The following is a 57,671-nucleotide window of genomic DNA, read 5'->3' on the forward strand; positions in this document are numbered from 1 at the left end:
ACCCAAAGAAAATAAAAGATAGGCCGGAGACAGGAGTGTTGAAGATATTGTTCCAACATTATTAGCGTAGGTGTACCCGTCGAAAAACTGGGAACGGAAGTTAAACAAACCAGATACATAGTATTTCTGGGCGCTATCGACCTGGAAACCATATTTTGAAAGCAGGTCGAACCTATCGTCATTTTTCCGGCTGCCCAGGCTGGTGGTTTGCATAATACCGAAGTTCATATCCAGGTTATTATCCCAGGTATGTCTTCCTTTTTTATAGAAAACAAAGTAGTTGAAATAAGAATTGATCGCGAGTGTAAAATTATCACCGCCTGCCGCCCAGTTGCTGAGCGAGCCCTGTGAGGCATTAAGATTTACAAGCCCTCCCCGTTTCCAGTTCCAGTGGGCTGTATCATTTTCCTTTTTAATGGTTTTGTTGAAAACTTCGGTCGGGAGTGTCCGAACCGGCATATCCTGAGCGGAGCCGGCAAAAAGGAGGATAAAAAACAGGCAAAAAAGCGTCAAAAACTTCATCATGCGGGAATACCAGTCATTAAACGCAAATATAGTTTTTGGCGTACAGAAAAAACTGTTAAGGCTCTGCCAAACTGGCACATCGAATCTTTTGTTTATTTTTGCCCTTCAAAAAAAGTCACGGGAAATGGAAATGCTGAAAGTAGCAGATAAAACGCATGATGAAAGCAGACAGGGAGAAGCCTTTGCACCTTTTGCAGTGGATCCTTCGTCTTATCACAAGCGGTTTTATATAGAAAGTTACGGGTGTGCTATGAATTTCAGCGACAGCGAGATTGTAGCTTCTATTTTACAGGGTGAAGGTTTTGGCGCCACCCGGAATTTTGAGGAAGCGGACCTTATTTTATTAAATACCTGCTCGATCCGCGAAAAGGCGGAACAAACGGTACGTAAACGCCTGACCGAATTCAGGAAGATCAAGAAAAGCAAGCCCGGTATGCTGGTAGGCGTACTCGGATGTATGGCGGAACGACTGAAAGCCAAATTATTAGAGGAAGAAAAACTGGTTGATATAGTAGTAGGCCCCGATGCTTACCGCAGTTTACCCGGATTAATAGGAGAAGCGGAAACAGGCCAGAAAACGGTAAATGTTTTACTGAGCCGGGAAGAGACCTATGCCGATATTTCACCTGTAAGGCTGGAAAGCAATGGCATCAGCGCATTTGTATCTATCATGCGCGGCTGCAATAATATGTGCAGCTTTTGTGTGGTGCCGTTCACCAGGGGCCGTGAGCGCAGCCGCGACGCCCAGTCTATAGTAGCCGAAGTACAAGAGCTGTTTAACCAGGGGTTCCGTGAGGTTACATTGCTCGGTCAGAATGTTGACAGCTACCACTGGAGTCCCGAAAATGAAGGGCATAACGGATGGGGAAAAGCAGTCACCTTTGCCAACCTCCTGGAGATGGTGGCGCAGGTGCATCCCGATATGCGGGTGCGCTTCAGCACTTCTCATCCTAAAGACATCACAGAAGAGGTTTTAACAACAATGGCACGTTACGAGAACATCTGCAAATACATTCACCTGCCGGTTCAAAGCGGCAGTACGCGTGTATTACAGCTCATGAACCGTACTTATACGCGCGAATGGTATATGGCTAAAGTAGACCAGATCATGCGTATCATGCCCGACTGTGCCCTCAGCTCCGATATTATAGCAGGCTTTTGTACAGAAACGGAGGAAGAGCATAAGGATACACTGGATATTATGTCGTACAGCAAATACGATTTCAGTTATATGTTCATTTACAGTGAGCGCCCCGGCACGCTTGCAGCACGCCGTTATAAGGATGATATACCTGAAGAGGTGAAGAAACGCCGCTTACAGGAGATTGTTGATCTGCAGGGTGCACTGTCGTTAGCCAGCAATGAACGCGACCTGGGCAAAACATTTAAAGTGCTCATTGAAGGCGACAGTAAACGCAACCAGGAAGAATGGAAAGGACGTAACAGCCAGAATAAAGTGGTTGTTTTTCCGAAAGAAGAATATGCGTATCAGCCGGGCGATTATGTTTGGGTAACCATACACGACCGCACACAGGGTACCCTGATAGGAAGAATCAGTAAAGGTTAAAAATTCAAAAGCTGAAAGGCTTTGTTTTTAAATTTCAAGCATGGATTTACAAAGTATTAAGAACAGATTTGGGATCATTGGTAACTCACCTGCGCTGAACCATGCGTTGAACGTGGCAGTACAGGTAGCAGTAACCGACCTGAGCGTATTGATTGTAGGTGAAAGTGGTGTAGGTAAAGAGGCTTTTTCGATGATCATTCATGCATTGTCGGCACGTAAGCATAATTCATTCATCGCAGTGAACTGCGGCGCTATTCCGGAAGGCACGATAGACTCAGAGTTATTTGGCCACGAAAAAGGAGCTTTCACCGGCGCAGTAGACAGCAGGAAAGGTTATTTTGAAACGGTAAACGGCGGCACCATCTTCCTCGATGAAATAGGTGAAATGCCCCTGGGTACGCAAGCCCGTTTGTTAAGGGTGCTTGAAACGGGGGAATTCATAAGGGTAGGTTCTTCCAAGGTTCAGAAAACAGATGTACGCGTAATAGCGGCTACCAACCGCGAACTCCTTGAATTTACACAGAAAGGACGTTTCAGGGAAGACCTGTATTACCGCTTAAGTACTGTTCCTATCAGGGTACCTGCCCTGAAAGACCGGCGGGAAGATATCTCTCTTTTATTCCGCAAGTTCGTTACCGATTTTGCAGAACGTTATAAAACCACGCCGGTACAACTAGACGATGAAGCACGTAACCTGTTGATGCAATACAGCTGGCCGGGCAACGTCAGGGAACTGAAAAATATAGCTGAACAGATTTCGGTATTAAGTACGCAGCGGCTCGTTAATGCTATTGAACTGCGCAGGTTCTTACCGGACCACTCTACTCCCAACCGCATGCCCGTACTGTCAACCGCACCACACGGCAACAGCGGCGACTACTCCAACGAAAGGGAACTCCTTTATAAGCTCTTCTTCGATATGAAGAAAGATGTTACGGAGCTTAAGAAAATGTTCCTGGAAATATTACAGAATCCTTCGTTAGCCGGCAATATGGCCAACTATACCAAGGAATCGCTGATGAACGACTATATGGGCACCAGCAATGGCGAAAACAGTGTGATAACGGCTCCCGCCGCCATGCAACCTGCATTGCCGCAACCCATGCATCACAACCCGGGCAGCGCTCATACCGTATTGCTTTCGCATGATCATCACGACGAAATTCACCAGCACGAAGAAATAGAAGAGTCGCTCAATATCATAGACAAGGAGAAAGAACTGATAGAAAAAGCACTCAGGAAACACAAAGGCAAACGTAAAGATGCTGCGCTGGACCTGGGCATCAGCGAACGGACACTTTACCGTAAGCTGAAGGAATACAATATCGAGGATCTTTAGGAAGAATATAACAGCCCTCTATGCCATACGGCGCATATAAGGCAGGAACTTACGTTAGCTTAAGGAAACAAATACAGCAATCAAACCAATGAACAATAATAAAAGCAGGCAGTTCTTAAAGTACACCGGTGCATTGCGGGTGCTCCTCTTCGTTTTTCCCATTTTATTCCTGGTTTCCTGCGGGGTGTATACTTTCAAGGATGTGTCTATCGATTATACAAAGATCAAAACTATCAAGATCGGATACTTCGAGAATAAAGCCCGTTATAATAACCCGCTGTTAAGTCCCAGGTTAACAGACCAGTTTACACAGAAAGTAGCCAGCTATACCAAGTTAACAAGAACCACCAACGACGATGCACATTACCAGGTTCAGGGGTATATAAGCACGTATAACGTGTCTACATCCGGTGTTGCACAACAGAAAGCCGCTACCAACAGGTTAACAGTAGGTGCACACATCATTTTCAAAGACATCGTGAACGACAAAACAAATGAATTTGACGTAAGCCGTGACTTTGATTTTTCGGCAAACTTAAGTTTACAGGAAGCAGAAGGACGTTTGCTGGATGAAGTTGTAAAAAACTTATCGGATGAAATTTTCAACCGTATTTTCTCAAACTGGTAACAGAAATAGTATTTTCATGGTATGAACCTGGTAGAAGACAAAATAGTGCATTTATTGACAGGCAAACACAACCTGTTTGAAGTATCAGTAGATGAGTTACAGGCTATTTCTGACGAGCAGCCGTTCTTTTCGGTTGCCCAGTTATTGCTAACCCAAAAAATGAAACAGGTAAACCACCCCGGATTTGTACAACAGCTACAAAAAACGGCGTTGTTTTTTCCTAATATATTCTGGCTGGATAAACATCTGCAGGAATCATCGCCGCAGGTACAGCCGGCGGCACCACCACCACCTGCTGCAATTCCCACACAGCAGCCGTCGTTTGAAACAACTATCCATACCCCGGCTGTAAATACCAATACAGCTACTTCATATGATACTGCAACGAATGCGATCCCGGAACCACCGGCAGCAGCATTCACCGCCTCCTCCGATCCCCGCTACTATAAGGAAGAAGAGGATGATCTAAATCCCATTACCGCACAGTATGGGCAACAAGATCCGGCGACAGCAGTTACAAGCCCTGCGCCGGCAGAACAGGCAACTACTCCGGCTGATGCGCCTGAACCGGTTTCTACTATTGATACTGCCGAAGCATCTTCTCCTGAAGAACTGCTGGCAGTTGCTACCGACAGAATTGATGAACCGGTAACAGAGCAGCCTACCGAAGCGCCGGTTGCAGCCGCCTGGGAAGAACAGGCAGCACATATTACAACAAGTGAAGACCCCCAACCTGTATACCCAGGTTATACCACCGCCGTAATAGAAGAAGTAACAGGCGATACCCCCACCTCCGTTGAGGTGATCACAAACCCGGTAACAGCTCCGTATGTTGCCCCAGAACCCGAAGCCGCAGCCACTCCTCCGGTAACCGACGCTTCAATAGAAGCAGAAGCCCCTCCGGCAGCACTGGCACAAGATACCCAGGAAGCCGCTGCCGGTTACGAGCATTCGATAAAAGAAAGTTTTGCCAACAATACCAGCAATGATTTCGGCAGTGATGACGAAGACGATCTGCCTGTAGACGCCCTCGGCGAAACAGGAGACAATATGGAAGCGCCTTCGTTACGACTGGCAGAGATCATGCAGCAACAGGCTAATACCTTTAATAAACCTGTAGCAGAAAATGAAGTGTTGCCTATTGAAAGCGAGCCTTACCATACCATCGACTATTTCGCGTCACAGGGCATCAAGGCTGAAGGTAATGCCGAAGATGGCCTCGCCAAAAAGGTACGCAAGTTCACCGACTGGCTGAAACAAATGAAGAAAGTGGCCCCTCTCCCTTCGGATCTGGGAACTGATGCGGAATTGGAGCAGGTGGTGCATGGAATAGCCGCCACATCTATTGAAGCTAAGGAAGTTGTGACTGAGGCCATGGCCGAAGTTCTGGTAAAACAAGGCCGGATAGACAAGGCAGTTCTGCTTTATTCAAAATTAAGTTTTCTGAATCCGGACAAAACAGCGTACTTTGCTGCCAAAATCTTAGAATTAAAAGGGAATTGAAATGATAATCCTGTTTTTTAGTCTCATCGTACTGGCCTCATTAATCCTGGGCTTCTTTGTATTAGTGCAGAATCCTAAAGGTGGTGGCCTTTCAGGAAGTATCGCAGGTTTCAACAACCAGTTTATGGGTGTGAAGCAAACTACCGACGTACTGGAAAAAGGTACCTGGTTATTTGCCTGCCTCATTGGCGTATTATGCCTGGTATCCTCTTTGTTCATCAAAGGCGGCGGCGCAACTTCAGACACTCTACTACAGAAAGTTAATACCAGCGCTCCTGCTCAAACAGCGCCTGCTTTACCGGCTCCGGCAACACCAGCCCCCACTCCTGCTCCCTAAGCAGTAGTGTAAGATAAATTACCAGTAATTATTTTTATATAAACCCCGCCTGCGTCATGCAGGCGGGGTTTTTGTTATCTTGCCATCAGTCTCGATCATTTATTACTTCCCCATTATATGAAAAGAATATTTCTGTTTTTCCTGGTACTGTTGCTGGTAGCCATTTGTTCCATAGCCTGGCTTTTACTGGCCCCTGCTACAGATTTTGATCAGAAAAGCCGCTACCTGTATGTTTATGAGCCCGAAAATATCGAGGGGCAGGTAATGCCGCAGTTTCGCGGCCGTGCCCATATAGGAGAAAGCAAGGCGCCTGAACTGCGTTACCCCGGCGTATTCCAGTGGCTGGCAGGCCCGCTGAATGTTTGGGACAAGCTGAAACCAGGCCGCTTTGAGATCAAAAAAGGAGAGAACATGCTGTCCATTATCCGCAGCCTGCGCAATAACCAACAGGCTCCCGTGAAACTGGTGATCAACAAAATAAGAACCAAAGAAGACCTGGCTAAACTCATCGGCAAAAACTTCCGTACCGATTCAACTACAGCTATCCGCTTCTTAACATCAAACGACTCGTTGCAAATACTGGGCGTAGACACCAATACGGTAATGACCCTCGTTATTCCCGATACCTATAGCTTCAACTGGCAAACCCCGGTAAAAAAAATAATGCAGCGTTTGCAGGACGAACACGATAAATTCTGGACCAACCAACGTAAATCGAAAGCCACTGCATTAGGGCTTACCACCGAACAAGCTTATACCCTGGCCTCCATTGTAGAAGAAGAAACCAATGCCAACCAGGAAAAAGGCAATATCGCCAGTGTATACCTGAACAGGATTGCCAAAGGCATGACACTTTCTGCAGATCCCACCGTTAAATACGCGTTAAGAGATTTTGGTTTGAAACGTATTTATTTCGGTCATCTCACCGTCAACTCTCCCTATAATACCTATAAGAACAAAGGGTTACCCCCCGGTCCTATTTGTACGCCCTCCACAATCACCATCGATGCAGTGCTCAACTCACCCCGGACCGATTACCTCTTTTTCGTGGCAAGCAGTAACTTTGATGGCACACACCATTTCAGCAGCAACTATGCCGAGCATGAACAATACGCAAAAGTGTATCAGAAGGCATTGAACGAAAGAAAGACGAAGTAAGGAGCATGACCAAATTAGAACGTATCATATACAACTGGAAACCCGTTGTCTTTATAAGAGAAAAAAGCAAATACACCATATTGCCCGGTTTTGAAGGTTTACCGCTCTACGATGTCTTCGTATACTTTATGAAGCAATCAAAGAAAATAAGCCTTAACGAACGGGCTGCGGCTATCTCATTTAACTTTATAATGGCTATCCCCGCAGCCTGTATCTTTTTGTTCACGCTGTTACCCTATCTGCCCGTTTCAAAACAGATCTATCATGAATTGTTCAGGTTTGTAAGAGATATTACGCCCGATCGTGAAACAAGAAAGGTGATCATTTCGTTCCTCGACGACTTCTTCAACAAACCCAAAACCGGTTTGCTTTCTGTGGGTTTCCTCCTGGCTGTATTTTACTCTTCAAACGCCATGATGGGCGTTATACGCACCTTTGACCGCTCACTTCAAAACACCTACAAAGGCGGCTTTTTCAGCAAACGCCTGCGTGCCATACGGCTTACCACCATTGTAATTGTACTGATCCTGGCCACCTCGCTGATATCATTGGGACAAGGCACTTTATTCCGCTGGCTGATGGATCTGCTGGGTATTGAAAACCGCAACTTAAGATTCTGGATCCAGTCGCTGCGCTGGCTCGTTATCCTGGCGCTTTTTGTTTATTCCATCGGCCTGATCTATAAATATGCACCTTCTGTTAAAAAACGATGGAAACTACTCTCTCCCGGTGCTTTTCTTGCTACATTCTTAACTATTTCCGTCACTTCGGTGTTTTCTATCTGGGTGCAGCATTTCTCGAACTATAACAAAGTGTATGGCTCTATCGGCACTTTGCTCATCATTATGCTGCTGATTTCGCTGAATTCACTGATCCTGCTGATAGGTTTTGAGCTTAATGTAAGTATCACCCATCTGAAAGAGCAAAGAACGGCGGAAAAGCAGAAACAGGAAACGCCTTCTCTGGCATTGAGATAAATCGTAACTTATTCTATCAAATCAATACATCTATATGAAAAAGCTGGTCTTATTGTCCCTCCTGCTTGCCGGTGCAGTTTACACATTTGCGCAGCAGACTTATACCTCATTGGCATTAGGTTCTTCCACACCTTTGGCCACGGTAAAAATGAAAGATATTTCAGGAAAAGAAGTGAGCCTTGCCGATGCCACCAAAAAGAACGGTTTACTGGTCATGTTCTCCTGCAACACCTGTCCCTATGTACTAAAGAACCAGGACAGAACGAAGGAAGTAATCGCCTACGCGCAAAAAAACAACATAGGCATCATCATTATCAATTCCAATGAAGCGCAGCGGAGCGAAGCCGATTCTTATGAGGCAATGAAAACCTACGCTGAAAAACAAGGCTATAAATGGTATTATACCCTCGACAAGGAATCGAAGCTGGCCAATGCTTTCGGTGCTACACGCACACCCGAAGTGTTCCTGTTCAACAGCAAAGGCATACTTACCTATAAAGGCGCTATCGACGACAGCCCTGCAGATGCAGCCAAGGTAACAAGGCATCATCTTCAACTGGCTATCGATGAAACGGTGGCGGGAAAAGATGTCACCATAAAAGAAAGTAAATCAGTAGGATGCACAATAAAAAGATCTTAGATCCTCCAGACTTTATCCCAATAGCCGGGCAGTGAAGCAACCAAGCTTGCAATAACTGCCCGGTCATTTTTTTTGTACCAATGCAGCAAGCTCCAGTTTAAACTGTTCTTCGGTCAGTTGCCTGCCATAGAACTTACGGTATCCTGTAGCATTATTTACAAAAAGCGAAGCAGGAATAGCACCTTCCCAGCTGGCATCTATTTTGGGGCAAAAGCTATCGGCATTCGATTCACTAAGCCATACTACCTGCGATCGGTAATGGTTCTTTTTCACGAAAGCCTTTAGTTTAGCCGGAACATCTTCCTGGAAATCAAGGCTCACCAACAATAATTTCGCTTTAGGCATGCTATCGGCATACACATGCTTTTCGAACCAGGGAATTTCATGCACACATGGCGCACACCAGGTAGCCCAGAAATTAACGATAATGGGTTCTTTGCTTTCCCGGATCATCGTCACCACATCGTCCATTTTCACAATCTTTATCTCCTGCGCCGATACATTCACGCCTGTTAGCAGCAACATCATCAATAATACCTTATGCATAACTATACTATGTATTGGTGAATAATTGACTTCCTCCTTTTACCTAAAGAAACATAGGATGAACGAACCAATAGTATACGATAACCGCACCTGCATCGCACTTGTATCGCACTTATATCGCACTTGCATCGCACTTGGTCCACCCGCTCCCCGGTTTACCGCCACCGCTCAGGTCTGAAATCTTGGGCCAACTCCTTTTCTATTGATGCGTTCTTAACCCGTTTTCATCGGCGCTCCATGCCTTCCATTCTTTCCATAGCTCCTCCCTCCTCATTTCAGGCAGTCCGGGGCTATCGTAATGCCCGGCGAGCTGCTTTTGCCGGTAAGCTTCATAGATACAAACGGCACAGGCCACGGAAATATTGAGGCTCTGCAACATACCCGCCATAGGGATGATAATATTGCCATCTGCCAATGCGGACATTTCATCCGATACACCTTTACGCTCATTGCCAAATACCAGCGCCGTTGGAATAGTAAAATCCACCTGGTAAACACTTACCGCATCTTCCGATAACCGGGTGGTCAATATTTGCCGGTAATGCTGCCTTAATTCCTGTACACAGGCGGCCACGCTGTCAAAATAGTGCAGGCTCACCCATTTTTCGGCGCTTCTGCCGCTTTTAAATCCCCAGTTGCGTTCCCGGACCGGGCGATCATTAATCACATATACATCCTGGATGCCTACCGCATCACAACTGCGCATCACGGCCGAAATGTTACGCGGATCTTCAATATTCTCCAATACTACCGTGAGCGCGGATTGACGTTTGTGTAACACACGCTCCAGTTTTTCCTGTCGTTCTGAGGTCATCCCCAAAAATACTGGCTTTCTGTCATCCTAAAAGCCGGTTTCACATCAATTTGTCAGAATTACCAGCCGTGGAAAAGTCAAAACTGCCATATTCGTTTTTGGAGTTAAATTTGCCCTCCTTAACTATTAGTTTAATATAAAAAACGAGACATATGGCTTTAGAATTAACAGACGCTAACTTCCAGTCTACCGTACTGGACAGCGAGAAACTCACAGTAGTTGATTTCTGGGCAGAGTGGTGCGGCCCTTGTCGCGCTATAGGACCAGTTATCGAAGAACTGGCAAAAGAATATGATGGTAAAGTGAATGTAGGTAAAGTAAACGTTGATAATAATCCCAACCTTAGTGTAAACTACGGTATTACCTCTATACCTGCTATCCTGTTCATTAAAGGTGGCCAGGTAGTGGACAAACAGATCGGAGCAGTTCCTAAATCTGTTATTGACAAGAAGATACAGGCACACCTGTCTTAATCATATTCCCATGGGTTTAGCAAATCCCGCATATGTATATATGCGGGATTTTTTTGTCCGTTTGTTATGGGCATAAAGCAACCATCCGCCCCATGAAAAGCTTATTTCCTGCCGCCCCTTGTTTTGGGCTTGCCGTATTTCTTCTTCATCTTTTCGGCATGGCTCACCTTTATATTCCTTTTACTGTTCTTAGCCGACTTCTCATGAAATGCACCACCGCCCTTTTCCCTGTCGGGCAGCTTTACCTGTATCACCTTCATATGTACCTTCGGGATCTCATCTTCCGTTAATACAGTAGAAATCGTAAGGTCTCCGGGAACCGGCAGCATAGGAATTTCATAGTTCATCAGGTTTTCAATTGCCTGCTGCTGCTCTTTTTCCTTTTCTGTAATAAAAGAAATAGCGATGCCTTTTTTATCGGCACGGCCGGTACGGCCAATACGGTGAATATAACTCTCCGCCTGCTCCGGCAAGTCGAAATTCACGACATGCGATACGCCGGCAATATCCAGCCCGCGGGCAATAAGATCTGTAGCGATGATAAAACGGTAGTTCCCGTCACGAAACTGCTTAACCGTGTTGAAGCGGTTATTCTGCTCTTTATTGGAGTGTATCACACCCGCTTTGTCGGGAAACTTCTCCGACAGTTGTTCAAAAAGCTGATCCGCCAGTTTTTTTGTGGCCACAAATACCAGCACCTTCGACATATGCTCATCCCGTTCCAGCAGGTATTCCAGCATATTCACCTTGGTATTGAAGTTGGGAATGGCATAAGCCTCCTGTCTTATATTGTCCAGCGGGGTGCCGGTAGGTGCAGCTTCTATCCGTGCCGGATTGTTGAACCAGGTATCGATAAGCGCTTCCACCTCTTCGGTGATGGTAGCGGAAAACAGCAGATTCTGACGCCTGGCAGGAAGCAACTCCAGGATATTGTTTAACTGTGTGCGAAAACCAAGATTCATCATCTCATCAACCTCATCGATCACCAGTTTTTTTATATCCTTCAACTTCAGCGAGCCGCTCATGGCCAGGTCATACAACCGGCCGGGCGTAGCTACCAGTATGTCAAGCCCGTTTTCCATGGCATCACGCTGCGGGTTGATATTTACACCGCCGTATACACCCACTGTATGTAAGGAGAGATAAGCCGATAACTTCTGCGCCGCCGCTACCACCTGTACCACCAGCTCGCGCGTAGGAACCAGCACCAGCATCTGCGGATGCCTTTCTTTCGAAAACTTAAGCTGCCGCAAACAAGGCAGCAGGTACGCGAAAGTCTTACCAGTACCGGTTTGCGCAATACCGCAAACGTCCTGCCCGGACATGATCACAGAAAAAGCCTTCTGCTGTATCGTAGTAGGATGTTCGTATCCCAGTTCATCCAAAGCCTTGAGCAGTGCCGTATTCAGGTTTAAATCTTCGAAACGCATTTCCATATAAAAAGATAAGCGGCAAAGGTAAAACATTCTAATACTGTTGCTGCTGTATAAAAAATGTCTATCTTCCCCCTTTATATATAATCTATTTTTAATAGTTTATGGGAAGACTACAGGGTTTCGTTGGCATTGCGTTGATTCTCGGCATTGCTTATCTTTTCTCCAACAACAAGAAACGCATTAATTATCGTTTAGTTATCAGTGGTATAGGTTTACAGGTGGTGATCGCATTGCTGGTGTTCAAGGTGCCGCCGGTAGCACGTTTTTTCCAGGTATTGGGACATGGCATGGAAAAAATTGAGCATTTTGCACGGCAGGGTGCTTCTTTCGTATATGGAGGCATCATAGCACAGCAGCCCAACGGCACCGCCGGTAATTATATAGGCGGCGGTTTTGTCTTTGCATTTAATGTTACTGCTACTATCATCCTCGTATGTGCACTGGTAGCCGTTTTCTATCATTTTGGCATTATGCAGCGCGTGGTAGCGCTCATTGCCCGCGCCATGAACTTTGTGATGCGCGTAAGCGGCGCCGAAGCGCTCAGCAACGTCGCCAGCGCCTTTGTTGGACAGGTAGAAGCGCAGGTGATGATCCGCCCTTACCTTCCCACCATGACCAAAAGCGAATTACTGGCCTCAATGAGCGGTAGTCTTGCCTGTATTGCCGGTGGTATCCTCGTAGTATACGCCAACATGGGCACTATGGCAGGTCTTGATCTTGCTCCCAAACTCATTACCGCCAGTCTTATGGCAGCCCCCGGAGCCCTTGTTATTTCAAAAATAGTTTTTCCTGAAACAGAAGAAAGTCAAACACTGGGAAAGGTAAAGCTCGAAGTAAAGAGCAACTATACCAATGTTATAGATGCGATCTCGCACGGCGCCAGCGATGGCTTTAAAATAGCCATGAACGTGATTGCCATGTTAATAGGTTTTATTGCCATTATCGCTGTTCTCGATGCTGTTCTGTTATGGGCCGGTCACCTGTTCAACCCAGGCTTTGACCTTTCTCTTAACTGGATCTTCTCAAAATGCTTCTACCCCGTATCATGGGCCATGGGGGTTCCTACAGAAGATGTGAACAGTGTGGCAACGCTGCTCGGACAAAAACTATCTATCAATGAATTTGTGGCATTCCAGCACCTGACCGACAAATCTGTCCCCGTTGTTACAGATAAGGGGTTGCTTATAGTAAGCATTGCCATCTGTGGTTTTGCAAACTTCAGTAGCGTAGGGATGCAAATTGGTGGTATCGGGGAGATAGCGCCCGGCCGCCGTACCGATCTGGCTAAACTTGGATTGAAGGCTTTATTATGCGGAACATTGGCATCTTATCTTTCAGCAACAATTGCCGGTATTTTAATATAAACGATCGGCATAATTGTTCATTTAACAGATATGTACCCTGGCTGCTCATAAAAGCGCTATATTTAAGGGCAGCGGTCAACTCCCCGGTGGGGTCTTTAAATGCATTTACTTTTAATTACAACTATGCCCTCGTATAAACAGGTTCTTTGTGGCCTTGCTTTGTTACTGTACTCAGCCGCCTTTGCACAAAGCAGCGAATCAGCGGACACCATTATCCGTCGCCGTTGCGCCACTATGGAAGTGCTGAATAAAATGATCACCCAAAACCCATCCCTGCCCCAACAATGGCAGCGCGAAGGCGAAATCAAATACCAGCAGTATCTTCAAAGAGGCAGTACAGCAGTTGCGGCACGTACCACCGGCAGCGCCCCCTACCGCGTATCGGGCAATGAAATAGTGATCCCGGTGGTAGTGCATATTGTATTAGCCAATCCCAATACCGTTACCGACCGTGATGTACAGGAACAGATAGAGATCCTCAACATCGATTTCGCGGGCCTCAATAAAGACAGTGCCGTCATCAGCCCGGAATTTAAGGCCAGGTTCGGACATACACGTATCCGCTTCGCGCTGGCCAGAACAGACGCTTCGGGCAACTTTACCACGGGTATCGACCGCAAGATCTCCTCTACATCCTATACCCAGAACACCTACGACAGGGTTAAGCGACTCACTACCGGTGGCGTTGATGCGTGGGATGTGAACCGTTATTATAACATATGGGTAACACAGTTCTCCGACGGCATCTTAGGCGTATCCACTTTCCCATATATGACGCCAGCCGCAGAACAGGGAACTGTTGTCAACTACCGCTCCTTTGGCACCAACCCGGCTTATGTAAATCCCCAGTTCTGCCTCGGCAGAACACTCGTTCATGAAACCGGTCACTTTTTTTACCTCTATCATATCTGGGGCGACGATAACGGCGCATGCACAGGCAGCGACTTTACCACCACCACAGGATACCCGCTTCCTTCTTCCTGTACCGATGATACCCCCGGACAAGGCAACTCCTCCTCAGGTTTCCTCGGTGGCTATATTACAGATAACTGCACCTCCATCAATCCCGGCATCAACTACCAGAACTACATGGACTACACCAACGATGTGAGCTATGGCATGTTCACCCAAAGCCAGGTATGCCGTATGGAAGCGGCGCTCAATACCTATCGCAGTACGCTGGCCTCATCGGCTGTAGACTTCCCGCCATCCGGTATTACCGATCTTTGCCTGGCAGCCCTAACGCCCGGCAACAGGCAAGGCGTAGTTACCCAGGCCGTATGTAACGGCACTGCCGTAAAAGCATTGATACGTAATCAAAGCAGCACAACACTCACCAGCGCAACTTTTAACCTGCAATACGATAACGGCGCCATCACCACCATTCCATGGACCGGCAACCTGGAAGCCGGCGCCGATGTTACCATAACACTGGGAACCATCAGCATAGCTACCGGCAGCCATACATTGAAGGTGTACACAACTGCTCCCAATGGTACTACGGATAGTTATATTGCCAACGATACGCTCACAAGACAGTTCTACATTACCGGGGATGCCGTTACGGCCCCATATACCGAAAGTTTCGAGACTACCACCTTCCCGTCGAACGGCTGGCAGCTCTCCAATCCTGATAACAGCACTACCTGGCAGCGTTCTTCCCTTGCCGCTTATGCAGGCGCTGCATCAGCACGGATCGGCAACTATTCCCAGTCTTCCACAGCAGGCCAGTGGGACGATCTTATATCGCCTCCCATCCGTTTCAGCGCCGACGCCGATAGTGTAAAAATGAGTTTTCGCGTAGCCTATCGTGCTATCTCCAATACACCCGGCTCGTACTTCGACGGTTTGGAAATATGGGTTTCCGGTGGCTGTGGCAGCGATTTCAGACCTGTTTACCGCAAAGCTTCACCAGACATTTCCAGCGTAAACGGAATTACTTCCGGCTCTTTCACCCCTACTGCCAGTCAGTGGCGGCTCGATAGCATAGATCTTACCCCATACCGCCGTGCCGGGGAAAATATGATCGTCCTGTTCCGTAATATCAACGGCGCCGGCAACAATATTTATCTCGATGACATCCGTTTTACGCAAACAGCCCTCTGGTCATCCGATGCCCAGATAGCCGCCGTTTCAGCCAAAACATTCACCTGCTCAGGCACTACGCTGCAAGCCGGTGTGGCCATCCGTAACAACGGACACGATGCGCTGCGATCGGCCAGCATTCATTATAAGGTAGATACCACCGGAACGGAACAGGTCTTTAACTGGACAGGTAACCTCGCCACAGGTGATACCGCGCTGGTGACACTGCCGGATATAACCAGCAGCATTGGACAACACAGCCTTATTGCCCGGGTTTCCAACCCTAACGGGCAAACCGATCAAAACCCGGGTAACGACACGGCACGCGCGCCCTTCATCATCTTTGGCACTGTAAATGCGCCTCTGACGGAAGGATTTGAAACAAACACCTTCCCGCCAACAGGCTGGGGCGTCAATAATCCTGATAACAACACCACCTGGACCAGGAGCCGCAAAGCAACTACCCTGCTTCAGACAAACGATATCGCTGCCGCTGTAATGCCTAACTTCGGCTATAATCCCGGTAATGTAACAGATGAACTCATATCACCTGTTGTCCGCTATAACAACGTAGACTCAGTATTCCTGCTTTTCGACGTAGCCGCGCTTTACTCAGCCATTACGGCGGTAAGTGACACGCTGCAGGTGCTTGTTACAACCGACTGCGGCACCAGCTACCAGACGGTATACAGTAAAACAGGAGTGTTCCTGGCAACCCAAACCGGCAGCAATGCAACCGCCTTCCTTCCGGAAACATCGGGCGGCTACCGGCGCGATTCTATCAACCTCACCGATATTGTACCTGCAGGTTCAGGCAGCTTCCAGGTATCATTCCGGAACATCTCCAGCGGAAGGAATAACATTTATATCGACAACATCAATATAAAAACCAAAACATTACCCGCAGCACTCAAAGAAAAGGGCTACCTGTTATATCCCAATCCCACCCGCAGCACCGTTGTGATCCAGCATTACCTGGCTCCTGCCACGCTCAAAGGGATCTACATTACAGATATGGCAGGCCGTATACTTTACCGCGAATCGTACACCACCGGACAGGCGCCCGCTTATAAAGTAGTGGACATGACATCGTACGCCAGCGGTATTTACCTGGTAAGGCTTATTTATACCGATAACGTGATTACGGAAAAGATCATAAAGCAGTAACTTATTAACAACAGTAAAAAAGGCTGAAATACAGTATTGTATCTCAGCCTTTTTCGTTCTCCATACAAGAGCAATCCCACAAAACGATCTATCCGGAGTATCTTGCTGCAAAGATGATTTAAGGCCGTCTGTATCATCAGGCACAAAATATCAGCATCTGCCATGAGTAAAACCAGGTTCCTGCTTATTGTAATAAGCATAGCGCTGCTAAGCGCCAACATCGTTTTATCGCAAACAGCAAAGTATTTCGAAACACCACCGGAACATACACCGGCTACATACTTGTGGTGGAACCTGCTGCATTATAAGATTTCCATAACCCCCGACTACAGCAGGAAATTTATTTCGGGATCAAATGAAATACGTTTCGTTACACTGCAAAGCGATTCGGTAATGCGCATCCGGCTGCAGCAACCTATGCACATCACAGCTGTAACATGGAAAAATAAAAAGCTCGCCATAGTAAACCCCGACAAATCAACCTATCTGCTTCTCTTCCCTTCAAAGCTTCCGGTGAACGGCGAACAAAGCATTATTATCGATTTCGAAGGCATCCCCGCTGAAGCGCACCGTCCTCCCTTCGATAATGGCTGGATATGGCAACACGATCAAAAAGGAAATCCCTGGATCAGCGTTGCCTGTGAAGGCTCAGGAGCAAGTATATGGCTGCCTTGTAAAGAAGCTGCCTACGATGAGCCCGACAATGGTATCGAGTTCAATATAACGGTACCAGATACCCTTAACGCGATAAGTAATGGCAGATTCATGCATAAAGTTCATCATAAAAACAATACAGCTACCTGGCAATGGAAAGTGCTGAACCCCATCAACAGTTACAACATTATACCTTATATAGGTAAATATGCCAGCTGGCATTCCGTCTACAACGGGCTGAAAGGAAAACTCCACTGCAATTACTGGGTACTGAACTATAATCTCACCAAAGCCCGGAAGCATTTCAGACAAACCGATACGATGTTACAGGCATTTGAACACTGGATGGGCGCCTATCCCTTTTACGAAGACGGTTATAAACTGGTTGAAGCGCCCATGCCGGGCATGGAGCACCAAAGTGCCATAGCCTATGGCAATGAATTTGAAAACGGCTATCATGGAAAAGACTTCATCTCCGGCAGCGGCTGGGGCTTAAAATGGGATTTCATCCTCGTTCACGAAAGCGGCCATGAATGGTTTGGCAATAGCCTTACCGCCGCCAGGGACGGGGAAAGCTGGATCCACGAAGGCTTTACCAAATACCTGGAAACCCTTTACACCTCTTTTGTATTTGGAACTGAAGCAGGAAATGACTACGCTACGGGAACGTGGAAAAGGATAAAAAATGATGCTCCCGTAATAGGTCATAACACATCGGACGTCTATTACAAAGGCAGCGCAATGTTGCATATGATAAGACAGATCATAGGCAACCCGGCCTTCCGGGACCTGCTAACCGGTATGAACAGGGATTTTTATCACCAGGCCATTACCACAAGCCAGATCCTCGCCTACTTCAATCATTTTACCCAAAAGGATTTTAGTAAAGTTTTTGAACAATACCTGCGCACAACCCAGGTGCCCGCTCTTACCTACGCCATTGCAGGCAACACGATCCGGTACCGTTGGGAAAACTGTGTGCCGGAATTCGACATGCCCGTTAAGGTTACCCTCGGCGGAAACAAAGAGCAATTGATTTACCCGTCCGCAAACTGGAAAGAAATTTCCTTAACCGGTTCCCCTTCCATTACTTTAAACAGGAACTTTTTTGTTACATTAAAGAAAGCGGAATGATTAAGCTCCCAAAAGCTTTGTACGGCTTTTCTTCTCACCAATGCGATACTGCTTAACCACCGGCTATAACCAGTCAAAAAACGGCGCAGAGAACACTACACTTCAATAATCTCTATTTTACTTAATTTTGAAAAATAAACATTGATGATATGTATTCCGAAAGTACAGATCCGAGGATGGTGGTAACCGCCACTACAGATAAGGAATTAAAAGCGATAGGCGAAAAAATACTGGCCGGGGAAAGGGTTTCTTATGACGAAGGCGTGGTCCTGTTCGAAAAAGCTACCTTACCGTTCGTAGGAACACTGGCTAACTGGATGCGTGAACAAAAACACGGCAACAAAACCTATTTCAACCGTAATTTTCATATAGAACCAACCAATGTTTGCCTCTTTACCTGCAAGTTCTGCTCTTATTCCATGGGTTACGCCCACAGAGAAGAAGGCTGGGAACTTAGCATTGAGCAAATGATGGATATCGTCAGAAAATATGACGGTAAACCAGTAACAGAAGTGCATATCGTAGGCGGTGTTCATCCCAAAATGAACCTCTACTTCTTCGTAGAGCTGCTCCAAAAGATAAAAGCGCACCGCCCCGATCTTCATATCAAGGGATTCACAGCCGTGGAACTTGATTATATGTTCCGCAAGGCCAAGCTTAGCATTGAAGAGGGTATGAAAGTATTACATGACGCCGGCCTTCAATCTTTACCAGGAGGTGGCGCCGAAATATTCAACCCCGAAGTCAGAAGCAAGATCTGCCATGACAAGGTAGATGCTGAAGGCTGGCTCCACATCCACAGGGCAGCCCACGAACTGGGTATGCACAGCAATGCCACTATGTTATATGGACATATCGAAGAATTCTGGCATCGCGTAGATCATATGGAACAATTAAGACAGCTGCAGGATAAAACAGGCGGCTTTAACACTTTTATTCCCCTGAAGTTCCGCAATGGCGATAATGAAATGAGCAACGTTCCCGAAACCTCCGTTATCGAAGACATGCGCCTCTATGCCATCGCAAGGTTGTATATGGACAATTTCCCGCATCTCAAAGCCTATTGGCCGATGCTGGGACGGCAGAACGCCCAGCTCACCCTTTCCTTTGGCGTAAACGATCTCGACGGCACCATCGACGACACTACTAAGATCTACTCCATGGCAGGCGCCGAAGAACAAACGCCAGCCCTGTCTACAGCCCAGCTGGTAACCCTCATTAAACAGGTGAAAAGAGAACCTGTAGAGCGTGACACGCTTTACAACGAGATCAAAAATTATAAAGACATAGATATCGCTGAAATAGAAGTGAACCCCATCTATAACTAATTGCAAAAGACTCTAAAATAACAAAACATGGGCTGCCCGCTTGGACCAGCCCATGTTTCGTTATGTACCACCATTTCCCACACCTCATCTGTTATACCTCCGTCGACCTGTCACACCTACTCCACCTCCGTTATGCCTCCGTTGCCTCCTTATTTCACGGCATCATAGGCCGCCTTCAGCAAACTCCTGTCGTCATCCGCATCCTGGCCCAGCTCCCATAACATAACACCGTTGGCACGTTGCTTTGCCAGTAAAGCTTTCTTCTGTATGGTAGGCTGACCATTATAATAGATCGTATAATTGGTGTAACTGCCATTGCTCACAACAGCGCTATCCGATAAAGGACTGCCATTCTTCGCCAGGATATCTTTATAGATAAGCACTGTACCGCTTTGCGGTAAACCGCTGGCCCTGCCATATGCAGGGAGGCCCAACACGGCTTTCGAAGCCGGCATACCACGTGTATTCAACCAGTAATTAAGACAGGTTACCGCCAGATCGTAACTGCTATGCTGACGATATGGGACCGTCGTATTAAAGTCGTCATAGGCCATGATATTGAAGAAGTCGACATAGTTGCCTGTCCACAATTCCGCCTTGATAGCATCCCTGTAACCTCCTGCATATTTTCCGGCTGTAATTGCCGCGGTGAGATAATATTTAGAATCCATATGGCAACTGTCACTCAGCTCTTTCATTAAGGCTGTATAAAGCGTATCTGTACCATCGGAAGTAGAAGGAAACTCCCAGTCTACATCTACGCCCTGTAAGTTGTAACTGCGTACAATATTCATCACCTGTTTCACATAGTTATTACGGCCGGCCGGCGTACCAGCCATAGCCTTCCAGTTGGCGACGTCGCCATTAAGACTGATAAACACTTTACTACCGTTTCTATGCGCCTTTTCCACCACAGCCGACAAAACGGAGGGACTCGCCAAAGTAAGTGTGCCGCTGCTCCCCACCGTAGCAAAAGCATAATTAACCACCTTGCACATCCCAAAACGCGCATCACTTACTGAAGCAACGGATCGGTATGAAGGGAAATACCCCACTACGTAAAAACCAAACGGAGCCGGTGGTGCAATCACGCCTGAACTCTTGGGGGTTGTTGCCGATTTTTTACACGAATAAGCAGCAACCAGCAAAAAAAGACATAGATAAGCCATTAGTTTTTTCATTTTTGCGGCTTTTTCGGATCAAAATACGCAAAATAACGCAAATCTAAAAGTCGGTGTGCATAGTACCGGCTTATTAACATTCGGGTAAACTCAATGGAATATGTATTGCCAGGCCACCGTCGGCAGTTTCTTTATACTTGCTGTTCATATCCAGGGCCGTATCCCACATGGTTCTGATCACTTTATCCAGAGAAACCTTGGCATAGTCGGGCGCGCTTTGTAATGCCAGCTGTGAAGCAGTGATGGCTTTTATTGCCCCCATGGTATTACGTTCGATACAAGGCACCTGCACCAGGCCGCCAATAGGATCGCAGGTAAGACCAAGATGGTGCTCCATGGCTATTTCTGCGGCCATAAGGGCCTGTTTTTGAGTGCCGCCCAGGCTTTCGGTAAGAGCGGCAGCGGCCATAGCGGAAGACACCCCTATTTCTGCCTGGCATCCACCCATAGCTGCCGAAATAGTAGCCCCTTTCTTAAAGATGCTGCCTATTTCAGAAGCTGTTAAAAGAAAGCGGATGATCTTTTCTTCGGTATAACCATCGCAGAATGCGATAAAATATTGCAGAACAGCCGGAATAACGCCGGCAGCCCCATTTGTAGGGGCAGTCACTACCCTGCCGAAAGAAGCATTTTCTTCATTTACCGCAAGCGCAAAACAACTTACCCAGTCGAGGATATATTGAAAACTATTGTTCTTTTGCCTGATAACCTGCAGCCAGCTATCATAGTCGGTATAGGTATTGGCGCCCACCAGCTTTTTATTAAGGTCGAAAGCGCGGCGTCTTACATGAAGCCCCCCGGGCAGTTCTCCTTTATTATGACAACCACGGAAAGTGCAATCACGCATGGTATACCAGATCTTTAATACGCCCTCGCGGGTTTCTGCTTCCGGACGCCAGCTGCTTTCATTTTCCATAACTACTTCATGAATAGCCATACCGGTTTTCATACACCAGTGCAGGAGGTCGCCGGAAGTATTAATAGGAAAAGGAAGGTCTACTGAATTGGCGGCGGCAGCATTTTCCTGTTCTTTCACAACAAAGCCGCCTCCTACAGAATAATAGGTTTCACTGATAGCTTCGCCATCGGGCATCAATGCAAGGAAACTAAGACCATTGGGATGGAAAGGTAATGTTTCACTGAACAGGAACTGCAGATCCGTTGCCGGTTCAAAATCGATCCAGTCCGTACCGGCCCAATGCAGCTTTCTTTGTGTATGGATATCCGACACGCGGGGAGCGATCTCATTAACGTCTATGGTAACCGGGTCCTGCCCGCTTAGTCCCATTAACACGGCCACATCGGTACCATGCCCTTTTCCTGTTTTGGCTAAAGAGCCATACAACAGGATCTTTACGGAAACTGGTATCATGCCCGGGAATTGCTGTTGCAATGAATCAACAAAACGCTGGGCAGCACGCCAGGGGCCGAGGGTATGGGAACTTGAAGGACCTACACCTATTTTGAACATGTCGAATACTGAGATCGATTCGTGCGGCATAAACAGTTTTAAAGCAAAATGATTTTAAAGTAGCAAACGTAATTATCTTTTGTTGAATTGGCTATTTTATAAGAAGTCATTCCTGTAAATTCGCGCTTATGAGGCCCGTTAAAGTGATTGTCCTTCTCCTGCTTTGCGCAGGAGTTAGTATTACAGGATGTAAAAACGACCTGAATGTACCACCAGGCGCATCGGTAGCGCAGATCATTGCCAGTGATCCGAATAAAGATTCCCTCCTGTATCATGCGCTAAAACGGACTGGTTACCTTCAGTTTGTAAGCTCTTCGCCCAACCTAACCCTATTTGCGCCCAATAATGAGGCTTTCGTTGCCGCAGGCTATCCCACCTATGCAGCGATAGATGCTGCCAACTTAACCGACCTCACTTACATTATCGGCTATCACCTGGCAGGCAGAGCACTTGCACCCAACAAGATTCCCGCCAACGGCCAGCTTCAAACACTGAACAACTATATTTTTACCAGCAATACCGCAAAAGGCATCTTTATCAATGGTATTGCCCTGTCTACTACCTACGAAGCAGCCGCCAACGGTGTTATCTACCGGCTAAACAAGCTACTGACACCACCTGCTCAAACACTGCAACAGATCATAGATACCGATAATAATCTCAGCTTTTTTGCGAAGGCTGTTAAAACGGATACTTCTTTGATCATCTTCAGTTCATTGACCAGCTTCAATACGGCATTGGTTCCGGTAAACCAGGCCTTCAAAGACGCCGGGCTGGCCGATGAAGCTGCGGTAGCGGCCTTAGGGGTAGACTCACTGGATAAACTGATCAAGTACCACATCATTGAAAAGCAGCATTTACTAACAACAGACTTTATAAACGGCACCCGATACCTTAATATGCGCGACAGCGCTATTTATACCAGCGTTGGTACGGAAGCAACCTTCCTGAAAGCCTATCCCAAAGGGCAATCCATACTTATTCCGTTTGTAAAAAAAGACTCTATAGCCATCAATGGCGTCATACATTATATAGACCAGTTGCTCAAGCCCTGATAATCATTGAAAACTTTTCAAAAAGCGCCTGTTTTCTTTGATGAAATTCAAAAGAAAACAATTCCTTATTGCGTACTTTTGGTGCCAAATTGAAAAAATAGTTATGTCCCTATCTTCGTTATTGCAGCGATTCAACGAACCGGAAACTTTAAAAATGGCCAAACTGGGCCGTGAACTGAGAGCCCAGGGCGTTGACGTTATCGACTTAAGCCTTGGTGAACCTGATTTTGATACTCCCGCTCACATTAAGGAAGCAGCAGTAAAAGCCATCAGCGACAACTGGAGCCACTACACTCCCGTTCCCGGCTTTCCTGATCTTAGAGAAGCCGCCTGCACCAAACTCAAACGCGACAATAACCTGGACTACAAACCCGAGCATATAGTAGCTTCCACCGGTGCCAAACAAAGTCTTGCCAACGCCATCCTGGCTTTGGTTGATGAAGGCGACGAGGTTATCATTCCTACTCCCTACTGGGTAACTTATTCCGAACTGGTGAAGATAGCACGCGGTAAAGTGGTAGAAGCACATACCACGCTTGAAAGCGGTTTCAAGATCACTCCTGCACAACTGGAGGCTGCCATCACACCTAAAACAAAACTGTTCCTCTTCTCTTCGCCCTGTAACCCATCAGGCGCTGTTTACAGTAAAGAAGAACTGACGGCACTGGCAGCAGTATTTGAGAAATATCCCGGCATTTATATCATCTCTGACGAGATCTATGAATATATCAACTTCGTAGGCCAACATGAAAGCATTGCACAATTCCCTGCTTTAAAAGACCGCACTGTTATCATCAACGGCCTTAGTAAAGGTTTTGCCATGACCGGCTGGCGCCTTGGTTTTACCGCTTCCACTACCGAGATAGCAAAGGCGATGGAAAAGATCCAGGGCCAAATGACAAGCGGCACCTGTTCTATCACGCAAAAAGCAGCAGTAGTTGCTTTAACAACCGACCTCACGCCTTCCAAAGAAATGACGGCTGAATTTACACGCCGCAGGGCACGTGTGCTTGAACTGGTGAAAGATATCCCGGGATTTAAATGCTACGAACCTGAAGGTGCATTTTATATCTTCCCCGATATCTCTTACTACTACGGCAAAACAGATGGCACCATTACCATTAACAATTCAGCAGATTTCAGCATGTATCTGCTGAATACGGCGCATGTATCTTCTGTAATGGGTGATGCTTTCGGAGAACCTAACTGTGTTCGTTTCTCGTTTGCCAACAACCTCACGAATATCGAAAGAGCATGGGAAAGAATTAAAACTGCGCTTGCCAAACTCAAGTAGCACAGGTAATCCATCTTTTAAGATTTTTATAAATACAAAATCCCCGCAAATGCGGGGATTTTTTTTGACTCGTTTTCGCATGAATAATAAAACGAATTGCTATCGGGGGGATGCTACACTATTGCAAAACCATTGATTCACAAAGAAGCAATGATAGCAAGTTTTTTGGTTTCCTTAAAATTTTCCGGTTAAATTTGTTGTACATGAATGATTTACAACTATTTAAAGAGAGGAGTAATGAGGCATATGAGATCTATCTGCCTCATATATCCATAGACTGTGTTGTCTTTGGTTTCCATGACACCTCCTTAAAAGTGTTACTGCTGAAACTGAAAGGGCTGGAATCATGGGGCTTGCCAGGCGGGTATGTGCAAAAGAATGAAGATGTGGATGCGGCCGCACATCGTATACTGGAAGCCAGAACAGGTGTTTCAAGAATCTTCCTGGAACAGTTTAAAGTTTTTGGAACGGTCAACCGGTCCGAACCCTCTCTCACGCATATGCCTCCGGACCTGTGGTACAGGCAACGCTTTATATCCATAGGATATTATGCGCTGGTAAACTACAAAGACATTGTTCCCCAGGTAGATGATATATCCGATGCCTGTGAATGGAAAGACATCACCGGTCTGCCGGAGATGATGATGGATCATGAGCTCATTTACAAAACCGCATTGGAAACCCTGCGTAAGCAGCTCAATTATAAACCAATTGGTTACAATCTCCTACCCGAAGAGTTTACCATGCCCGAGCTACAGAAACTGTATGAGATCATTTTAGGTTATACACTCAACAGGGGAAATTTCCAGCGTAAAATGCTGGCTTACGATATTCTCATCAAACACGACAAATCGAGAAAAGGCGGTGCACACCGTTCCCCTATCCTCTACAGCTTTGATACGGAGAAATACAATAAAGCACTGGAGGGCGGGCTTAATACCGGCTGGTAGCATCGATGATACATGTGCAGACAGGTCACGCATCAAGGCAACAGATAACGCTCAAGCACCGACTTAAAAAAGGCGTGTGCCCGTTCTTTGGTTGCTTCCATCTCCTGTTCCTGCGGCACTAAAGGCATTTGCAGGTTAAGCACAAAGAAAAGCGTTCCTTTTACCATACTGATCACCAGGTCAGCATCAACCCCTTCACGGAACTCCTTTCTGGCAATACCGTCGGCAATCACCTCCCTCATGATACTAAAGGTTTCCGAAAATGACTGATGCGAAATATTGGCGATCACTTCGCGCTGATGCAGCAGCAGTTCCTGCATCACAATTTTGAAAAGCCTGCGATGCTGCCAGGCATGCTCAACAATAACGTGGCGCATTTTCTCAAGCCGTTGCCAGGCCGAACCTTCCATGGCCAATAAAGGGGAAAGTTCTTCTCGTATTAATTCACTCTGATTGATCAGCAGGGTCTCTAAAAGTTTTTCTTTACAGCCAAAATAATATTGCAGCATCGACATATTAACACCACTCTTCTGCGCCAGCTGGCGTGTACTCGTAGCATCAAAACCATAAAGAGCAAAACATTCCTCAGCCACCCGCAGGATCTTTTCCTTAGTTACGTTCACAGACATTATCTACAGTTGGTGCCACCAATGTAGCAAGAATTTTGATAGATGGATGATATAAATAAGTTAAACGATCGTTTGAATAAATGAAAATCTTCTTAATTTCGCATTAAACGATCGTTTGAATAGTATTTCACATTAAAAATAGTTCCATGCGAATTTTATTGACAGGCGGAGCAGGATTCATTGGAAGCAGAGTGGCTGAATGGCTATTGGAAGCAGGGGAAATTGTGACGATAATAGACTCAATGGACAATTTCTACGATACTACTATCAAGCTTGACAGGCTACAAAAACTCAGCCGTTTTCCCGGCTTCCGGTTTCTGCAATATGATATCCGGGATATAAGGCCGGAACAACCTGAATTAAACGGCGATTACGATGCTATTATACATCTGGCAGGCAAGGCGGGCGTCAGGCAAAGTATCAAAGAAAGCTTAACATACGAGGAGGTAAATATTGGTGGTACCATGCGGATGCTGGAATATGCCGTATACCATAAAATACCCCAGTTTGTATTTGCTTCGTCGAGCAGTGTATACGGTATTAATCCTTCTATCCCCTGGAAAGAAGATTCACAACCCATGCCTGTAAGCCCATATGCCAGTTCAAAACTGGCAGCGGAAGCCATGGGTTATACCTACAGCCACCTTTATCCATTGCGGTTTATGTCGCTTCGCTTCTTTTCCGTGTATGGTGAAGGGCAGCGTCCTGATCTGGCTATTCATAAATTCACGGAAGCCATAGAAAAGGGCGATCCGGTAGTTTTATATGGCGATGGCGATACCACGCGCGATTACACGCATGTTGATGATATTGCATCCGGAATCATCAGGGCATTACATTACGACAAGACCAGTTTTGAAATCTTTAACCTTGGTAATCACCAGGCAATAGCATTATCGGAACTGGTTGTGAAGCTCGAAAACATTATTGGTAAAAAAGCAATCATACAACGCCAGGAGAGGCATCCCGCAGATGTACCCCATACGTATGCATCTATAGACAAAGCTGTGGACGTATTAGGTTATGTGCCTTCCTTGTCGCTGGAAGATGGGCTTACTCAATTTTATCACTGGTATCTGCAGGAGCATATGCACCAGTCTGCTGTTACAATGGCTTAGATTTTTATGGCAAGGAAAGAGTTATACAGGCGCCTGGATCACTGGGAGCACAGTTTGGAACAAACCACAGGCAGTTATTTATTATTATTATTACTGGCAGGACTTCTTTTTGGCAGCGGCCTTGACAGCGCCCCCATTTACATTCTAGATGAAGCAAAAAATGCACAGTGCGCGCGGGAAATGTTGCAGAATCACAATTATATCGTCCCGTTCTTTAATGGAGAACTACGTACTGATAAGCCCGTATTTCATTACTGGATGATGATCATTGCTTACCAGCTTTTTGGTACCACTGCTTTTGCTGCGCGCTTTTTTTCGGCAGTTGCGGGTATACTGCTCATTAGCTACACACACCGTTTTACACGTATGATATACGACCGGCGTACTGCTTTCTGGACATGCATCCTGTTGCTGGCAGCACTTCATTTGTCGCTCGAAATGCATTTTGCAGTGCCCGATCCTTATTTTATTTTCTTTGTAACAGCGGCTATCTACGAATATTACCTTTTCGAAAACCTGGGTCACCGCAAGCATCTGCTTCTCGCCTATCTGTGGGTTGGGTTTGGCGTGTTAAGTAAGGGACCTGCCGCCATTTTGCTGCCCGGCGGTATCGTATTTTTTCACCTGCTGCTCAGCCAACAGCTCGCCTGGCAAAAGATCAGGCAACTCCGGCCTCTGGCAGGTTTGCTGATCGTTGCAGTTATTGCGGCGCCCTGGTATATCCTGGTTCATCTGCAAACAAACGGATTATGGACACGTGGCTTTTTTCTCGAGCATAATATCCATCGCTTTTCGACGATCATGGAAGGACATGGCGGCTTTTTCCTCCTTACAGTTGTTTTTGTAATAGTGGGGTTGCTTCCGTTTGCAGTATGGTTACTGCCTGCCCTTGTAAATATGCTAAAGAAGAAACTACTGCGTAAACATGACATGTTTATGCTTATAGCCGGCGGTTTTATTACTTTGTTTTTTACGATTTCAAGAACGAAACTGCCTAACTACACAATTCCGGCCTATCCTTTCTTTACCCTGTTGCTTGCCCGGTACTGGCTGCAACTTGAACCTAAAAGACACAATGAAAATATCCAGTGGATCGTATACCTGGTACTGATGTTCTTATTACCCATAGGCGTTTATATTGCCATTGTAATAGAACCTGCGATACGCACACATACTCCATTAGCGTTTTTATTCCTGCTGCTTCCTATGGGCGCTATTGCAGGCAGATGGTTATGGAAAAAACAATATACATGGAGCAGCCGCGTTGCGATAGCCGGTTCTTTCATGATCACGATCCTGCTTTTTAACCTGGTGGCCTATCCACGGATCTACAGAAGCAACCCTGTACAAAAAGCACTGCATATAACAGGCGATAGGAAGGAATATGTTGCATTCCGTTCTTACAATCCTGGTTTTAACTTCTACCTGCCAGGCCCCATTCCCGTGCTGCAGGATTCGGTGGAACTCAAAACCTGGCTGGACAATCATCCGCAGACATATGTAATAACAAGAAAAGACGAGTTGACGGTGATGGGACAGCAATCACTTGCCATTGTAAGTGAAGACAAAGACATTTTTGAACTTCCGGTAACAGTAGTACTGGCGCCGGCTGTAAAAAAACAATAAAACACAGACCATGAAAGAGTTATCGGTAGTAATACCCGTCATGAACGAGAAGGATAATGTTGGTCCTATAATGCAAAGGCTAGCCCAGGCACTTAGGTCTGTTGATCATGAAATTATTTTTGTCGACGATGGATCCAAAGACGGCACTCCCAAGATCATCCGGGAACTCGCTAATAAAAACATACGGCTCATTCAGTTAAGCCGAAACTATGGTCAGAGCACTGCCATGGCTGCAGGCATTGACTATGCGGAAGGTAATTATATAGCATTGCTTGATGGTGACCTGCAAAACGATCCGGAAGATATTACCATGATGTTAAGGGTGTTGAAAGAAGGCGATTGGGACGTAGTAGCCGGCAACAGGAAACACCGCCAGGATAATGCGTTGATACGTAAACTGCCCAGCCGCATCGCCAATCGGCTGATCCGCAAAATGACTGGCGTATACATTGAAGACTATGGCTGTACGTTAAAAGTCTTTAAACAGGAATATGCACATGGGCTGGGGTTATACGGCGAATTACACCGTTTTATTCCTGTGCTGGCATCGATGCAGGGGGCACGTATCACACAGGTAAATGTGCAGCACCATGCCCGTATACATGGCCAGTCGAAATACGGGTTAAACCGCACGTTTAAGGTAACCAGCGATCTGTTGCTAATGGTATTCTTCCAGAAATACCTGCAAAAGCCTATGCATCTTTTTGGGGCGCTGGGGACACTTTCTTTTGGTGGGGGCATCCTGGTCAACCTTTACCTGCTGGTATTAAAGCTTGCCGGTGAGCCTATCTGGGGGAAACCGCTGATGATACTGGGTGTCATACTTTTGTTGTCGGGTATCCAGTTCTTCACCATAGGGATCCTGGCTGAGATGAATATGCGTACTTATTTCGAGTCGCAAAACAAAAAACCTTATCGCATACGCGCCACTTTTGATGGAAAAGATAAAAAAGCCGCTGATGCTTACGATGAAGATAATCGTAAGCTTTCTGTTGATCCGGTGGGTCTTTACGAAGATTGACGGCCAGTTGGCCTGCGATAACCTTGCAAGGGCGCATATACTCTGGCTTCTGGCTGCCATACTCCTGTTTATACTGTCGAAGCTGTTATCGGCCGTACGGTTGCAGTTGTTCTTCAACAGCATACAGGTAAACATACCTGCAGTACTTAACCGTCAGCTTTACTGGCTGGGAATGTTTTATAACCTGTTTTTGCCGGGAGGCATTGGCGGCGACGCCTATAAGGTATTGTGGCTCAGGAAAAGCCGTTCCAATATACCCGTAGCGGAAACCACCAGGGCTGTTTTGCTCGACAGGATCAGCGGGATGATGGCGGCAGTTATGATCATGTTACTTCTGGCGCCATTTATAGCGCCACTCCCCAACTGGATGCGGTTTGCGAGTTTGCCTGCCGCAGTAGCCGGCTGCCTGGCTTATATATGGCTGATAAAAAAACAATTCAAAAGCTTTTATCCCGTTTTGCTTACTACCAGCGGCTATTCGCTGGGTGTGCAACTGCTGCAATGCATATGTGTGTGGTGCCTGTTACAGACCTTTGACGTACACGCCTCCTTACCTGAATACATGCTTATATTCCTGCTATCGTCGCTGGTGGCAGTACTGCCCTTTACCTTAGGAGGCATTGGTGCGCGTGAACTTGTGTTCCTATATGGAAGCCGCTGGCTCTTTCTTGCACAGGATGTGTCTGTTACAGTAAGCTTATTGTTCTATCTTATTACTGCTGTTGTGTCACTTGCAGGATGCTGGCATTTCCTGTCGGGCAAGTTCAGCCTTAAAAAAGCCGCTCCAGCCGCCTGATCCCATTCCCCCCATAATTGGATCCGGCGTACGGGGTTCGCTTAATTTTAGCAGTAAAACCGCCAGATGAAATTAAAATCAACCCTTGCAGCTTGCGGCTGTATTACGGCCCTGCTGTTTCATCCTGTTGTTTCTTCCGAACAGGATAGTATTCCTGTAAAACCAGTTACGCTTCGTGGCGTACCCTATTCGCTGCTGGTGGTCAACAACCCCACCAAGATAGCGGTGGCGGGCGATACTGCTGTAACTATTACTGCGCCGGGCCGAACCAACCTGTTCAATGCGCCCGACAGCGGTTATTACGTACAAAATGCACCCAGGTTATGTTTTAAACCCGATAACGCGTTCTTATTAACAGCCAGGGTATCGGCCAGACTCACCGAAATATATGATGTTGCAGCACTTGTTATTTACCAGGATAAAGACAAATGGGCCAAGTTATGCTTCGAAAACTCAGCCCTCAAACAAACAACAATAGTTTCCGTGGTTACGGCCAATAGATATTCCGACGACTGCAATTCCATTAAGCCCGATAAGGATCACATCTATTTTGCCATAGCCCGCAAGGGGGCCGAATTCTCCTTTTTCTGCTCTCCCGATTACAAAAGCTGGGAGCTGGTAAGGCATTTCAGACTCGAGGGACTCAATGACCAAATGACTATAGGATTTGCTGTACATGGCTCAAGACGCGCCAAAACAGATAGTTTTAGCGGTACCTTTTCAGAAGTTACTTATAGCGCAAAAGCGCCGGCTAATATGCGGGACATAGGGACAAGATGACAGCTACTACCTGTTAGTGCCATCATGTTATGACAAGCAGTACGTGCCTGAGGGAATAATCGCTTTAGGATGGCATCATATGCCGTTCCTGAACCCAGTTATATAGAAAATCATAAAAAAACAAGCTATAGCATGGGTTTTGAGAAGGAATAGTTAAAAAAAAGATGTCACGTTCAAATTCTTTATATCTCTCTATAGTTGTTTTGTTCTTTATTTCATTTGTAGCTTATGTAGCCCTTCAAAGCGTTACCTTTTTAAACCCGGTATGGTATTTTTCTGCTGCATTAGGAATCATTCTATTTATCATACGAATAACGCGGGGCGATGACTAATAGCTTACTTACTGTCAATACCGGATCATCGAGTGTCAAATTTTCGATAGCGGAGGCGGACAAACCTGAACTGCTGTTGCGGGGCCAGGTGAAGGATATAGGCCGGGAAGATTGCCAGTTAGAAGTAAGTTATAATGGTGAAGATACCAATACTTCGCATCCGTGCAGTACGCACAAGGAAGCTGTTACTGTGATATTGACCTGGTTATCAGATCACCAGGTTTCATTTACGGCAGCGGTGCACCGGCTGGTGCATGGTGGACCGCACTATTCGGCTCCCCTGGTTCTGTCGCCTGAACTGCTCAACGAAATACGGCGATTCTCCAGTTGGGCGCCGGATCATTTACCTCCTGCCCTGGCAGCGGTGGAGCAATTATGGGAATTGAATCCCCAACTGGAACAGATCGCCTGTTTTGATACCTTTTTTCACCAGTCGCTGCCTCCCGAGGCTTCCAGTTATTCCCTTCCTGCGTCATTCAGGAATAAAGGAATCAGGAAATATGGTTTCCATGGATTATCATGCGCTTATATTGTTTCGGCGCTGGTACAGGAAAACCCTGCATTCATGCAAAAAAAGATCATCATCGCCCACCTGGGCAACGGCGCCAGCATTACCGCTGTTAAAGACGGACAAAGCGTGGACACTACTATGGGGCTTACTCCCAATGGTGGCCTGGTTATGGGTTCTCGTACGGGTGATCTTGACCCCGGCGTAGTATTATACCTGCTGAGGGAAGAAAAGCTGGATATACCAGCCACGGACGATATCATTCACCACCAGTCGGGATTAAAAGGGTTATCAGGTGGCAGCAGCAATATACAGGAGCTATTGGAAAAGGCCTCCTCAGATCCTGCTGCGCGGCAGGCCATTGACATTTTCTGCTACCAGGCAGCCAAACACATAGGTGCTATGATAGCCGTCATGAACGGGTTAGATATCCTGGTTTTCACTGGTGGCGCCGGAGAAAAAGCGCCTTTCATCAGGCAAAAGATCTGCGCACATTTAGGGTTTGCAGGCGTGCACATAGACCTTAACAGGAACCAGGTGAATCACCCGCTGCTTAGCCATGATAACGACACAGTTGCAGTAAAAGTGATCGCTGCCAATGAAGAGGCAGTGATGATAAGACAAGCCACAGAAGTGCTGCACCGGCATTAGAAAGCAGTACGGCTGTTATACTGAATGTCATTTAGCTTACCTGCTTTGTTTTTACCAATAAAAAAAGAACCTATGTATACACTTTCACCGAACGAATCAGAGCAGTTACATGCTTACTGGCGGGCTGCCAATTACCTTTCTGCGGGCCAGATATACTTACACACCAATGCTTTATTGAAGGAGCCGCTGAAATCAGCTCATATCAAGCCCAGGCTATTAGGACATTGGGGAACCTGTCCGGGATTAAACCTTGTTTATACCCACCTCAACAGGCTTATCATTAAGAACAAGGCCTCCGTACTGTTTGTGGCAGGTCCTGGCCACGGGGCGCCTGCTGTACTTTCCCAGCTTTACCTGGAAGGCTCTTATTCAGCCTTCTATCCCCAGGTAACACAGGATGAGGCCGGAATGAACCTGCTTTTCAGACAGTTCTCCACTCCTTATGGTATGCCAAGTCATGTTACTGCCCTTACCCCAGGCTCCATTCATGAAGGCGGCGAACTGGGGTATTCGCTGGTACATGCTTTTGGGGCTGTATTCGACAATCCTGATGTGATTGCAGCTTGTGTTATTGGTGACGGGGAGGCGGAAACCGGCGCATTGGCTGCCAGCTGGCAATCGATCCATTTTTTAAATCCCGCGCGCGATGGCGCGGTACTGCCCATTTTACATATCAATGGTTATAAGATCTCCAGTCTTACCATATTGGCACGGATGAGCGATGCTGAAATCACTTCGCTTTTCAGCGGGTTGGGTTATCAGCCTTATTTTGTTACGGGCGACGATGCGGTGGAAGTTCATGAGATACTGGCCACAGCGCTTGACCAGGCTTACAGAGACATAAAACATATTCAGCAACAGATAAGACAGGAAGGCTTATCCAGACCTCAAATGGCCTGGCCAATGATCGTACTGCGCACGCCAAAGGGCTGGACCTGTCCTGAAATGCTGGAAGGCAAACAGCTTGAGGGCAGTTTCCGCTCGCACCAGGTTCCTATACCCGATGCCGGAGAGAACGAAGAACAACTGAAGCTGCTGGAATCGTGGCTGCGGAGTTATGATCCTGCGTCGCTTTTTACTGATACAGGTCACTTGCAGCCATTAATACAGTCGCTTGTACCGCCGTCTGAATTAAAGATGGGGATGCATCCCGCCGCTAATGGAGGCATATTGACAAAACCTTTACAGTTACCCGAGTACAGTGACTATGCTGTTGAGATAGATAAGCCAGGTATTACCAAAGCAGGCGCCACAAAGGAGACTGGCAAATACCTTGCAGACGTGTTCCGTTTTAATGATCCGGCACAAAACTTCCGCCTGTTCTGCCCCGACGAAACCAGCTCCAATAAACTCAACGCTGTATTTGAAGCTACAGAGCGGTGTTTTACCGGTCCTCTCGATAAAGGAGACGATAAAGTAAGCGCTACCGGGCGTGTCATGGAAGTATTAAGTGAGCATCTTTGCCAGGGATGGTACGAGGGATATTTGCTTACCGGCAGACATGGCCTCTTTGCCTGTTACGAAGCATTCATTACCATCATTGATTCAATGATGACGCAGTATGCCAAATGGCTGAAGTTATGCCATGAAGTAAGTTGGCGCCGGCCCATTCCTTCGTTGAATTATCTGCTGACCTCACATGCGTGGCGGCAGGATCATAATGGCTACAGCCACCAGGGGCCTGGTTTTATTGATGCGGTGATCAGCAAGAAGAATCATATTATCCGCATTTATCTTCCACCGGATGCCAATTCTTTACTGGCGGTGACCCATCATTGCCTGCAAACTACCAACTATATTAACGTTATTATAGCCGGCAAGCAGCCTTCCCTGCAATGGCTTACCGTAGAAGATGCTGCCAGGCATTGCGAACAGGGTGCTTCGATATGGGAATGGGCTGGTAATGAAAAACAAAATGAGGAAGGTATTGAAAATAACCAGGCAGTCTCTCTGCCTCATGTAGTACTGACCTGTGCCGGTGATGTACCTACACTGGAAACAATAGCGGCAGCCTGGCTTTTACGTAAACATCTGCCGGCGCTTGCTGTAAGAGTGGTAAACGTGGTTGACCTAATGTCGCTAGCCATAACACATCCGCATGCGCTTGAGGAAGATGCTTTTGCGCGTGTTTTTACGGAAGAGCAGCCTGTAGTGTTCGCTTTTCACGGCTATCCGCGCGTGATCCATGATCTTGTACACGGAAGGCCTTCCACCAGCCGGTTCCATGTAAGAGGATATGCAGAAGAAGGAACCACTACTACACCTTTCGATATGGTTGTCCTTAACAGCATGAGTCGTTACCACCTTGCCATTAAAGCCATCAGGGAATCTGTTCTGAATGATACGACAGAAGCCAATAATGCTATTGCCTTATTTGAGCGCAAGCTGCAGGAGCATACTTCCTATATAAAAGAACATATGGATGATATGCCGGAAATTGCAAACTGGCATTGGAGCTGAGATCAATAAGTGTACTTAAAACTACAAGCCTGCAACATAGAGTTTGTTGCAGGCTTGTTTAACTTATATTGCTTATCCGGCTGACTTACTGCTTACAACATTTTTACAATGAGCCAAATGCTGAAAGGGTTATGTCGCTGATAGCCTGTATGCTTTCTATGGTTAGAATGCAGCAGCCCAGTCGCCCAGTATGTTTTTCAGCGTATAGTTTTTTATAACCTTGGCTGATAGCTGTTTGGACCAGGGTACTCTTTTAGTTGTACCGGCTCCTGCGCCTGTGCTATTGTATTCTGCATACAACACTGTTTTTTCGTTTTCAGGGTTACGCCAGTTATCCCAGCCTTCGGGCAGGATGTGGCTGCCCATTTCAGTGTTTATAAAAACTGTTTTCGCATTGGGCCGCCAGGGGCGTCCCAGGAAGACCTTTTTAACCGTAGAGTCGGCCTGCAGCCTGCAACCTATAAACACAAAACCATAGGTCTGCCTTTGTGTGGTAGCGGCAGCAGTGATATAGGAATCAGAAAGATCCTTTATTGTACAGTTCTGAAACACGGCTGTTGCTTCTCCGAAAATGAAATCGGTAGTGCCTTGTATAAAGCAGTCGATATATAACTGCCTGCTATTTTCAGTGGCAGCATATAAAGTATCCTGGTTACCGAGCAGTCTGCAGTTTTTAATGACGCAGCGGTCGCCTTCAACATGTAGCGCTACTGCCTGCCCTACCCTGCCTGCTGCGTTTTCTATTGTCAGGTTTTCGGCGGTACAATCGTTCCCCTGGATCAAAACCGTGTAGGATGTGTAAGTGCTGAACTGCATTTTGCCATAGGCATCCGGCATTGTGGCTGCTTTACCGGAGTAATCGCTATTGGTGATGATGGTGCTATCCTTATTTTCTCCCACCAATGAGATCCTTGATTTCCAGGAAGGGATGACCAGCTTTTCGCGGTACACGCCTTTTTTGATAAGGATAGTTACCTGCTGTTGCGACAGGTCGCGTACGGCATTTACGGCCTCCTGTATCGTTTTGAAGTCGCCGCTGCCATCCTGGGCAACTGTAAACCTGTTGGGGAACACTTTGGGCTGCGCCATTACCCCCGTAGTGAGTAAAAGAAAGCTCCAAAGCAAGAGTATTTTATTCATACTGCCAGTTTAAAACGAATGATCCGATATGCATCCGGCGAATACCACTGCGCTCAATAATGCAATTATATTCGCCCGATATTTTTATGCTTATTCCGCCACAGCATTTTTACTGTTGCTTTTTACTATCGTCATTTTACCGCTGCTTTTCTATCGCTATTTTACCGCTGCTTTTTCTATCGCTATTTTACTGCTGCTTTACTGCCGCTATTTTACTGCTGTCTTTCTACTGTTATTTTGTTATGTAATGCAGTTGTATTTCAGCAATAGTGTGTGTGTGTGTGACCGCCGGCTTATTTCGAGAATTTAGAAACGGCTGCCGGGATAGCGCCGTCTGTAAAGCTGAGATCTTTCTGTTGGTCTACATCTTTTGCACCCAATATTTGTATGCCGGTTGTATTACCACCGCTTATTTTGAAAAGCTGTTTTGCATCTTTGGGTAACTGCACGCCGTTGAACACTACATCTTTGCTGTTCTGAACATATACGACCGGGTTGTTCAGCTTAGAGATGATATTGATATTCTTAAGCTTGATATTGGAAGCTTCAATGATCTCAATACCTTTATCGACCTGTAAGGTCATGTTTTCGAGGTTCACATTTTTCACGTGCATTTCGGGAATACCTCTTACAAAAATGCCTTTGGAAGCGCCGTTACAAACGATATCACTGAAATAGAAGTCACGGAACTGAGGAGTAGCTTCTGTTACAGGAGGGACAGCGTCGGCGTTTACACCTACAGGAGCTTTTACAAAGTAATACATATCGAACAGGATGGCCTCGCCAACGATGTTGCGCATGCTGATATTCTTTGCATAGATCTTTTCAACAACACCGCCGCGGCCACGAACTGTTTTAAAGCGCAGGCCTATATCGGAGCCTATGAAAGAGCAATCATAGACAAAGATGTTACGGGCGCCACCGCTCATTTCGCTACCAACCACCACGCCACCGTGTGCGTGATAAACAACGTTGTTGCGGATCACCACGTTTTCTGTAGGCATTCCTCTTTTACGGCCTTCTTCATCGCGACCTGATTTAATACAGATGCCGTCGTCGCCTACATCAAAAGTAGAACCTTCTACCAGCACGTTCTTACATGATTCCAGGTCAAGACCATCGCCATTGGGTGCTGTTTCGGGGTTTTTCACAAATACGTTGCGGAGCGTGAGGTCTTCACACATTAACGGGTGTAAACACCATGCGGGAGAGTTCTGGAAAGTAACACCTTCGAGTAATATTTTTTTACAGCTGGTAAAGACCACCATATTAGGGCGCAGAAAGTCTTTAACATCTTCAAAGTCTTTCAGCGTTTTGCCTTCTGTGAGGATGCCGTTATTTTTTGTTTCCGCACCTTTTTTTGATTTTTCGGTAGGATACCACACTTTACCATCGTCACGCATGATACCACCCGCTGCTGTTTTCTTTTTCCATTGAGATTCGGTGTACCTGTCGCGGTAGCCGAGATGCCATACACCGCCGTTACCGTCGATGATACCGCTGCCGGTAATTGCTATATTCACCAGGTTGGCTCCTGATATGGGAGATTGGTTGCGGGCGCTTTTTACCCCTTCGTAGTTGCCTTCGACAAGCGGATACTGGTTGAAATCGGCTGTAAACTGTAACACTGCGGGGCGGCTTACATGCAGGTTCACGTTGTTTTGCATCACAATGGGGCCAGTAAGCCATAATCCCTGGGGAATGAGCACTACACCGCCCCCTTTTTTACTGCAGGCTGCAATGGCATTGTTGATACTTGCTGTATTCAATGTAAAGCCATCGTTCACTGCGCCAAAAGAGCGGATATTCACTGTATCCTTCTTAAAAACCGGCAGTTTGGCAACGGGCAGGTTTTTCCAGGAGTATTCTTTTGCCTTTGTTGACTGGGCATTTGCCTGAGACAAAAGACCTGCACCTAAAAGCAGCGTGCTAAAACATCGTAGTAAACTCATAACAAGCAATTTATGCATACTTCAATGTGGCAATGTAGGCAGTATACGCCAGTTAGTTTCCCAATAAACACATAAATTATTACGCAATCGTTACCAAGAAGATGTAGGAACTGATAAAAATCAGGTTACCGGAATGTAATTGCCGCCCGATGTTGAAACAGGTGCTGAAAGGTTGATTGGGGTAAGCCCAGGGATTAATATGAGGTAAGGCGACGCAGCCCGCAAATAAGCTTTTTATTACTATATCTCACTCGACCTTCAATTAATGGCATGTAGATTGAATGAAAAATAAATAAACTAAGCGGCATGAAAACATTCGGGCTTGTACTCATTATCATTGGAATTGCCATGATCCTGGTAAGAGGTTTTTCTGTTACCACTGAAAAGAAAGTAGTGGATCTTGGCCCCCTGGAAGTAAATAAGAAGGAAAACAAGTGGATAGGCTGGCCTACGTATGCGGGGGCTATCATAGCCGGAGTAGGCGTGGTACTGGTATTTACAAACCAGAAAAAAGCTGGTTAATATAAGCCGGTATTTCATCGGGTTGCAATACCCGTTCCATTTGAACTGATTTTATTGCATGTTGCGGCATATAAGGTGTAGTCGCAGATGCGGGAGACTGGGCGGCACAGGTGCCGCCTCTTTTTTTAACTATTTTCATACCAGCGGTACCATCGGTATTTGCGCCGGAAAGAATAAGCGCCACAAGCGTGGGGCCATATACTTCTGCCGCCGATTCAAAGCTGACATCGATGCTGGGCCTGCTATAATTGATCTTTTCCGAAGCATCGAGAGAAAAGCTACGGTTGGATTCTATCAGCAAGTGATAATCGGGCGGAGCCACATATACATGACCTGGTAAGATGGGCTCTCCTTCTTCGGCTTCCTTTACGGGCCATGCCGATTTGAAAGCGAGTAATTCAACCAACACTTCATCGTCGGTAGGTTTGCGATGCAGAATGATGAGGATAGCTTTATTGTGTGAAGGTTCGAGAAAGGGCAAGGTTTTGAGCAATACGTCGAGACTACCGGCGGAACCGCCTATAGCAATCAATGCTGCTGCTGGTATTATTCTATTTTGCGCCATATTTTTTGCCTGTCGGGCAATTGCCTGTATTTATGAGCGATGGGTGAAAATTTTATGTTCTCTTTTGACCCCAATGCGAGAAATCCGAGTTTTTCAAGGCTTTCGTCGAATAAGCTCAGCGCTTTATCCTTTAAGCCTTTATCGAAATAGATGAGTACATTCCTGCAAACAATAAGCTGAAACGCATTAAAAGAGCGATCGGAAACCAGGTTATGGGTGGAAACGATCATTCCTTTGCTTAAGTTTTCATCGAACTTAGCCCTGTCATATTTAGCGGTATAGTAGCGTGAAAACTCGTCTTTACCTCCCGACAGGATATAATTCTCTGAATATTGCTTCATCTGGCTCAGCGGGAAAATACCCGATCTTAGTTTTTCCAGCACCGTAGGATTAATATCTGTTGCATACAACAATGATTTGTGCAACAGGTTGGCCTCGTGCAGTAGAATAGCCATTGAATACACTTCCTCACCAGTAGAGCAACCTGCATGCCAGATACGGATGAACGGATGCGTGGCGAGCACCGGTAACACTTCTTCCCTCAACGCCTGGTAAAAAGAGGGGTCGCGAAACATTTCGGTTACGTTCACTGTGATCTCTTCGACAAAACGACTGAAGTATTCCGGATCATTTTTGATGCGATACCTGAATTCGGCAAATGCCGGAAACTTATCAATGGAAAACAACCGTTGAATCCTTCTCCGCAAAGAAGCTTTGGAATACTCTGTAAAGTCGTAACCATAGAGGTTTATGACATCGTTCAGCAGCATTTCAATATCCCTGTCACTTATCAGTTGTTGTGAATCCAATTAGTTTTTTTTTATCAGTTCATTCATCAGATTTACCAGCAGGTCTATATCAACAGGTTTGGATACATATCCATCGGCTCCTGCTGCAAGACATCTTTCCCTGTCGCCGTTCATTGCCTGGGCTGTAACGGCGATAACGGGTAATTCTGCGCTGGTTTCCAGCTGTTTAATTCTGGGAATCGCTTCGTAGCCGTCGATATCGGGCATCATCATGTCCAGCAGCACAGCGTTGATATCATGTTGCTTTTCCAGCATATGTAATGCCTCTCCTACTTCCGTTGCCGTAATGCAGGTAAATCCTTTTGAGCGCAAGACGGCTGTTAACGCGAAAATGTTGCGTGCATCGTCATCAATGATCAATATTTTTTGTCCGGAAGCCATATCCATAGTTTCATTAAACGTTCTTCAATAAATAACGACATTGTACTATTAAAGCAAATCTATCTTTCGTAAAGCCATACCCGCAGTAAAGACAGTAACTGATCGATATCCACGGGTTTGGTGATATAATCCGAGGCGCCTGCGCTGATACATTTTGCCCTGTCGCCCGTCATTGCTTTAGCCGTAACGGCAATAATGGGTAAACGTTTGAACTTATCCAAGGCCCTTATATGACGGATACTTTCGTAGCCATCCATTTCGGGCATCATCATATCCATCAGTACTACGTCGATATCGGGATGCACTTCAAGCTGTTTCAGTGCTTCCTTACCATCCATAGCCGACACAACGGTCATGTTCAAACTTTCCAGTGATTTGCTGAGCGAGTAAATGTTCCTTACATCGTCATCGGCGATCAGCACTTTTTTATCTTTCAGCACATCCTGCAGCAAACCGAGGCTTTTATAAGGTTTTACGGGTTCTTCGCTTTCCTTTTTCTCTTCAACCAGGTGGAGGAATAACGATACCTCATCGAGTATACGCTGGTAGGAATGCGCTGTTTTAATTACGATAGAATCGGCATACTTCTTAATACGCAGTTCTTCGGCTTTTGAGAGGCTTTTACCTGTAAAGATGATAATAGGCAGGTTCTCCAGTCCCGGAGACTTCTTCACCTGTTCCAGCGTATCGTATGCGCTTTGATCGGGTATTCCCATATCGAGGATCACGCAATTCACTTCCTGTTTGCTCAGCGCTTCCACACTGTCGCCCACGTTGTCTTTTATTTCGGCGCTTACCTTAAAGGTTTCGAGGAAGTAGGCCAATGCTTTTGCATGTTTGGGGTTTTCCTCTACTATCAACACTTTACGCGGGTTGGAATTCAGCACATGTTCGATCTTTTCAAAGATCTCGTGCATTTGTTCAAATGCCACCGGTTTGTTGATGAAGTCAACGGCACCTTTGGAAATGCTCTGATATTTGAATTCGTATGACGACATAATATGTACCGGGATATGCCTTGTTTGCTGGTTGCTCTTCAGCATTTCCATTACTTCCCAGCCATCTTTAACAGGCAGCTGAATATCGAGCAGAATACCAGCAGGCTGGTATTGCATCGCTAACGGCACAGCTTCATCGCCCCTTACAGATACGATGCCTTTGTATCCTTTTTTACGCGTGTATTCCAGTAATGATTTTGCAAAGTTCACGTCGTCTTCCACGATCAGGATGGTGTTATCGGCAGGCGTGATCACTTTGCGGTCATCGGGGACATTTTCGGGAATGATGTCGGCAATATAACGTTCGGCTGCTGCGGGGAATTCAACCGCTTTCAATTCCTGTTCCACCAATTCCTCGGTAGTGGAGATAACGGGTTTAGCGGGTTCTTTTGGCGTCTGCAATGCTGCTGCCGCTTTTGATACGGGTACATATACCGTGAAGACGCTACCCTCGTTCACCTCGCTCTGCAGCTCAATGCTGCCGCCCAGTAATTTCACCAGTTCGCGGCTGATAGATAATCCGAGTCCTGTACCACCGTATTTCCGGCGGGTAGAACCGTCGGCCTGCTGAAAGGCTTCAAAGATCAGCTGTTGCTTTTCTTTTGAAATGCCTATTCCGGTATCACGAACGGTGATGGCTAATATATCCCTGCGATCTGAGGGCTGGAAACGTAATGAAACCGATCCCTGCGAAGTAAATTTCAGTGCGTTGGACAGCAGGTTCTTCAAGATCTGCTCGAGCCTCATTTTATCTGTTTCTATCATGCCCGGTGCATCGGGAGCTACCGAGACATCGAAGCTGATGCCTTTTTGTTTAGCCATAGGAACAAACAAGGCATTCATGTCGTTTGTAATTTCGCCCAGGAGCACGTTGGAATAATCCAGTTCCATTTTACCGGATTCGATCTTGGACAGATCGAGGATCTCATCGATCAGCGCCAGCAGTCCCTGTCCTGAACTAAGGATCACATTGGCGTATTCTACCTGGTCGGAATTGAGGTTATGCTCGTTGTTTTCGGCCATGAGGCGTGAAAGCAGCAGGATAGAGTTCAATGGCGTGCGCAGCTCGTGCGACATATTGGCCAGGAACTCGGACTTATATTTTGTGCTTAGTGCAAGTTGTTCTGCCTTGCGCTGGATCTCGACATTACGTTCGAAGATCAGCTGGTTCTTTTCTTCGAGCAGCCTGGTTCTTTCTTCCAGTTCGGCATTTGATTCTTTCAATTCTTCCTGCTGAACTTTCAATTCTTCTTCTGAAGCCTGGAGTTTCTGGGTTTGCACCTCCATTTCTTCGTTGATGGCTTCGAGCTCGCTGTGCTGGGCCTGCAGTTCTTCGGCCTGCGCCTGGGTTTCTTCGAGCAGTTCCTGCAATTTTTTCCTGTTCTCAACGCCATTCAGCGCCACACCTATTACATGAGAAGCGGCTTCTATGAATGAAAGCGACCGGGCTGTATAGGGCACGAGGGATGCCAGTTCAATGACCCCCACCACCCTGCGTTCATACAGTAATGGGAATGCAATGATATTAACGGGTTTGATATCACCGGTTGCAAAGCTGATCATCACCTGATCAGCGGGCACATCTGTGAGCAATAATTCTTTTCCAGCCCTGGCGCATTCACCTGCCAGTCCTTCGCCAATATGTAATGTAGTTCTGTGTTTTTGTCCTGCGAAAGCATAACCATTGGCCAACTGCAACACATCGTTGTTTTCCCTTAAATAGAAGGCACCCACGTGACTATCGGTATACAGGGCTACAAATTCTATGATGCTTTGCGTTAACACATTGATATCGTATTCACCGATCACTTTTTCATTGAGTTTGGCAACACCGGCCTGCAGCCATTCTTTATCCGATAGCAGGTTAAAAGAGTATTGAAGCGATTCAGCCATTGTATTCAGTGAAAAAGAAAGATCGCCCAGGTCGTCTTTACCGCTATCTGTTATGCGGGTTTCATAGTCGCCCGCCGAGATCTTATCGGCGATATCCCTGATGATATTAATACGATGTGTGATCTCTTCATCCTTTTGTTCCAGTGCGCGCTGCATGGCTGCGCGTTTATTAAAGTCACTGTTCACCCTTATGAGTGAATAAAGCGTGATCACAAATGCAAGGATAGTTGCTACGAGAATGATCAGCGGCGTAAATCCAACAAGCTGGTTGAGCTTATCGGTACGCTCGGCCAGCAAGGCTTCTTCCTGTTTTCTCATTTTGCGTACCAGTGCACGGGTATCGTCCATAAAAGACTTTCCCTTTTCGAGGTCGGCGAGCACTATTGCTTCGTCATTTCTTTTTTTATCGATAAGGATAGAAAGCTGGTTAAAACGGCCTGTTACCAGTTCCTTTAATTTGTTGACATTTGCCTGTTGGGCCTCGCTGTCGGCGGTAAGTACAGACACATCATTAATGCGTGCGAGAACGCTATCGTAAGCGCCCTGGTATGGCTTCAGGAAATCTTCTCTTCCTGTAAGCAGAAAGCCGCGCTGGCTGGTTTCTGCATCTTTGAGATACGACATGCAGGAGTTTAAGCCGTCGATCACATTGTATGTGTGCGTTACCCATTTTGTACTGTCGATGAGGTTCACAATACTGTTGTAAGAGGCGACAGAGCTAACGATCAGCAATAACAGCGATACGCCAAAACCTGCAAGCAGGTTCCTTTTGAATCCGATGGTCATTAATTTCGATTTCTTTTCCATTATTGAGTTGCAGCTATGAGTTGTTTTGATGTACTGGTAAGATGATGACGAAAGTACTGCCTTCTCCTTCCACACTTCTGGCAGTCAGCAATCCTTTATGCGTGTCTACAATTTTCTTCACTATGGCGAGGCCTATGCCTGTTCCTTCGTACTCTTCACGGGAGTTAAGCCGCTGGAAGATCACGAAGATCTTGTCGAGATACTTTTCATTAAAACCGATACCATTATCAGCTATTTCAATTCTGCAAAAAGGTCCGTCCGGCGTTTCGGGGCTATCGAGTTGCTTATCGGCGACCAGGCTTGCTTTTATGCTAATGACGGGCTGTGTGCCTGTGCGTGTAAACTTGAGCGCGTTGCTTAAGATGTTCTGAAACACCTGCCTGATCTGAGAAGCATTCACTTCCAGCTGAGGAATGGTGCAGACATCTATAATGGCCTTTTTTTCGATGATCAGCAGGTCCATATCTACCAGGATATCATTGATCACGGCATTTAAGTCGACGCGTTCAAATGATTCGGGAATAGACAGTTTAGAATAATCGAGGATATCCATGATAAGGTTACGCATCCTGTCGGAAGAGCGGATAATTTTATCCATGTTGGCTACGGCATCTTCGTTACCATTGAGGTAACGGCTTTTGATAAGATCGCTGAAGAAATGAATTTTCCGCAGCGGCTCTTTGAGGTCGTGCGATGCTATGTAGGCAAACTGTTGTAATTCGTGGTTACTGGCTTCTAGTTCGGCGTTGCTGCTTTGCAGCTGCAGCGTACGTTCTGCCACTCTTTGTTCGAGCAGCTGGTTAGCCATTTTCTGTTCATGAATGTCGGTGAACATACCCACCCATTTGGTGATGATGTCGTTTTTCTTCACCGGAGTCATGGTGAGGGTATGATAGCGGAACAGATGAAATTCGAGGTCGCGAATGCATACTTCTTCTACCAGCGGTTTTCCTGACCCAATGGCTTTACGTATGCAATCGGCCACAGAAGTTTTGCCTGGTAATGTTTTGGGCAATACATCTTTACTGCGGCTATAACGGTACCAGTGCTGGTTAATGAATTCAACGGCGCCACCTGCGTTAGCGGTAAAGGCTATCTGGGGAATAGATTGCAGAATGGAACGTAATTCATCGACACTTTCGGAGAGATCACTTTCGGCCTGTTTACGGTATTCGATCTCTGCCCTTAGCGTTTTCTGAGTCTCGTTGAGCTCTATGGTTTGCCGTCTTAGTTTATGAAAAGTTTTTACTTTCAGGAGCAGGATATCGGGATCAAAAGGTTTAGCGATGTAATCGATGCCACCGGAAGTATATCCTTTTGTAATGAATTTCTTTTCAATGTTAACGGCAGAAAGAAATATGATGGGAATGTCTTTTGACTTGCTGTGTCCTTTAATTGTTTCAGCTACCTCAAAACCATCCATACCCGGCATTTGCACATCGAGGATGATCAGGTCGTATTGCACTTTCAAAATCTTTTTCAGCGCTTCCTCTCCTGAAGTAGCCGCATCTATCTCAAAGCCGTTCAGCTCCAGGATTTTTTGCAGCGAATAAATATTTTCCTGCCGGTCGTCTACGATCAAAATCATGATAGCTCAAGCATGTCGGGTTGTTTTAAAACAAAGGTGTACCCCGACTTGGGACACACCTCCTGTCCGAACTTTATCCGTTGTCTCATGTATAGCTCTTCCCCTGAGTTGAAAAGCAGGTTATGTCTACAAAGGAACTTAGTTCAGTCCTGTTTGTATATATTAGAAAATTATGCCAGTTATGCAATAAGAGCGCAAAAAACTGTTCGTTTAACTGGTTATCAATTAATTAATCGAAATAAAACACCAGGTTTCATTTCCTGCATAGCACCCGTACATGCGTTGCTATTGCATATGGGCAAAAAAATACACAGTTATACCTAAGATTGGGGAGCCGCTTTTTTAGGAATGGGGTGCCGATCGAACTCTTTGAAAAGTAAGCGCAGGCTTTGATCGTAGGTAAAGTATTTATAGATCCAGTTCACAAAGATCTGCAGCCTGTTTTTCACGCCTACTATCAGCAGCAGGTGGAGCACCATCCAGAATACCCAGGCAAAGAAACCGCCGAAATGAATTTTAGGTTTGGGAATATCTACCACAGCAAGGTTACGTCCTACTGTAGCCAGACTGCCTTTGTCTTTGTATTCAAATTGGGTCCATGGCGCGGTGCTTCCTTTCAGTTGTGCGAGCAGGTTTTTCGCGAGGTTTTTGCCCTGGTTTACGGCCACGTTGGCCACCTGCGGATGACCATGCGGGAACAAAGGAGTTTCCATGTAGGAGATGTCGCCTATGGCATACACGTTATTCGTGTTAAGGACCTTATTGAAGCGGTCGACCTTAATCCTGTTTCCTCTTACGATGAGGGTTGGATCGATGCCTTCGGGCACGTTTCCTTTAATGCCTGCGGCCCATATCACCGTTGAAGCGGGTATGGTAGTACCGTCGTTAAGCGTAACATCGCTGCCGTCGTAATTTTGCACTACGGTATTGGTGCGCACTTTTACCATCAGCTTTTCGAGGTATTTTTTGCTTTGCGAACGGCTTTTTTCGCTCATATTACCAAGCGTGTTTGGAGAGCCTTCCAGCAGGTAGATATCCATGTTGCTAAAATCGAGTTCGGGATAATCTTTAGGCAGAATATTGTTACGCATTTCGGCGAGTGCGCCGCTTACTTCCACGCCTGTAGGTCCGCCGCCCACTACCACGATATTGAGTTTACGGTGCAGATCGGTTGAATTGGACAGCGCCAGTGCATCTTCGAGGTTTTGGATGAGGTGGTGCCGCAGCTGTAATGCTTCGGTTGTTGACTTCATGGGGTAGGCGTTGGCTTCGAGGGCAGCGTTTCCAAAGAAGTTGGTGCCCGCTCCCATTGCCAGCACCAGGACGTCGTAGTTAAAGCTGCCGATATCGGTGATCACCTGCTGGCTGCCAGTATCAATTTTTTGTACCTCGGCCAGCCGGAACCTTACATTTTTGCTTTCCTGGAAAACCTTGCGCAGGGGGAAGGAAATATTACTTGCATCGAGGCCGCCGGTGGCCACCTGGTAAAATAACGGCTGAAACTGATGATAATTAAACCTATCGATCAAGAGCACTTCTACATCTTGCCTGTTGTTTAGCGAGCGGGCCAGCTTTAAACCGGCAAACCCGCCGCCAATGATAACCATTTTCATAGACTACTTCCTTTTATACAAAGCTAGTCTAATTTTCAAAAATTACTGAAAGATCAATATAATATTACCGAAATCGAAATAATGGAATGCCGGCAGGTGGCTGCAACCTGGCGGAGGATGGCAGATGGCAGTTTTGGGGCGGAGTCCGGGGGAGCAAGTGCGATGCAAGTGCGATGCAAGTGCGAGGCAAGAGCGGTCAAGGTACACTTATCTATACTACCTGCCGGGCTTTTAGTTCGAGATACCTGTTGAGGGTGTTGGCGGTAAGTTTTTGCGGGGGGGTGAGCATGGCCATGATGCCGTGTTTTTGGAGTTCTTTTACCATTTGCCGCTTTTCGAAGGCGAATTTGGCGGCAATGGTCTGGGTATATATTTCTTCGAGGCTGGCCGCTTTTTTATGCAGTACATCTGCGAGCTCGGTGTTTTCGAAGAATACGACCAGCAGCGGGTGGTGACTGGCCAATTTCTGCAGGTAAGGCAACTGGCGTTCCAGCCCGTAAGTGCTTTCAAAATTTGTAAACAAGATAAGCAGGCTGCGTTGTTTTATCCTGTAACGGACCGCTGCATAAAGGCTGTCGAAATCACTATCTGCAAAATCTGTTTCCTGCCTGTAGAGCCCTTCCAGGATCAGCCCTAATTGAGTGGCTTTTTTATCCGGAGCGATGTACTGATCGACCTTTTTTCCAAAGGCCAGTATACCGGCCTTGTCCTGTTTAGACAATACGATATTGCTAAGCACGAGGCTTGCATTGATGGCATAGTTTAGCAGCGACATGCCTTCGAAGGGCATTTTCATGGTGCGACCTTTATCGATGAGGCAGATGACCTGCTGGCTGCGTTCATCCATAAAGCTGTTGACCATGATGGCGTTTTTGCGGGCGGTAGCTTTCCAGTTGATGGTACGATAGTCATCGCCGAGGACATATTCCCTTATTTGTTCGAATTCGAGGCTGTTGCCTATTTTACGCAGGCGGCGTGAGCCAGTTTCCATGAGCTGGTTGGTAGCTGCGAGCAACTGATAACGCCGCATCTGGATGAATGAGGGATAAGTAGTCACTTCTTTTTCCGTGCCGCTTTTGATGTGCCGGATGACCATGCCCAACACACCGCGCTGCAATACATTCGTTATTCCAAACTGATACACACCTCTTTCGGTAGGTTTAACGTTGTACTGCACCAGCTTAGTGCTGCCGGCGGGAATAGAAACCGCTACCTGCCAGTTACGTTTCTGAAACTGAAAAGGTAATTCATCGATAAGCACCAGGGCCACACCGTAAGGGAGTTTATTAGTGACCTCCAGTGTAACCTTATTATCGTCGCCATTGCTGAACCTGTCGCCACAGCGCCTTTGCACCGATACAGGTGTTCTTTTGGCGTAGATGATGATAAAGTCGAGCAATACCATCAGCGCCAGGCATAAGAGCGCCAGTTTGCCTATGATTTCCAGTTGCGGGAAAAAGAAGGCGAGTACAAACAAGCCCACGATAACGCCTGCCGTTATATAAAACAGCCGGGAGAAATAGAACGACAGTTGATAAAGCAGTTTCTTCATATTTTACCTGGGCACCTCTATAGCGTGTACAATATTCTGGATGACATCATCTTCGTTCACTCCTTCCATTTCTTTTTCGGGGGTAAGGATGAGGCGATGGCGTAATACCGGCGCAGCAACGTAGATGATGTCATCGGGCGTTATGAAATCGCGTCCTGCCAGTGCGGCGGTGGCGCGGGCAGCATTGAGCAATGCCTGCGAAGCTCTTGGAGAAGCTCCCAGGTAAACAGATCTGTCGTTACGTGTAGCCACAATGATCTTAGCAATAAAGCTGAGCAGTTTTTCTTCTGCGATGATCTGCCTGGTGAGCTGCTGCAGTTGTACAATTTTATCGCCGCTGATCACAGGTTGTACCGACATTACTTTCTGCTGGTTATCCATTTGCTGGAAACGCTGCAGGATGGCGACCTCTTCTGCTTCGGAAGGGTAAGGCACTTTTATTTTGAACAGGAAACGGTCGAGCTGTGCTTCGGGAAGCCGATAGGTACCTTCCTGTTCTATGGGGTTTTGGGTGGCGAGCACCATAAAAGGATGTTTCATTTTATGTGTGGTGCCGTCCATTGTCACCTGTTTTTCTTCCATCACCTCGAACAGGGCGGCCTGGGTTTTAGCGGGGGCCCTGTTGATTTCATCGATCAGGATAACATTGCCGAAGATGGGGCCTTCCCTGAATTCGAAACGGCTGCTGCCGGGGTTGAAGATACTTGTACCTAATACGTCGCTCGGCATAAGATCGGGTGTAAACTGAATGCGGCTGAAGTTCACCTGCATACTTTTGGCCACCAGTTTCGCCGCCAGTGTTTTAGCAACACCCGGTACCCCTTCGATAAGTACGTGGCCATCGGAGAGGATAGCAGTGACGATCAATTTTACCATCTGCTCCTGTCCTACTATAACCTTTCTGATCTCTTCCTGCAGTTGCACGATCGCTTCACTGAGTTCGCCAAGGTCTACTCTTTGTTTGAATAAATCTTCTTCCATATCAGGTGTGTTTATAAAAATGGTCTAAAATGTAATAGAATTTCATGAGCTCGTCGCGGGTTATCAACCCCATCTGGGCTTTATGGATGTAATCGACGATGGCGCCGGTGGTATCTTTTGTTACTCCCGATTTCATTGACAGCACGGTTGCAAAATCGTCGTTAATGTAATGCGTATCTATCTTGTATTTCGTTCTTACATGTTCGAGGAAAAACTGTGTCATCTTCAACGCCAGGTTCCGGTGATCGCCTTTCTCGTAATAGAGTTTTCCTATGGTTTCGACAAACTCAAGAGAATCGTTGGCGGGTTTGCGGTATACGGGTATCATACGCTGTTTACGTTTTACAGCGGTGACAAGGTATAAGCCCAGGACCAGCAGTACTAACCAGAATGCCCAGCGGAAGTTTTCGTATTGCAGGATCACGGAAAGCAGTCCTTTGGGTTCTTCTTCTTTCCTGATACCATACAAAAAGTATTCGTCCCATACAATCTTTGTTGGTTTCCGGGGGAAGAGCGACATCAGTTTTTCGAAGTATTCATGATTATCGCGGTATAGTATAAAAAAGTTAGACAACGCAAGCGGTGCGCTATGCAGGAAGATAGTGCCATCGAGTGTATTCATGGCAAGCAGGTTGGCTTTACCTGCGGCATTGGTTCCGATCTGGTAGGTAAAGCTGCTATCCATGCCGAAAAAGGTATTGGAGAAAGGCGCACCGGGATAGCCGTACAAATAAGGAGGCTGGAATGTTGCAGAATCGAGCTTCACTGCGAGCCTGTTAACCCAGGTAACCGAATTATCTTCCAGACGGATCCAGGGCTGCTCTGTTCTCAGCGGGTCCTGGTCTACCCTAAAAAACTTTTTAGCGATATCGCTCATTTCCAGTACGCTGATGAAAACATAATTTCCTTTTTGCGCAAAGCTGGTGAGGTAGTTGAGATCGGTTTCGGAGGGATCGAAAAATTTAGCCACGATCATCAGCACCTGTCCTGCTTTTGCCGTATCCCAGCTTAATTCTTCCCATTGCGCGGGTTCCTGCTGGTTTCGTACCACATGCGTTCCGGGAAAACGTTCCTGCAGCAGCTGAAAAGCGGCGTTACAACCATAGGGATTTTTATCCCTGGAATCAAGTGTAACACGGCCGACAAACTTTTTCTCTTTTTCTCTGTGCGGCATGAAAATGATGAGCAATACAATAGCTATTGCACCTGCGATATATGGTATCAGTTTTTTCAGCAGTTTCACCCGAGTTTGTTTTGTACGGTTATAAAATCCTGGCTGATACGTTCATATAGATCACGGCTTACTTCAAATCTTCCATACCATACATATTCGTAATGCCTGGTGATACGGGCAAATTCATCGTAATTGCCACCTCCTCTTAACTGAACCAGATAGTCGATATTGGTATATTCGGGTTGAAAACGGATAAGTCCTTTATCACTCAGCTGCCTTAATGTTTTCAGGTAAAGAATGCGTACAGCGAGGCGATAGTCCTGGTCTTTCAGTGCTTTTTGCAGGAGTTCATTGTATTTGAGGGCGAAAATATTGTCACCAATTTCGTTTATGGAGATATTGTCATCTTCGCCGGCCACATTACGCGGTGCAAAGAATGCGACCTTATTGGATACCAGGAAGTAGAGTACAGCTGCTATAAAGATGACAGCCGCCAAGATGAAAATGAGATTTCCGCTGCTTCCGCTGCTATTGCTGGTCTGCATGTCGATCTCGGGAGGGGGTGCATTTCCTTTGCGTTTGCGCTCCATAGCCGAATCGATTGTTGCAACTGCCTGTTCCGTAGCGGATACATACCAGAAGTCCTCTTCTTTTTTGAGCGTATTTACCTTCTTTTGGGTTGTAACTCCGGCAGGGATCTGTTCCTGGCTAAAGGGCTGCGTATGATAGCGCCAGTTAAAGAGCAGGTGTGAGGTATCGTAGATATGTGTGGCTTTGCTTTCTGCATGATCATAGTCGTAGTCTTCTTCCTGTTCCTGTGCGTAAGCGGCGGAGCAAAAGCAGGCTGTAATAAGCAAAAGAAAGAACAGCAGTTTTACTCTCATCTTTTTTTCAGCATTATGGGGTATACAACGAAATAACCAATCATAATAGCCAGAGAGCAGCCTATGATAAGCAGTTTAAGCCATACCGACATATCGGCGTGCCTGGTTACAAAACCTTCGAAAAAGGCTGCGATCATTAGCATGGGCAGGTTGGCGAGGGCGATGATAAGGCCTTCTTTTGCGCCTTGTTTCAATGCGTCTACACGACGGCTTGTGCCTGGGAAAAGCCAGCTTTTTGCGAGTACAAGTCCGGCAGCACCCGCCACCACCACCATTCCCAATTCAATGGTGCCGTGGATCATAATGGTGAGCAAGCTATCCTGCATCAATCCTTTGCTGTAAAAGAGGTATTCAAAAGCGCCCACCATAATACCGTTATGCACCAGCATGAGGATGGTGGGAATACCCAGGAGAATGCCGCCTGCGAAGCCACGCAGTGCAACACCAATGTTATTAAGGAAGAGGTAAACAAAGCTCAGGAATTCGTTACCGGATGCATATACGCCAAACGGGGCGCCGCGTTCGATGTTACGCTCCGTCATATTCACGTAGCCATCGCCGAGGATCTGGCGTACAAAGCCCTGGTCTTTTGCGGCGGAGAAAAAGCCTATGGTTATAAACACGAGAAAAGTAACGAAGCTTACCAGCAGCAATACATGGTGTTTACCTATCACCAGCGGGAGATCATATTTAAAGAAGCGGGAGACGCGGCTGGTTCGTTGCCGCTGGTTTGCGTAGATATGAAGGTAACGTTTGGCAGCTTCGGTATTCAGGTATTTTATAATACCGCTGGAGGGATAAAAGGTTTTGCTATAGCCCAGATCTTCGACCAGCTGAATAAATTCTTCAGCGGTTTCGTCGGGATGTTGGCTAGGGTTTTCCTTCATTTGCTGCCAGCGATCTTTGTTCTTCCTGATAAACTGTGCTTCCCTCAATTTGAAGATTTTGAATCCGAAATTTATTGATTACTTTACAAACTCCAAATAGTTTATTGAAACGATGCAGAAAATAACTATTCCTACCGCCTTCAATATAGACCTGGAATTTGAGACAGCAGAGTTTCTGCAGCGGCTCGTGGCCTGGCTCATAGACTTTGCGATTGTTATGGCCTATTTTATTGTGAGCATGCATTTTCTGGCTGAGTACGAGGCAAGTAATGGCAGGCAATCGGCGGGAGATGGTTTTTGGTTCAATCTTTCGGCATTGCAGATGATTTTGTTCACGCCTTGTCTTGTTTATCATCTTGTTTGCGAGCTACTGATGAACGGGCAAACACCGGGAAAAAAAATGCTGAAGCTGCGTGTGATCAGTGAAAACGGCGGCAGGCCTGCCTTATACCAATTCCTTCTTCGCTGGCTGGTTCGTTTTATCGATTTCATCAGCAGTTTTGGATTTGGCGCGCTTATCAGTTATGCCGTCACCAACAAAAACCAGCGCCTGGGCGACCTTGCTGCGGGCACCCTGGTCATTAAACTGAAGATGCAAAGCAACCTGGATGACACCATCTTCTTTGAGCTGGGGGAAAGCTATCAGCCTGTGTATGCCAACGTGTTGAAACTGACAGACCGGGACATGAACACGATCAAGAATATGCTGGACCGTTATCATACCGGCAAAACTTCGCTGGACATGATCATACGTACGGCGGATACGATCCGCGCGGCGCTTGGCATCCCCAACCACCAGGACAATATCATTTTCCTGGAAACACTTTTAAAAGATTATAACCATCTTTCCGTTAAGTAAAACGCTTTATATTTCTCATTAAATTACACCTAAACCAAAAACCATGGAACAAATCGACATTCTTGCAGAACTGGAAGAAGAAATAATACTGGAGCCTGCCACACCGGGTCAGCGATTTGCCAATTTTATAGTGGATATTGTTGGCATGTATGCTACCATTTTCGTGGTGGCCATTGTGTTGGGTTCATTCATTGTAGCTTCTACTGTAAGCAGCACTTCGTATGGCGGGCAATCGACAGCTGCTTCGGACCTGGTGCTTTACGTTATCAGTTTCATCGTGACCGTCCTTTATTTTTCGCTTATGGAGGGTCTATCAAAAGGCAGGTCGCTCGGCAAGTTAATTACGCGTACGCGTGCTGTAAAAGAAGACGGCTCTCCTATTACCTTCAAAGACGCCTTTGTAAGAGCGTTGTGCAGGTGTATTCCTTTTGAGCCCTTCAGCATGTTCAGCGGTTCTCCCTGGCATGATTCGATAAGCAGGACGAAGGTTGTTAAAATATAACAGGTATATTTCAATGTCTTCTTTATTAAATAGAGCAGCCTTATTGGTCAAAGACTTTGAAAAGGCAGATGTATTGGATCATGCCGCAAAAGCGGCGGCTTCGCCGTCGTATTTTGCGGCATTAGTCCGTTACCTGCAGGATAAAGACAAAGTTGTTGCTACCCGGGCATCGTGGTGTCTTAACTGGGCTGCCCGTAGAAATCCGTCGTATGTGCAGCCTCATGTTGGCGTGCTTGCGGAACTGCTGCAGCAGCCAGCTGCGCCTGCAGCGGTGGTGCGTAACTGTGCGAGCATACTACAGGATGTAAGCATACCTGAAGTTTACCAGGGCATAGTTATGAACACCTGTTTTGAGCTGGTAACCAACCCTGCCACGCCTATTGCCATCAAGGCATTCAGTCTTACTATACTGGATCATTTATCGCACGAGTATCCCGAGATAAAACCCGAGCTGCAGCTCATTATCGAGACACAGCTGGAAAAGGAAACGGCTGCATTCCGCAGCCGTGCCAAAAAGATATTAAAGCGGCTACAGCGATAGCCCTGAATGATATTAGTAGAGGATCCTTACTTTGATCGTTTCCTTTACATCTTTCAACAATTCAACCGCCTGGGTGCTCAGTTGCTGATCAACGTCGAGCACCACATAACCGATGGCATCATTGGTTTTAAGATACTGACCGAGGATGTTGATGTTATGTTTAGACAGTTCGCTGTTGATGGCGCTCAACACACCGGGTTTGTTGTTATGAATATGCAGGATCCTGTGTGCGCCTTCTACCGGCGGCAGGCTGATACCGGGTACTGTGTGAGAACCGTTGGTAATACCTCTTTCGAGATACTGGTATAATTTATTACTTACATCGTCGCCTATATTTACCTGTGCTTCTTCGGTAGAGCCTCCGATATGCGGGGTAAGGATCACGTTTGAAAGGCCTTGTAACGGCGTTTCAAAACGATCGCCATTTTTTTCGGGCTCCCATGGGAAGACATCTATTGCTGCACCGGAGAGTGCGCCAGATTTAAGCGCTTCGGCCAGCGCTTCGAGATCGACCACTTCACCCCTTGCATAGTTGATAAGGATAGCTCCTTTCTTAATAGACCGGATCACTTCTTTATTTACCAGGTTCTTTGTTTGTGCGGTTTCGGGAACGTGCAGGGAAATGATATCGGCTTCACTTACCAGCGCTTTCAGGTTTTTGGCAGCGTGTGCATTACCCAGCGGCAGTTTGGTTTCCACATCGTAGAACATAACGTTCATACCCAGAGATTCAGCCAACACGCTAACCTGTGTACCAATGTTGCCATATCCAATGATGCCCAGTGTTTTACCACGCAGTTCATAGCTGCCTTTGGCTTCTTTCATCCAGATACCTTCGTGGGCGGCTTTGTTCTTATCCGGAATACGGCGAATGAGCATGATGGACAAGCCAATTACGAGTTCGGCAACGCTACGGGTATTGCTATAAGGCGCATTAAAGACTACTACACCCTGGTGGAGGGCGGCACCAAGATCGACCTGGTTCACACCTATACAAAAGCAGCCTATGGCCTGCAGTTTGGGAGCATGGTCGAGTACATTTTTAGTGATCTTTGTTTTGGAGCGGATGCCCAGGAGATGAACATCTTTAATTTCTTTGATCAATTCTTCTTCACTCAGGGCACCGGTGAGTTTTTTAACGTTGGTATATCCCTGTTGTTTGAACTTTTCTACTGCCTTGTCGCTGATATTTTCGAGGAACAGTATTTTGATCTTCTCTTTGGGGTAGCTAGTTGGTTGGCTCATATGGAGTAATTGAAGTAAGATAACTAATGTAAGTATGCCTTAAAACACAAATCCCTCCGTGTGACTGCACTGCCGGAGGGATTTGTAAGTTTCGTATTCAAAAAGACTATTTTTTCTTCTCGTAACGTTTTTTGAACTTGTCAATTCTACCTGCAGTATCTACCAGTACATTTTTACCGGTGTAGAAAGGGTGCGAGGTATTCGAAATTTCCAGTTTGATTACAGGATATTCATTTCCGTCTTCCCACTGAATAGTTTCTTTAGAGGAAGCAGTAGAGCGACCAAGGAAGGTATGGCCATTACTCATGTCTTTAAACACAACAAACTTGTAACTTTCTGGATGGAGACCTTGTTTCATTTTATTTTGATTTTAGGCCGCACGGTTTTTGCCGTACTGTTATTATTATAAGGAATGCAAAATTAGGATATTCTCTGCTAATCACAAAATAGAAATCAACGAAGATACAATCCCATGCAAACTGATTTTCAGTCAGTTATGAAAAATTCTAGCTTTTCATATTTACAAACTGCAGGGGAAAATTGAGATTTGCGCCTTTACAGAGCGCTATTACTTCCTGCAGGTCGTCGATTTTTTTGCCGGTAACCCTTACAATTTCATCCATGATCTGGGCTTGTACTTTAAGGCCGGAGTCTTTGATGAGCTTTACTATTTTTTTGGCGTCATCCTGTTTAAGGCCGTTGGTAACGGGTACTTCTTTTTTTACGACCTTACCGCTGGGATAGGCATCTTTTTCAAAGTTAAATGCATTGGCGTCGATCCCCTGCTTCATCGAGCGGCTGATAAGCACGTCGATGAGCTGCTTCATCTTCATATCGCTGTCTACTTCCAGGTTAACAATGTAATCTTTTTTATTCAGCTCTACCACTACATGTGAGTCCCTGAAATCGAAGCGGCCGCTGATTTCTTTCTTAACTGTATTGATAGCGTTATCCAGTGTTTGCAGGTCTACTTTACTGCTGATATCAAAAGAAGGCATAAACGAAAAATTTGCGCAAAGATAACAGATATGTTTATACAGTTCAGCAAGATGAGGATGTCCGGGTTTATCCCCCTTATTGGGGTGGGAAACATATTCTGTTACCGGGGTTAAAAAGCAAGCGGGATAGCTTACTTTTAAGCAATACAAATCTTGCTTTATGCAGAAGGTATTGAACAACCTTATATCCTACCAAAACGAGATCGTGCAGTTGCCTTATAGCAATAAAGATT

The 57,671-nt window shown here is 46.3% G+C and carries 51 protein-coding genes (2 of these 51 cut by a window edge); 28 read left to right on the top strand and 23 right to left on the bottom strand.

All coding sequences use genetic code 11. The annotated features are described in order from the left end of the window. Positions 1-525, bottom strand: partial view of a DUF3078 domain-containing protein gene (locus ESB13_RS05700; RefSeq protein WP_129002050.1) — the 5' portion only. 438 nt of this gene lie to the left of the window's left edge; only the first 525 of its 963 coding nucleotides appear in the window; the start codon lies at positions 523-525; the stop codon falls past the left edge of the window. A gap of 124 nt (positions 526-649) precedes the next feature. Here ESB13_RS05700 and miaB point away from each other — a divergent pair, with 124 nt between their 5' ends. The 8 genes from miaB to ESB13_RS05740 all read left to right on the top strand — a co-directional run bounded on the left by miaB (position 650) and on the right by ESB13_RS05740 (position 8,674). Next, positions 650-2,092 (top strand): tRNA (N6-isopentenyl adenosine(37)-C2)-methylthiotransferase MiaB, encoded by a 1,443-nt coding sequence (miaB, locus tag ESB13_RS05705; protein WP_281275037.1) that lies wholly within the window; start codon positions 650-652, stop codon positions 2,090-2,092. 40 nt (positions 2,093-2,132) lie between these two features. Continuing rightward, positions 2,133-3,431, top strand: a complete 1,299-nt coding sequence (locus tag ESB13_RS05710) for a sigma-54 interaction domain-containing protein (RefSeq protein ID WP_129002051.1) — start codon at positions 2,133-2,135, stop codon at positions 3,429-3,431. An 88-nt stretch (positions 3,432-3,519) separates the two neighbouring features. After that, positions 3,520-4,059, top strand: a complete 540-nt coding sequence (lptE, locus tag ESB13_RS05715; protein WP_129002052.1) for an LPS assembly lipoprotein LptE — start codon at positions 3,520-3,522, stop codon at positions 4,057-4,059. 21 nt (positions 4,060-4,080) lie between these two features. Then, on the top strand, positions 4,081-5,562 hold the full coding sequence (locus ESB13_RS05720; RefSeq protein WP_129002053.1) for a hypothetical protein: 1,482 nt from the start codon (positions 4,081-4,083) through the stop codon (positions 5,560-5,562). A gap of 1 nt (position 5,563) precedes the next feature. Continuing rightward, positions 5,564-5,899, top strand: coding sequence for a preprotein translocase subunit SecG (gene secG, locus ESB13_RS05725; protein WP_129002054.1), 336 nt, complete (start codon positions 5,564-5,566; stop codon positions 5,897-5,899). A gap of 117 nt (positions 5,900-6,016) precedes the next feature. Beyond that, positions 6,017-7,057 (top strand): endolytic transglycosylase MltG, encoded by a 1,041-nt coding sequence (mltG, locus tag ESB13_RS05730; RefSeq protein ID WP_129002055.1) that lies wholly within the window; start codon positions 6,017-6,019, stop codon positions 7,055-7,057. A gap of 5 nt (positions 7,058-7,062) precedes the next feature. After that, the gene (locus tag ESB13_RS05735; protein ID WP_129002056.1) at positions 7,063-8,034 is read left to right on the top strand and encodes a YihY/virulence factor BrkB family protein; all 972 of its coding nucleotides are present in this window, start codon (positions 7,063-7,065) and stop codon (positions 8,032-8,034) included. 34 nt (positions 8,035-8,068) lie between these two features. Further along, positions 8,069-8,674, top strand: a complete 606-nt coding sequence (locus ESB13_RS05740; RefSeq protein ID WP_129002057.1) for a redoxin family protein — start codon at positions 8,069-8,071, stop codon at positions 8,672-8,674. Positions 8,675-8,737: 63 nt separating this feature from the next. Here the strand turns inward: ESB13_RS05740 and ESB13_RS05745 are convergent, their stop codons facing one another. Then, positions 8,738-9,220 carry a TlpA disulfide reductase family protein gene (locus ESB13_RS05745; protein WP_129002058.1) on the bottom strand — a complete coding sequence of 161 codons (483 nt, stop codon included), beginning with the start codon at positions 9,218-9,220 and terminating at the stop codon, positions 8,738-8,740. Positions 9,221-9,419: 199 nt separating this feature from the next. Continuing rightward, the gene (locus ESB13_RS05750) at positions 9,420-10,034 is read right to left on the bottom strand and encodes a TrmH family RNA methyltransferase (RefSeq protein WP_129002059.1); all 615 of its coding nucleotides are present in this window, start codon (positions 10,032-10,034) and stop codon (positions 9,420-9,422) included. Positions 10,035-10,186: 152 nt separating this feature from the next. Here ESB13_RS05750 and trxA point away from each other — a divergent pair, with 152 nt between their 5' ends. After that, positions 10,187-10,507 (top strand): thioredoxin, encoded by a 321-nt coding sequence (trxA, locus tag ESB13_RS05755; protein WP_129002060.1) that lies wholly within the window; start codon positions 10,187-10,189, stop codon positions 10,505-10,507. Between the two features lie 101 nt (positions 10,508-10,608). Here trxA and ESB13_RS05760 read toward each other — a convergent pair whose 3' ends face one another. Then, positions 10,609-11,943, bottom strand: coding sequence for a DEAD/DEAH box helicase (locus ESB13_RS05760; RefSeq protein WP_246022444.1), 1,335 nt, complete (start codon positions 11,941-11,943; stop codon positions 10,609-10,611). Between the two features lie 101 nt (positions 11,944-12,044). On the opposite strand from ESB13_RS05760, the gene ESB13_RS05765 reads away from it, so the two are divergent. The 4 genes from ESB13_RS05765 to mqnE all read left to right on the top strand — a co-directional run bounded on the left by ESB13_RS05765 (position 12,045) and on the right by mqnE (position 19,675). After that, positions 12,045-13,307: a NupC/NupG family nucleoside CNT transporter gene (locus ESB13_RS05765; protein WP_129002061.1), complete on the top strand. Its 1,263-nt coding sequence runs from the start codon at positions 12,045-12,047 to the stop codon at positions 13,305-13,307. A gap of 123 nt (positions 13,308-13,430) precedes the next feature. Beyond that, on the top strand, positions 13,431-16,559 hold the full coding sequence (locus ESB13_RS05770; RefSeq protein ID WP_164974106.1) for a M43 family zinc metalloprotease: 3,129 nt from the start codon (positions 13,431-13,433) through the stop codon (positions 16,557-16,559). Between the two features lie 162 nt (positions 16,560-16,721). Continuing rightward, positions 16,722-18,347 (top strand): M1 family metallopeptidase, encoded by a 1,626-nt coding sequence (locus tag ESB13_RS05775; protein WP_129002063.1) that lies wholly within the window; start codon positions 16,722-16,724, stop codon positions 18,345-18,347. Positions 18,348-18,496: 149 nt separating this feature from the next. Further along, positions 18,497-19,675, top strand: a complete 1,179-nt coding sequence (gene mqnE / locus ESB13_RS05780; protein WP_129002064.1) for an aminofutalosine synthase MqnE — start codon at positions 18,497-18,499, stop codon at positions 19,673-19,675. 149 nt (positions 19,676-19,824) lie between these two features. Here the strand turns inward: mqnE and ESB13_RS05785 are convergent, their stop codons facing one another. After that, a complete protein-coding gene (locus ESB13_RS05785; RefSeq protein WP_129002065.1) occupies positions 19,825-20,856 on the bottom strand; it encodes a glycosyl hydrolase family 18 protein in 1,032 nt (343 codons plus the stop codon). A gap of 73 nt (positions 20,857-20,929) precedes the next feature. Beyond that, the gene (locus tag ESB13_RS05790) at positions 20,930-22,357 is read right to left on the bottom strand and encodes an L-serine ammonia-lyase (protein WP_129002066.1); all 1,428 of its coding nucleotides are present in this window, start codon (positions 22,355-22,357) and stop codon (positions 20,930-20,932) included. 98 nt (positions 22,358-22,455) lie between these two features. Between ESB13_RS05790 and ESB13_RS05795 the strand changes: the two genes are divergently transcribed. From ESB13_RS05795 to ESB13_RS05805, 3 genes are all read left to right on the top strand, one after another. Next, on the top strand, positions 22,456-23,382 hold the full coding sequence (locus ESB13_RS05795; protein ID WP_129002067.1) for a fasciclin domain-containing protein: 927 nt from the start codon (positions 22,456-22,458) through the stop codon (positions 23,380-23,382). 103 nt (positions 23,383-23,485) lie between these two features. After that, complete coding sequence (locus tag ESB13_RS05800) at positions 23,486-24,676, top strand: pyridoxal phosphate-dependent aminotransferase (protein ID WP_129002068.1); 1,191 nt, start codon at positions 23,486-23,488, stop codon at positions 24,674-24,676. Between the two features lie 203 nt (positions 24,677-24,879). Next, the gene (locus tag ESB13_RS05805) at positions 24,880-25,626 is read left to right on the top strand and encodes an NUDIX hydrolase (protein ID WP_129002069.1); all 747 of its coding nucleotides are present in this window, start codon (positions 24,880-24,882) and stop codon (positions 25,624-25,626) included. Positions 25,627-25,658: 32 nt separating this feature from the next. Here the strand turns inward: ESB13_RS05805 and ESB13_RS05810 are convergent, their stop codons facing one another. Next, positions 25,659-26,255 (bottom strand): TetR/AcrR family transcriptional regulator, encoded by a 597-nt coding sequence (locus tag ESB13_RS05810; protein WP_129002070.1) that lies wholly within the window; start codon positions 26,253-26,255, stop codon positions 25,659-25,661. A 146-nt stretch (positions 26,256-26,401) separates the two neighbouring features. On the opposite strand from ESB13_RS05810, the gene ESB13_RS05815 reads away from it, so the two are divergent. The 7 genes from ESB13_RS05815 to ESB13_RS05845 all read left to right on the top strand — a co-directional run bounded on the left by ESB13_RS05815 (position 26,402) and on the right by ESB13_RS05845 (position 35,547). Beyond that, complete coding sequence (locus ESB13_RS05815) at positions 26,402-27,373, top strand: GDP-mannose 4,6-dehydratase (RefSeq protein WP_129002071.1); 972 nt, start codon at positions 26,402-26,404, stop codon at positions 27,371-27,373. A 6-nt stretch (positions 27,374-27,379) separates the two neighbouring features. Beyond that, positions 27,380-28,999 (top strand): ArnT family glycosyltransferase, encoded by a 1,620-nt coding sequence (locus ESB13_RS05820; RefSeq protein ID WP_129002072.1) that lies wholly within the window; start codon positions 27,380-27,382, stop codon positions 28,997-28,999. 10 nt (positions 29,000-29,009) lie between these two features. Then, positions 29,010-30,020 (top strand): glycosyltransferase family 2 protein, encoded by a 1,011-nt coding sequence (locus ESB13_RS05825; protein WP_129002073.1) that lies wholly within the window; start codon positions 29,010-29,012, stop codon positions 30,018-30,020. Continuing rightward, a complete protein-coding gene (locus ESB13_RS05830) occupies positions 29,968-30,816 on the top strand; it encodes a lysylphosphatidylglycerol synthase transmembrane domain-containing protein (protein WP_164974107.1) in 849 nt (282 codons plus the stop codon). Before ESB13_RS05825 ends, ESB13_RS05830 begins: the two co-directional genes overlap by 53 nt. Before the next feature lie 66 nt (positions 30,817-30,882). Beyond that, a complete protein-coding gene (locus ESB13_RS05835; RefSeq protein WP_129002075.1) occupies positions 30,883-31,596 on the top strand; it encodes a DUF1349 domain-containing protein in 714 nt (237 codons plus the stop codon). A gap of 324 nt (positions 31,597-31,920) precedes the next feature. Further along, positions 31,921-33,087, top strand: coding sequence for an acetate/propionate family kinase (locus tag ESB13_RS05840; RefSeq protein ID WP_129002076.1), 1,167 nt, complete (start codon positions 31,921-31,923; stop codon positions 33,085-33,087). 72 nt (positions 33,088-33,159) lie between these two features. Next, positions 33,160-35,547: a phosphoketolase family protein gene (locus ESB13_RS05845; RefSeq protein ID WP_129002077.1), complete on the top strand. Its 2,388-nt coding sequence runs from the start codon at positions 33,160-33,162 to the stop codon at positions 35,545-35,547. A 162-nt stretch (positions 35,548-35,709) separates the two neighbouring features. Here the strand turns inward: ESB13_RS05845 and ESB13_RS05850 are convergent, their stop codons facing one another. Beyond that, positions 35,710-36,687, bottom strand: coding sequence for a pectinesterase family protein (locus ESB13_RS05850; protein ID WP_129002078.1), 978 nt, complete (start codon positions 36,685-36,687; stop codon positions 35,710-35,712). A 293-nt stretch (positions 36,688-36,980) separates the two neighbouring features. Next, a complete protein-coding gene (locus ESB13_RS05855; protein ID WP_129002079.1) occupies positions 36,981-38,639 on the bottom strand; it encodes a glycoside hydrolase family 28 protein in 1,659 nt (552 codons plus the stop codon). A gap of 306 nt (positions 38,640-38,945) precedes the next feature. On the opposite strand from ESB13_RS05855, the gene ESB13_RS05860 reads away from it, so the two are divergent. Then, entirely contained in the window at positions 38,946-39,161 is a 216-nt protein-coding gene (locus ESB13_RS05860) for a hypothetical protein (RefSeq protein WP_129002080.1), read from the top strand. Here the strand turns inward: ESB13_RS05860 and ESB13_RS05865 are convergent. The 11 genes from ESB13_RS05865 to ESB13_RS05915 all read right to left on the bottom strand — a co-directional run bounded on the left by ESB13_RS05865 (position 39,136) and on the right by ESB13_RS05915 (position 53,341). Further along, positions 39,136-39,726, bottom strand: coding sequence for a chemotaxis protein CheB (locus tag ESB13_RS05865; RefSeq protein WP_129002081.1), 591 nt, complete (start codon positions 39,724-39,726; stop codon positions 39,136-39,138). The genes ESB13_RS05860 and ESB13_RS05865 overlap by 26 nt on opposite strands. Further along, complete coding sequence (locus ESB13_RS05870; protein ID WP_246022446.1) at positions 39,708-40,535, bottom strand: CheR family methyltransferase; 828 nt, start codon at positions 40,533-40,535, stop codon at positions 39,708-39,710. Before ESB13_RS05870 ends, ESB13_RS05865 begins: the two co-directional genes overlap by 19 nt. Next, a complete protein-coding gene (locus tag ESB13_RS05875) occupies positions 40,536-40,916 on the bottom strand; it encodes a response regulator (RefSeq protein ID WP_129002082.1) in 381 nt (126 codons plus the stop codon). Positions 40,917-40,975: 59 nt separating this feature from the next. Beyond that, a complete protein-coding gene (locus ESB13_RS05880; RefSeq protein WP_246022448.1) occupies positions 40,976-44,614 on the bottom strand; it encodes a hybrid sensor histidine kinase/response regulator in 3,639 nt (1,212 codons plus the stop codon). Between the two features lie 13 nt (positions 44,615-44,627). Then, entirely contained in the window at positions 44,628-46,202 is a 1,575-nt protein-coding gene (locus ESB13_RS05885; protein WP_129002083.1) for a hybrid sensor histidine kinase/response regulator, read from the bottom strand. 320 nt (positions 46,203-46,522) lie between these two features. Then, positions 46,523-47,815: an NAD(P)/FAD-dependent oxidoreductase gene (locus ESB13_RS05890; protein WP_164974108.1), complete on the bottom strand. Its 1,293-nt coding sequence runs from the start codon at positions 47,813-47,815 to the stop codon at positions 46,523-46,525. Between the two features lie 211 nt (positions 47,816-48,026). Continuing rightward, a complete protein-coding gene (locus tag ESB13_RS05895) occupies positions 48,027-49,367 on the bottom strand; it encodes a DUF58 domain-containing protein (RefSeq protein ID WP_129002084.1) in 1,341 nt (446 codons plus the stop codon). A 3-nt stretch (positions 49,368-49,370) separates the two neighbouring features. Then, positions 49,371-50,348, bottom strand: a complete 978-nt coding sequence (locus ESB13_RS05900; protein ID WP_129002085.1) for an AAA family ATPase — start codon at positions 50,346-50,348, stop codon at positions 49,371-49,373. Between the two features lies 1 nt (position 50,349). Then, the gene (locus ESB13_RS05905) at positions 50,350-51,591 is read right to left on the bottom strand and encodes a DUF4350 domain-containing protein (RefSeq protein ID WP_129002086.1); all 1,242 of its coding nucleotides are present in this window, start codon (positions 51,589-51,591) and stop codon (positions 50,350-50,352) included. Then, positions 51,588-52,406: a DUF4129 domain-containing protein gene (locus tag ESB13_RS05910; RefSeq protein ID WP_129002087.1), complete on the bottom strand. Its 819-nt coding sequence runs from the start codon at positions 52,404-52,406 to the stop codon at positions 51,588-51,590. Before ESB13_RS05910 ends, ESB13_RS05905 begins: the two co-directional genes overlap by 4 nt. After that, positions 52,403-53,341 carry a stage II sporulation protein M gene (locus tag ESB13_RS05915; protein WP_129002088.1) on the bottom strand — a complete coding sequence of 313 codons (939 nt, stop codon included), beginning with the start codon at positions 53,339-53,341 and terminating at the stop codon, positions 52,403-52,405. Before ESB13_RS05915 ends, ESB13_RS05910 begins: the two co-directional genes overlap by 4 nt. 64 nt (positions 53,342-53,405) lie before the next feature. Between ESB13_RS05915 and ESB13_RS05920 the strand changes: the two genes are divergently transcribed. Genes ESB13_RS05920 through ESB13_RS05930 form a run of 3 tightly spaced genes read left to right on the top strand, consistent with a single transcriptional unit; the run spans position 53,406 to position 55,195 of the window. Then, positions 53,406-54,152 (top strand): RDD family protein, encoded by a 747-nt coding sequence (locus ESB13_RS05920; RefSeq protein WP_129002089.1) that lies wholly within the window; start codon positions 53,406-53,408, stop codon positions 54,150-54,152. A gap of 43 nt (positions 54,153-54,195) precedes the next feature. Beyond that, entirely contained in the window at positions 54,196-54,654 is a 459-nt protein-coding gene (locus tag ESB13_RS05925; protein WP_129002090.1) for an RDD family protein, read from the top strand. A 13-nt stretch (positions 54,655-54,667) separates the two neighbouring features. Then, positions 54,668-55,195, top strand: a complete 528-nt coding sequence (locus tag ESB13_RS05930; RefSeq protein WP_129002091.1) for a hypothetical protein — start codon at positions 54,668-54,670, stop codon at positions 55,193-55,195. Positions 55,196-55,207: 12 nt separating this feature from the next. On the opposite strand, the gene serA is transcribed toward ESB13_RS05930, so the two are convergent. The 3 genes from serA to ESB13_RS05945 all read right to left on the bottom strand — a co-directional run bounded on the left by serA (position 55,208) and on the right by ESB13_RS05945 (position 57,438). Continuing rightward, a complete protein-coding gene (gene serA, locus ESB13_RS05935) occupies positions 55,208-56,440 on the bottom strand; it encodes a phosphoglycerate dehydrogenase (protein WP_129002092.1) in 1,233 nt (410 codons plus the stop codon). 106 nt (positions 56,441-56,546) lie between these two features. Next, on the bottom strand, positions 56,547-56,798 hold the full coding sequence (locus ESB13_RS05940; protein ID WP_129002093.1) for a type B 50S ribosomal protein L31: 252 nt from the start codon (positions 56,796-56,798) through the stop codon (positions 56,547-56,549). 148 nt (positions 56,799-56,946) lie between these two features. Continuing rightward, on the bottom strand, positions 56,947-57,438 hold the full coding sequence (locus tag ESB13_RS05945) for a YajQ family cyclic di-GMP-binding protein (RefSeq protein WP_129002094.1): 492 nt from the start codon (positions 57,436-57,438) through the stop codon (positions 56,947-56,949). A gap of 160 nt (positions 57,439-57,598) precedes the next feature. On the opposite strand from ESB13_RS05945, the gene ESB13_RS05950 reads away from it, so the two are divergent. Further along, on the top strand, positions 57,599-57,671 hold the beginning of the coding sequence (locus ESB13_RS05950) for a hypothetical protein (protein WP_129002095.1). 251 nt of this gene lie beyond the right edge of the window; 73 of the gene's 324 nt are visible here — the first part of the coding sequence; it begins with the start codon at positions 57,599-57,601; its stop codon lies beyond the right edge, outside the window.

It is taken from the genome of Filimonas effusa (genome assembly GCF_004118675.1).
In the GTDB taxonomy this organism is placed as follows: Bacteria; Bacteroidota; Bacteroidia; order Chitinophagales; family Chitinophagaceae; genus Filimonas; species Filimonas effusa.

Coding starts and splice junctions, on each gene's coding strand:
- miaB (WP_281275037.1), top strand. CDS start 650: ATGGAAATGCTGAAAGTAGCAGATAAAACGCATGATGAAAGCAGACAG.
- ESB13_RS05710 (WP_129002051.1), top strand. CDS start 2,133: ATGGATTTACAAAGTATTAAGAACAGATTTGGGATCATTGGTAACTCA.
- lptE (WP_129002052.1), top strand. CDS start 3,520: ATGAACAATAATAAAAGCAGGCAGTTCTTAAAGTACACCGGTGCATTG.
- ESB13_RS05720 (WP_129002053.1), top strand. CDS start 4,081: ATGAACCTGGTAGAAGACAAAATAGTGCATTTATTGACAGGCAAACAC.
- secG (WP_129002054.1), top strand. CDS start 5,564: ATGATAATCCTGTTTTTTAGTCTCATCGTACTGGCCTCATTAATCCTG.
- mltG (WP_129002055.1), top strand. CDS start 6,017: ATGAAAAGAATATTTCTGTTTTTCCTGGTACTGTTGCTGGTAGCCATT.
- ESB13_RS05735 (WP_129002056.1), top strand. CDS start 7,063: ATGACCAAATTAGAACGTATCATATACAACTGGAAACCCGTTGTCTTT.
- ESB13_RS05740 (WP_129002057.1), top strand. CDS start 8,069: ATGAAAAAGCTGGTCTTATTGTCCCTCCTGCTTGCCGGTGCAGTTTAC.
- ESB13_RS05745 (WP_129002058.1), bottom strand. CDS start 9,220: ATGCATAAGGTATTATTGATGATGTTGCTGCTAACAGGCGTGAATGTA.
- ESB13_RS05750 (WP_129002059.1), bottom strand. CDS start 10,034: ATGACCTCAGAACGACAGGAAAAACTGGAGCGTGTGTTACACAAACGT.
- trxA (WP_129002060.1), top strand. CDS start 10,187: ATGGCTTTAGAATTAACAGACGCTAACTTCCAGTCTACCGTACTGGAC.
- ESB13_RS05760 (WP_246022444.1), bottom strand. CDS start 11,943: ATGGAAATGCGTTTCGAAGATTTAAACCTGAATACGGCACTGCTCAAG.
- ESB13_RS05765 (WP_129002061.1), top strand. CDS start 12,045: ATGGGAAGACTACAGGGTTTCGTTGGCATTGCGTTGATTCTCGGCATT.
- ESB13_RS05770 (WP_164974106.1), top strand. CDS start 13,431: ATGCCCTCGTATAAACAGGTTCTTTGTGGCCTTGCTTTGTTACTGTAC.
- ESB13_RS05775 (WP_129002063.1), top strand. CDS start 16,722: ATGAGTAAAACCAGGTTCCTGCTTATTGTAATAAGCATAGCGCTGCTA.
- mqnE (WP_129002064.1), top strand. CDS start 18,497: ATGTATTCCGAAAGTACAGATCCGAGGATGGTGGTAACCGCCACTACA.
- ESB13_RS05785 (WP_129002065.1), bottom strand. CDS start 20,856: ATGAAAAAACTAATGGCTTATCTATGTCTTTTTTTGCTGGTTGCTGCT.
- ESB13_RS05790 (WP_129002066.1), bottom strand. CDS start 22,357: ATGCCGCACGAATCGATCTCAGTATTCGACATGTTCAAAATAGGTGTA.
- ESB13_RS05795 (WP_129002067.1), top strand. CDS start 22,456: ATGAGGCCCGTTAAAGTGATTGTCCTTCTCCTGCTTTGCGCAGGAGTT.
- ESB13_RS05800 (WP_129002068.1), top strand. CDS start 23,486: ATGTCCCTATCTTCGTTATTGCAGCGATTCAACGAACCGGAAACTTTA.
- ESB13_RS05805 (WP_129002069.1), top strand. CDS start 24,880: ATGAATGATTTACAACTATTTAAAGAGAGGAGTAATGAGGCATATGAG.
- ESB13_RS05810 (WP_129002070.1), bottom strand. CDS start 26,255: ATGTCTGTGAACGTAACTAAGGAAAAGATCCTGCGGGTGGCTGAGGAA.
- ESB13_RS05815 (WP_129002071.1), top strand. CDS start 26,402: ATGCGAATTTTATTGACAGGCGGAGCAGGATTCATTGGAAGCAGAGTG.
- ESB13_RS05820 (WP_129002072.1), top strand. CDS start 27,380: ATGGCAAGGAAAGAGTTATACAGGCGCCTGGATCACTGGGAGCACAGT.
- ESB13_RS05825 (WP_129002073.1), top strand. CDS start 29,010: ATGAAAGAGTTATCGGTAGTAATACCCGTCATGAACGAGAAGGATAAT.
- ESB13_RS05830 (WP_164974107.1), top strand. CDS start 29,968: ATGAAGATAATCGTAAGCTTTCTGTTGATCCGGTGGGTCTTTACGAAG.
- ESB13_RS05835 (WP_129002075.1), top strand. CDS start 30,883: ATGAAATTAAAATCAACCCTTGCAGCTTGCGGCTGTATTACGGCCCTG.
- ESB13_RS05840 (WP_129002076.1), top strand. CDS start 31,921: ATGACTAATAGCTTACTTACTGTCAATACCGGATCATCGAGTGTCAAA.
- ESB13_RS05845 (WP_129002077.1), top strand. CDS start 33,160: ATGTATACACTTTCACCGAACGAATCAGAGCAGTTACATGCTTACTGG.
- ESB13_RS05850 (WP_129002078.1), bottom strand. CDS start 36,687: ATGAATAAAATACTCTTGCTTTGGAGCTTTCTTTTACTCACTACGGGG.
- ESB13_RS05855 (WP_129002079.1), bottom strand. CDS start 38,639: ATGAGTTTACTACGATGTTTTAGCACGCTGCTTTTAGGTGCAGGTCTT.
- ESB13_RS05860 (WP_129002080.1), top strand. CDS start 38,946: ATGAAAACATTCGGGCTTGTACTCATTATCATTGGAATTGCCATGATC.
- ESB13_RS05865 (WP_129002081.1), bottom strand. CDS start 39,726: ATGGCGCAAAATAGAATAATACCAGCAGCAGCATTGATTGCTATAGGC.
- ESB13_RS05875 (WP_129002082.1), bottom strand. CDS start 40,916: ATGGCTTCCGGACAAAAAATATTGATCATTGATGACGATGCACGCAAC.
- ESB13_RS05880 (WP_246022448.1), bottom strand. CDS start 44,614: ATGGAAAAGAAATCGAAATTAATGACCATCGGATTCAAAAGGAACCTG.
- ESB13_RS05885 (WP_129002083.1), bottom strand. CDS start 46,202: ATGATTTTGATCGTAGACGACCGGCAGGAAAATATTTATTCGCTGCAA.
- ESB13_RS05890 (WP_164974108.1), bottom strand. CDS start 47,815: ATGAAAATGGTTATCATTGGCGGCGGGTTTGCCGGTTTAAAGCTGGCC.
- ESB13_RS05895 (WP_129002084.1), bottom strand. CDS start 49,367: ATGAAGAAACTGCTTTATCAACTGTCGTTCTATTTCTCCCGGCTGTTT.
- ESB13_RS05900 (WP_129002085.1), bottom strand. CDS start 50,348: ATGGAAGAAGATTTATTCAAACAAAGAGTAGACCTTGGCGAACTCAGT.
- ESB13_RS05910 (WP_129002087.1), bottom strand. CDS start 52,406: ATGAGAGTAAAACTGCTGTTCTTTCTTTTGCTTATTACAGCCTGCTTT.
- ESB13_RS05920 (WP_129002089.1), top strand. CDS start 53,406: ATGCAGAAAATAACTATTCCTACCGCCTTCAATATAGACCTGGAATTT.
- ESB13_RS05925 (WP_129002090.1), top strand. CDS start 54,196: ATGGAACAAATCGACATTCTTGCAGAACTGGAAGAAGAAATAATACTG.
- ESB13_RS05930 (WP_129002091.1), top strand. CDS start 54,668: ATGTCTTCTTTATTAAATAGAGCAGCCTTATTGGTCAAAGACTTTGAA.
- serA (WP_129002092.1), bottom strand. CDS start 56,440: ATGAGCCAACCAACTAGCTACCCCAAAGAGAAGATCAAAATACTGTTC.
- ESB13_RS05940 (WP_129002093.1), bottom strand. CDS start 56,798: ATGAAACAAGGTCTCCATCCAGAAAGTTACAAGTTTGTTGTGTTTAAA.
- ESB13_RS05945 (WP_129002094.1), bottom strand. CDS start 57,438: ATGCCTTCTTTTGATATCAGCAGTAAAGTAGACCTGCAAACACTGGAT.